Consider the following 55,888-nt stretch of genomic DNA (forward strand, 5'->3'; position numbering starts at 1 on the left):
TGGAGCGCCGTGCGTCCATTCGGACGCACAAAGGACGCACTACCCTGTTGAATCTGCGAAACGGCCCGAAAATCGATTCCGATTTTCAGACCGATGCGCTAGAAGCGGCCCATGAGATTTTTGTTTCTTGGCGATATGGTCGGTCGCGCTGGCCGCACGGCGGTCTGGGAAAAGCTTCCCGGCCTTATTTCTGATTTCCGGCTCGATTTCGTGGTCGTGAATGGCGAGAACGCGGCAGGCGGTTTCGGCATCACCGAAGAGATCTTCCGCAACACGCTGGATGCCGGCGCCGATGTGGTGACCACGGGCAACCACGTGTGGGACCAGCGCGAGGCGCTGGCCTTTGCGCCGCGCGAGGAGCGTTTCCTGCGCCCGGCGAATTTCCCGAAAGGCACGCCCGGTCGCGGCTCCGGCGTCTACATCGCGCGCAATGGCGCGCGGGTTCTGGTGTCCAACATCATGGGCCGGGTGTTCATGCATCCCGAGCTCGACGATCCCTTCGCCTGTGTCGAAGATGTGCTGGCCGCCTGTCCGCTGGGCGAGCAGGCCGATGCCGTCATTCTCGATTTCCATGCCGAGGCCACGTCCGAGAAGATGTGCTTTGGCCATTTCGTCGATGGCCGCGCGAGCCTTGTCGTGGGCACGCACACGCACCAGCCGACAGCCGATCATCAGATCCTGAACGGCGGCACGGGCTATCTGTCCGATGCCGGCATGTGCGGCGATTACGATTCTTCCCTTGGCATGGACAAGGAAGAGCCCCTCAACCGGTTCACCGCCAAGGTGCCCAAAGGGCGGTTCGAGGCGGCCAGCGGTCCTGCAACGATCTGCGGCGTCGGGCTCGAAATCTCCGACCGCACGGGCCTTTGCGAGAAGATCGCCCCGCTCAGGCTTGGTGCGCGCCTTGAGGAAACCGTTCCCGCCTTCTGGCGTTGACGCTGGGCGCGGCTGCGCATAACTCTGCAAAACGCTATATTTTGAACAATTGCCAGCGAGGGGTGCTGCCATGGAATGGCTTGCCGGTCACTTTGAGTTTGTCTCCCATCCGGAAGCCTGGGTCGCGCTTGTGACCCTGGTGGTGCTCGAGATCGTTCTCGGCATCGATAACCTGATCTTCATTTCCATCCTCACCAACAAGCTGCCCAAAGAGCAACAGGCGCGTGCGCGGCGCATCGGCATCAGCGCCGCGCTGATCCTGCGGCTGGCGCTTCTGGGCACGATCTCGATCATCGTCCAGCTCACCGAGCCGGTGTTCGAGCTGTTCGGCCATGGCTTCTCCTGGCGCGACCTTATCCTCATCGCCGGCGGTCTCTTCCTGGTGTGGAAGGCCACGAAGGAAATCCACCATTCGGTTGATCCCGACGATGGCAAGGAAAACATGATGGGTCAGGTCACGATGTCCGCCGGTGCGGCGATCGTCCAGATCCTGCTGCTCGACCTGGTGTTCTCCATCGACTCTATCATCACCGCCGTTGGCATGACCAACGAGCTCGCCATCATGTTCATCGCCGTCATCTCGGCCGTGACCGTCATGCTCATCGCCGCCGAACCGCTGTCGCGCTTCATCGCGGCCAACCCGACCGTGGTCATGCTGGCGCTCGCCTTCCTGCTGATGATCGGCATGACGCTGATCGCCGATGGCATGGGCTTCCACGTGCCCAAGGGCTACATCTACGCGGCCATGGGTTTCTCGGCGCTGGTCGAGTCGCTCAACATGCTGGCGCGCCGCAAGCGCGCGCGCGCCAAGGCGCTGCAGGGCGGGGCGGGCAAGTAGCCCTAAACCCCGTCGAGAATAACGATTGTCGGTCGCCGTGGCAGGTTATCCAGCGCCACGGTGATCGACCGTCCCTCACGAAAATCCAGTTCGAACCCACCGCCCATACGGCCCGTGAAGGCGCTGAGCGGTGTCGAATGCCGGTGCATCGGCAGGATCACCGACGAGGAAAGCCGGCGCGCAATCTCGCTCATCCCGTCAAGAGACAGCGTCAGCCCGCCATCGACGGGCACCATCAGCACGTCGAGCCTGCCGATCGCCGCATAATGGCTGTCGTCCAGCCGGTGATGCAGATGGCCCAGATGCCCGATGCACAGCCCCGCCACCTCGAAGATGAAGATCGAATTGGCGTCCGGCTCCATCGCGCCATAGCGGCGGATGTCGGTGGTCACATTGCGGATATAGACGTCCTCAACCAGCAGAGAGTGTTTCACCGGCCCGCCCTCTTCGTTCCAGCCCGGCAGAACATGCTCTATGGCGGGGTCGGGATTGCGCGTGAAGTGCGTGCCATGCGCCCTGTTCATGGTCACGACGCGCGGTGGCGGGTTCGCGCCATAAATGCCCGCGAAGTCCGTGGCGATGGTCACGCCGGCCGGCGTCTCGATCAGATAGGTGGAATGGCCCGCATAGGTGATGGTCACCGGGTCGGCCCTTGCAGCGACCGGTGCCACCAGCGAGGCGTAGATCACGCCTGGCAGCGCCTGCGCCATGGCGAGGCAGGTGCTTGGTCGCTCGATCTGCCCGTTTGTCTGTGCAAGGGCTGCAGGCAGCGGAGCGAGCAATAAAGTCAGAATGGCTGCGGTCAGTCGGAAGGCGGTCATCGGCATCTCCCGTGTGTGCAAGAGCCCATGGTAGGGCAAAGCGCGGCTCTGCGCCATGTCCGCCCCCATCGCTGCAGTGCGCGGGTTCTGGACGTTGGCCGGCATTTTCACTATAAGGCCCCGGTATTCCATTGCTTTCAAAAGACCGTGAGAAGGAGCCCCATGGCCGGTCATTCCCAATTCAAGAACATCATGCACCGCAAGGGCCGGCAGGACGCCGTTCGCTCGAAGATGTTTTCCAAACTGGCGCGCGAAATCACAGTCGCTGCCAAGATGGGAATGCCCGACCCGGCGATGAATCCGCGCCTGCGCCTGGCCATCCAGAACGCCAAGGCCCAGTCCATGCCGAAGGACAACATCGAACGCGCCATCAAGAAGGCGTCGGGCGGTGATGCGGAGAACTATGACGAGGTGCGCTACGAGGGCTATGGTCCCGGTGGCGTCGCCGTCATCGTCGAGGCGCTGACCGACAATCGCAACCGTTCCGCTTCCAACATCCGCGCCGCCTTCACCAAGGCAGGCGGATCGCTTGGCGAAACCGGTTCCGTTTCCTTCATGTTCGACCGCGTTGGCGAAATCATTTACCCGGCTGACAAGGGCGATGCCGACACGGTGATGGAAGCCGCCATCGAGGCCGGCGCCGAAGATGTCCAGTCGGACGAAAACGGCCATGTCATCACCTGCGCCTTCGAAGATATCGGCGATGTCACCACGGCGCTGGAAGGCGCTCTGGGCGAAGCCGAGTCCGTCAAGGCGATCTGGCGTCCCCAGACCGGCACGCCGGTCGATGAGGAGCGCGCCCAGTCGATCCTCAAGCTCGTTGCAACCCTCGAAGACGACGATGACGTGCAGAACGTCTACGCCAATTTCGAGGTGGACGACGAAACGCTCGCGAAACTCAGCGCAGCCTGATTGCGCTTCTGCCGGGCTTCAGGTCCGGCAGTTTTCGGCTGTCTGGCAACAAAGGACAGGTTCTCGTGAAACAGCATCGTATCGCGATTACCTACTGCACCCAGTGCCAATGGCTCCTGCGCGCCGCATGGCTCGCGCAGGAGCTTCTCTCCACTTTTTCCACAGAACTGTCGGAAGTCGCGCTGCGTCCGGGCACGGGCGGGGTGTTCGAGATCACGTGCAACGGCATCCTCATCTGGGAGCGCAAGCACGATGGCGGCTTTCCTGACGCCAAGACGCTGAAGCAGCGTGTGCGCGACGTGATCGATCCCGAGCGCGATCTTGGCCACATAGACAAGTAGGCAAGCAGACAACAAAAAACCCGCCTCGATGAGACGGGTCTCTGTAAAAACGCTTTTGCGTTCCGGTCGGCTCTGCCTCTCGGTGTCCGCAAATGCCGGATGACGCCATCCGGCGGCAGGATACCTTAGATGCCGAGGCCCTGGTAACGCTGCTTGAAGCGGGAAACGCGGCCGCCGCGGTCCATCAGGGACTGCTGGTTGCCGGTCCATGCCGGGTGCGTGGACGGGTCGATGTCGAGCTGAAGGGTCTCGCCTTCCTTGCCCCAGGTGGAGCGCGTCTCGTACTCGGTGCCGTCCGTCATGACGACCTTGATCATGTGGTAGTCGGGATGAATTTCGGCTTTCATCGTCTTGTCCTGAGTTCTGGCGGGATGGCAATCTGATCCGCACTTGCGGCAATTGCACCCATCTTGAAAACTTGAAGCCGCGGCCAAGGAAGGCTACGGCTTCGGAATTGGTTGGCGAGCCTATACATCAGGTACGACGACAAGACAAGGCTTGAGCGGCGCACATTTTGCCGCTCCCGAACGAGAATTGAGAAGGGGCAGGCGATGGCGCGCAGGCAAAGGGCGTCCGAAGAGCGGGAACAGGCGACGAAGCGGCGGTCGTTAAAGCCGCTCAAACGCCTCTTTCCCTATATCGGCCGCTATCGTGGTCTGGCGCTTGGCGCGGCCTTTTTCCTGGTGCTCGCAGCCATCGCGACCCTCACGCTGCCGCTGGCCGTGCGCCGCATGATCGATCACGGGTTTTCCCATTCCGATTCCATCTTCATCGCGAATTACTTCTCGATGCTGGTGGTCATAGCTGCGGTTCTCGCAGCCGCCTCGGCGGGGCGCTATTTCTTCGTCATCACGCTGGGCGAGCGTGTTGTCAGCGATCTGCGGCGCGATGTCTTCGATCACGTCACGCGCCTTTCCCCCGGCTTCTTCGATACGGTCCAGTCCGGTGAAATCGTTTCGCGCATTTCGGCCGACGCCACGCAGGTCAAATCGGCTGTCGGGGCCACCATTTCCCAAGCGCTGCGCAACGTCATCATGGGGCTTGGCGCTGTCGGCATGATGGTCGTCACCAGCCCGCGTCTTTCCCTGCTCGTGGTGGCGGCCATCCCCGTCATCGTTCTGCCGCTGGTTGCGTTTGGCCGCTCGGTGCGCCGTCGCTCACGTTTTGCGCAGGACACGCTGGCCGACGCCACCGCCTATGCGGGCGAGCAGATCGGCGCGGTGCGCACGCTTCAGGCCTTCACCGGCGAGAACGTGGTGCGCAAGAAATTCTCCGATGCCATCGAGACGGCGTTCTCTGCTGCACGCGCATCCATCTTCGCGCGGTCCTTCCTCACCTTCTTCGCCATCTTCATGACCTTCAGTTCGGTCGTGGCCGTTCTCTGGTTCGGCTCGCGGGCCGTTCTGTCCGGCGAGATGACGCCGGGCACGCTCGGTCAGTTCCTGCTCTACTCGGTTCTGGCAGCTGGCGCTCTCGGCGCCCTGTCAGAGGTCTGGGGCGAGCTTTCGCAGGCCGCCGGCGCTGCCGAGCGCATGAGCGAGCTCCTGTCGGAAGAGCCCGCCATCACCGCGCCCGCCAGCCCCGTGGCGCTGCCGCAGCCGGCGCGCGGCGAAGTGGCGTTCGACAATGTCTCCTTCGCCTATCCGACGCGGCCGGATCGCTCTGCGCTTCATGGATTGTCCTTCACCGTAAAACCGGGCGAGACCGTCGCCATTGTCGGTCCCTCGGGCGCGGGCAAAACCACCGTCTTCTCGCTGCTTCTGCGCTATTACGATCCCGATTCCGGGGCGGTGCGCGTCGATGGTGTCGATGCGCGCGAGGCCGATCCGCTGGCGCTGCGCGGACGCATGGCCATCGTTCCGCAGGACGTGACGATCTTTGCCGCCAGCGCGGCCGAGAATATCGCCTTTGGCCGTCCTGACGCCTCCCGCGCCGAGATCGAGGCTGCGGCCCGCGCCGCGCTTGCGCATGATTTCATCACCGATCTGGCGGAAGGCTACGACACGCCGGTCGGCGAGCGCGGCGTCACCCTGTCGGGCGGTCAGCGGCAGCGCATGGCCATTGCGCGCGCGATCCTGCGCGATGCACCGATCCTGTTGCTCGACGAAGCCACCTCCGCCCTCGATTCGCAAAGCGAGACGCTGGTGCAGCAGGCGCTTGAGCACCTGATGAAGGGCCGCACCACGCTCGTCATCGCACATCGTCTCTCAACGGTTCTGAAAGCCGACCGCATTCTCGTCATGGAAGAGGGGCGCATCGTCGAGGAGGGCACACACGCCGCTCTCGTGGCAAAGGGCGGCATCTATGCCGAACTCGCCAGCCTTCAGTTCCAGGCGGGCGCAGAGGCTCTCGGAGACGCTGCGGAATAGTCGCGGAGGGCGGGGTCGGCTCTACTTCTTGCCGACCTTGCCGCCGACCGCATCGATCCTGTCGATGTCGGCCAGCCCCCAGGGCATCTGCCTGTCGCGGAAAATGCGTTTGCCCAGCCTCGGGTAATCGCCCACATCATGCGCAAGCCGCTCGCCAACGACGATGCAGCGCAGCGTTTCATTTCCCGTGTTCTTGATTGAATGGGCCAGCCCGCCCTTTCTGTAGCCGATGAAGTCTCCGGGGCCGATTGCGTGCTCTTCATCGCCGATAAAGGCCGTGGCGGAACCCGCCAGCACGAACACGCATTCGTCTTCGTGGTAATGGCAGTGGTGTTCCGTCGTTTCATAGCCGGGCTCCACTTCGATGATGTGGAAGCCGAAGCCGCTCAGACCCGTGAGGTCGCCAAGAGACTTGTTCAGACGCTGCGCATTGGGGTTGAGAAAGTGGGTCTTCTTCAAACCCTCCATCTCGGCAATTTCGCTGCTTTTGACGAGATATGTCGTGCTCAAAACCATTCCCTCCAGAATTGCTTCGTAGAAACGGGCTGACCCTATTGCATCGGGCAAAGAAGTGGAAATCGGCTCCGGTGTCTGGCCGCTTCTGGAGAAGGTCATGGGTGCCCGGACATGCCGGGCATGGCGAAAGGCGGCATGTGCACCGTTCCATCGAGCGGCTGGCACGAGCCCCTTGCCAGCCATTCGATGCGAAGCCTGCACGTCGCTTTTCGTCATCCTCAAAGAGAGGACCCATGTTCGTTCAGAGCCTTTCGGGAAAGCCGAAACGCCCCGAATGGCTCTGTTGTCCGATGCCTGTACGCGTTGGAGGCGACGCTCAGATGAACGTGGCGATTTCCTCCAGCGGCTTCTTCTCCATTGCGTGTTCGGGAATGGTGGCGTCCTCCTTTGGATAGCCGACCACCATCAGGATATAGGGTTTGTCATGCGGGTCGCGACCGCACAGCTCGTTAAGAAAGCTCATCGGGTTCGGCGTGTGCGTAAGAGTTGCCAGACCCGCCTTGTGCAGGGCTGTAATCAGAAAGCCGGTTGCGATGCTCACGGACTCTGGAACGTAGTAGTTCTTGCGCTTCACGCCATCGGCCGAGCGGCTGCGGCGTTCGCCGAAAACGCAGATGAGCCAGGGCGCTTCTTCCAGAAACGGCTTGCTTGCATCGGTGCCGAGCGGGGCCAGCGCATGAAGCCATTCTTCACCCGCGCGTCCTTCGTAAAACGCTTTCTCCTCGGCCTCCGCCGCCTCGCGGATCTGTTTCTTTACCGCCGGATCACCGATCACCGCGAAGTGCCAGGGCTGGTGGTTTGCGCCATTGGGCGCGGTGCCTGCTGCCTTGATGCAGGTTTCGATGATGTCGCGCGGCACGGGGCGGGTGGAGAAGTCGCGCACGGTGTGGCGTGTGCGGATCTCGTCATAGAAGGCCTGTGCGCGGGCCCGCATCTCCTCGACAGGAAGCTCCCTGTAATCGGGAAGTGGAACCGGACGGTATTCCTGTGTGGCCTTTTCGCTCATGCGGACGTCTCCTCCATTTTGTCCGATAAGATTGTCGGACAATCTAGATGGGCTGGTTCCGGCGTCAAGCCTTGGCGTTGCGCTGGTTGCCCTTTGCTTTGCTTTTTGCGGGCGCTGGCGGTGCGGCGAAATGATCGTCAGGCAGCGACTGGATGAGCTGCCGTGCATTCTCCACATGATCGAGCATCGCAGCTTCCGCGCCTGCCGTGTCATCGGCCACCACGCAATCCGTCAGCTGCCTGTGCTGCCGGTTGGTGTCGAACACATCACGCCGGTCCACCAGCACGCGAAACTGCAACCAGTAGAGCGAGTTGGAAAGCCGCGTCAGCGTCTCGTTCAGAAGGGGATTGTCCGCTGTCTCGCGAAACAGCCGGTGGAAACGGGCGTTGAGTTCGGAGAACCGGTTCATGTCGCCCTGTTCGGCTGCGGCATCCAGATACGCCTGCAGCGCGACAAGCGTTTCGGGCGCTTGGTGAAGCACTGGCAGCGCGAGCTTCACCGCCAGCGTTTCCAGTGCCCCGCGCACCTGGAAGAGGTTGTCCACCTCGCTGCGCGAGAGCTGGCGCACCATCACGCCGCGATGCGGTTCCGCCGTCAAAAGCCCGTCTGCCGTCAGGCGTCGAAAGGCTTCACGCACCGAGGAGCGCGAAACGCCCAGCCGGCTGGTGAAGGCGTTCTCCGTCAGCCTCTGGCCCGGAACCAGACGCCCGTCGCGCACGGCTTCCGTCAGCGCGTCGGCCACGGTCTCTACAGTGGATCGGGAATCGGTTTCTTCCATGTCCGTCAGAGTGTGCGCAGGCAATGGTCCTGACAAGCCCGGCTCCTTCGGTTCGTTTTCAAGACAGGACCGAACCTTTGGCCCTATTGGCCGTAGCGCGCTTCCAGATGTTTCTTGAAATGCGCGGCATTGAGCGGCTCGCCGGTGGCCCGTTCGATCAGCTCCGGGGTTGACCAGCGCGAGCCCTGCGACCAGATCCGTTCACGCCGCCAGTCGTTCACCGCATCGAACTGGCCCTTGGCGAACTGAGCGTTCACGTCCGGGATATCCTTCTCGATGGCTGACCATTGCTGCGCCGCGATCATCGCGCCAAGCGTGTAGGAGGGGAAATAGCCGAAGGCGGCGGATGGCCAGTGCACGTCCTGCATCGGGCCGTCCTGTGGCGTGTCGATGGTCGACAGGCCCAGATAGGCCTTCATCTTCGCGTCCCAGGCTTCCGGCAGGTCGGCGGCTTCCAGCCGGCCGGCGATCAGGTCCTGCTCCAGCTCGAAGCGCAGGATCACGTGCAGCGGATAGGTCACCTCGTCGGCATCGACACGGATCAGCCCGCGCTCCACATGGTGCACATGGGGCAGGATCTCGTCCATCGACCAGTCTTCGCCCAGATGCTTCGCCACCACCGGCAGCGCCCATTCCCAGAAGGCGGGGTTGCGGCCGATCTGCTTTTCCACGAACAGGCTCTGGCTTTCATGCATCGCCATGCCGCGCGCCTTGCCGAGCGGCCAGTGCGCCCAGGCCTGCGGCAGGTTCTGTTCATAGAGCGCGTGGCCGGTCTCGTGCAGAATGCCCATCAGCGAAGAGAGAAACTCGTCTGAACGGTAGCGCGTGGTGATCCGCACATCGGTCGGAACGCCGCCGCAGAACGGGTGATGCGAGACCGACAGGCTGCCGCGCGTTAGATCGAAACCGACCGCCGCCATCATGGCGAGGCCAAGCTCGCGCTGCTTCTCGACCGCGTAATGTCCAGAGAGCGGGCGCAGGGGATTTTGCGCGCGTTTCGTTTTCTGGATTTCCAGCGCATTTGGCACGAAATCCACCAGAAACGATTTCAAATCCTCGAAAACGGGGGCGATTTCCGCCGTTCTGTTTCCGGGGTCGAATTGCTCCATCAGCGCGTCATAGGGCGCAAGGCCAAGCGCCTCGGCGCGCATCTGCGCCTCCTCCCGCGCCAGCTCGATAACCCCTTCCAGCGCCGGCAGAAAACCCGCCCAGTCGCCCTTGCCACGGGCCTCGCGCCACAGCTGTTCGCAGCGCATGCGGGTGCGCGTCTGGCGCTCCACGAAATCGGCCGGAAGGCAGGTCAGGTTGACGTAATTTCGGCGAAACTCGGAAATTGCCGCTTTTTGCTCTGCGTTCAGGTCTTCCTGTTCGGCGGCGTCGATCCAGTCGGCAATCTCGGGTGCTGCGGCCTGACGATGGGCCATGCCGGCAAGGGCAGACATGGCTTCGGCGCGGGCCTCGCCGCCACCGGGCGCCATATGCGTCGCCTCATCCGCACCGAGGATCGCCAGCGCGTGATTGAGCGCTTCGATCCTGTGGCCGAGTTCATCGAGTTTCTGAAAGGACATGGAACACCTCGTCGGGCATTGGCAGGAACGACGCCCGCAGATGCAGGCGTCGATTGTTTGAAGGAGGGGATACGAAGCCGGACGGCTTCGCAAGCCGTGTCGTCAGCGCTCGGTGAGCTTCAGCTCGATGCGGCGATTGCGGGCACGCGCTTCCCGCGTGTCTTCCGTGTCGAGCGGCTGATACTCGCCGAAACCGGCTGCAACGAGCCGGTTGGCGGGGACGCCGTTCTCGATCAGAAACTTGACGACCGCCGTGGCGCGGGCCGTGGAAAGCTCCCAGTTGTCGCGGAAGCGACCGGTGCCCGAAAGCGGCACGTCATCCGTATGACCGTCGACGCGCAGAACCCAGTTGATCTCCGGCGGGATCTCTTTTTGCAGTTCGAGAATGGCGTCGGCCAGCTTGCGCATCTCGTCCTGCCCGTTCGGATTGATCTCCGTCGCACCCGACGGGAACAGAACCTCGGACTGGAAGACGAAACGGTCGCCGACAATGCGGATGTTTTCGCGGTCGGAGAGGATTTCGCGCAACCGGCCGAAGAAGTCCGAACGATAGCGGTTCAGTTCCTGCACGCGCTGCGCCAGCGCCACGTTCAGGCGGCGGCCAAGATCGGCGATCTTGGTGCGGGACTCGCGGTCGCGCGCTTCGGAAACCTCAAGCGCGGCTTCCAGCGCGCCGATCTGCTTGCGCAGCGCCGAAATCTGCTGGTTGAGCAGCTCCACCTGCGAAAGCGCACGCTGGCTGACCAGACGCTCCTCGTCGAGCGCGCCCGAAAGCTCGCCAATGCGGGCTTCCGCCTGCTCGCTCTGGCCGCTACCACTGGCCAGCAGCGTTTCCAGCCGGGAACGGTCGGCGCGGATGTCTTCCAGCGAGGCGCGCAGGCTGGCGATGGTGTCCTCGGCGTCCTGGCTGTTGGCCTGTTCGAGCGCCAGAAGCTGCGTCAGCTCGTTGATCTGCGCATTGAGCCGGTCGAGCACGGCGTCCTTGCCGGTGATCTCCTGGCTCAGAAAATACTGCGCCAGCACGAAGACCGAGAGCAGGAACATGATGGCGAGCAGAAGCGTCGCCATGGCGTCCACGAAACCCGGCCAGTAGTCGACGTGGCGGTCGTTGCGGCGTCCACGGGCAAGCGCCATGTCAGCTGTCCCGCTTCTTCAGCGTCGTCGCCAGCTTTTCTAGTGTGGCGCGCATGGCGCGCTGCTCTTCCGCCTGGGATTCCACCCAGTCGCGCATCATCTGCTGTTCGCTGCGCATGTTCTTCACAAGACCGGAAATGCCCTCGGCCAGATTGGCCATGGAGGCCGCAAGGCGCGGATTGGAGGTTCCATCCTCCTGAACCGCGCGCAGCTTGTCGGCCAGCTGCTGCATTTCGCTGGACGCGCCGCTGCGGCTGTCTGCGATGTCGGAGCCAAGGTCGGTGACGGACGAAAGCCAGTTTTCCAGCTCGGTATAGAAACGGTTCTGCGCGCGGCCCGCCTGAAGGTCGAGGAAGCCCAGGATCAGCGAGCCTGAAAGACCGAACAGCGAGGAGGAGAACGCCGTGCCCATGCCTTCCAGCGGGGCTGACAGGCCGGATTTCAACGCGTCGAGAATGTCGTTGGCGTTGCCCGATGCGGGGTCGAGCGACTGGATGGTGTCACCGATGGACCCGATGGTCTGCAACAGGCCCCAGAACGTGCCGAGCAGGCCGAGAAAGACCAGAAGGCCGATCAGGTAGCGCGAAATGTCGCGGCTCTCGTCGAGGCGGGTGGCGATGGAATCGAGGATCGAGCGCATGGAGCTGGTCGACAGCGCCATCGAAGAGGCCCGGCTCAAAAGCGCCTTCATCGGTGCGAGAAGGACCGGATCGGCCGCATCCGTGCCGGCGCGGAAGGAATTGACCCACCGTACCTCGCGGAACAGGCGTACCACCTGCATGAAAGCGAGCAGGATGCCGATCAGCAGAACGCCGAGAATGAGCCCGTTCAGCCCCGGATTGGTCTGAAAGGCGGAAGCGATCTGCCGGTAAAGGATTGCCGCAACGAAACCGGCAATCGCCAGAAACACCAGCATGGAAAAGAGGAAGACTTGGGGGCTCGACAAGGTGTGCGGGTCGTAATCGAGCCCGTAGGATGGTTCGTCGTCCCCACGCGATTTCAGCAAGGCCATCTGCTCCTCGTGTCCACTGCGCCGCAGAACCAGTATTGATTCCTGTATGGCGCAGGATTCTAATCGTAAATATGACGAAATTGAAAGCCGCAGACAGTATCCGGTTATGAGCGCATCAGCTTTTTGATGTCGCAACGACAAAGCCCGGGACCTTTCGATCCCGGGCTTTGCTGGTTCTGAAACACCGTGCGGGACGGGGTTGAATCAGGCTTTTTTTGCGGCCGGCTTGCCGAGCGTCTTGACCAGTGCGCGGTGAATGGCTTCGTTGCCGGCGACGATCTGGCCGCTGTCGAACATCTTGTCGCGGCCCGACTTGTCGCTGACGAAACCACCGGCTTCGCGCACGAGGATGATGCCGGCGGCAATGTCCCAGGGCGAAAGCGTATCTTCCCAGAAACCGTCCATCCGGCCCGCTGCCACATAGGCGAGGTCGAGCGCCGCAGAGCCAAGCCGGCGGATGCCCGCCGTCTCGCCCATGACATTGCGCAGGTCGAGCAGGGCCGTGCCGTGGTGGCCGCGACCCAGATGCGGAATGCCGGTGCCGACAACGGCGTCGGACAGCTTGGTGCGCGCCGCGACACGCAGACGACGGTCGTTGAGGAACGCGCCGCCACCGCGCTCGGCGGTGTAGAGCTCGTCCATGGCCGGGTTGTAGATAACGCCGGCGACGATCTGGCCCTGACGTTCCAGGGCAATCGAGATCGAGAAGATCGGAATGCCGTGCAGGAAGTTCGTGGTGCCGTCGAGCGGATCGACGATCCAGCGGTGCTGCGGGTCGTCACCCTCCACCGTGCCGCTCTCTTCCATCAGGAAGGAGTAGCCCGGACGGGCGCGCGACAGCTCGGCGTGAATGATGTCTTCCGCCTTGCGGTCGGCCTGGCTCACATAGTCGCCAGGGCCCTTGAGCGAAACCTGCAGGTTCTGGACCTCGCCGAAATCGCGAGCGAGGGAGCGGCCTGCCTTCATGGCAGCCTGAACCATGACGTTGATAATCGCCGAACGGGCCATGGGATGTAAGCTTTCGTAAGTGTGTGTTTCGCGGAAGCGCCGGGTTTATTCGCCGCGGCGCAGATAGGTGAGTTCGTTGGTGTCGACGACGATCCGCTCGCCAGCCTCGATGAAGGGCGGCACCATCACGCGCACGCCGTTCTCCAGAACCGCCGGCTTGTAGGAAGAAGCAGCCGTCTGGCCCTTCACCACCGGGTCGGCCTCGGCAATCGTCAGCGTGACCTGATCCGGCAGGGAGATGCCGATCGGCTTTTCTTCGTAGAGCTCGACCGTGACGGTCATGCCGTCCTGAAGGAATGCGGCGCGGTCGCCGACGAAGTCCTTCTGCAGCTCGAGCTGCTCATAGGTCTCGGAGTCCATGAACACCAGAGCGTCTTCCTGCTCGTAGAGGAAGCTGAAGTCCTTCTGCTCGAGGCGAACGCGCTCGACGGTCTCGGCGGCGCGGAAGCGCTCGTTCAGCTTCGTGCCGTCGATCAGGTTCTTCAGTTCGACCTGGTTGTATGCGCCGCCCTTGCCGGGCTTCACAGCGTTGGTCTTCACCGCAACCCAGAGGCCGCCATTGTGTTCGATGACGTTGCCGGGGCGAATTTCATTGCCGTTGATTTTCATATGGATCGTCCTGCGGGTCTTGAGCGCGCCAGCGGTTCACGTCCTGCATTTGCATCCCGGCTGCATCGGCCGCGAGAGCAAAGGTTGGAAACAGCAAAACCGCCAGCAAGTTTATGTTTCCAGTGGAGTGAATTTGACATCCGATCTCAAGACCGCATTGCGGATTTCGAATGGCGAGTTCATTCCACTGGCGCGCAATTCGGCGCTTCCAAGACCATAAAAAGCGGTCCAAGGCAAGTCATGCGGCCTTTGGGGGCGTCCGAAAAATGCTAGCGGAGCCGATTTGCGCGCTGGATGGCTTCCTTCATTTCTTCCGGCGTGAGGCCGGCCAGAAAGTCTTCCATCTCCGGATCGATCAACCCGGCGCGGCGCGCGGAGATATACCATGCAGCGCCTTCAATCGTGTCCGGGTCGGTGCCGACGCCGGCGCGATAGAGCTTGGCGAGGCGGTTCTGCGCGGCGATGTTGCCGCCTTCGGCTGCGCGCTTGAGCCAGGCGAACCCGGTTTCCGCATTGCGCTCCCCGCCACGACCTTCGACCATCCACGTGCCCAGATCGAGCTGTGCGGTGTCGTAATTCTGCCTGGCTGCACGCTCAAGCCATGAACGGGCGACCTTGTCATCGGCCTCGCGCCCGCCAAACCCGTTGGCATAGACCTGGGACATCGCATACTGCGCGTCGGCCAGCCCGGCATTGGCGGCCTTCTCGTAATAGGAGACAGCGCGTTCGCGACTTTCGAAGCTCGACTGCCGGTCGAGGATCATCTGCGCGAGGTTGAACTGGGCGAGCCGGTTGCCATTGTCGGCCGCCACCTGCATGAGTTCGAAGGCGCGGTCGGTGTTCTTCTCGACGAAGCCGCCATCAAGCAGCATCAGCGCATACTGGAACTGCGCCTCGGGAACGCCCTGCTGCGCTGCCTTTGAATACCATTCGGCGGCCTTCTTTGCGTCGCGCGCCATGCCAAGGCCACGGGCATAGATCTCTGCGATGAGGGTCTGCGCAGCCGGGTCGCCTGCCTCTGCGCGGGGCAGGGCCAGATTGTGCGCGGTCAGATAGTAGCCGCGCTGGAAGGCGCCATAGGCGGCGTCCGGCAGCTTGCCGAAGCGGTCCGGGTCCACCTGATCCACCGTGGGGGCGGAAAGCGGCCTGTCGCCGACCGGTTGCAGCCGGTCGGCCCGGGGCGCCTGCTTTTCAGTTCCGGTTGCGGCGGGTGTCGTTTCTGCGGCCTTTTCCGGGCCGGCGTCGCCGGCTGCCTGCGCTGTCGCGGCAAGCCCGCAGAACAGGGCGGCAAGCAATGCTACCGGCTGGAGGCGCGCGCGCATGATCAGGCTCCTTGAGCGTTCTGGGAGGTCTTCTCGAGAATGACGTTGGCTTCCTTCACGGCGGCGGCGGCGTCGATCTCGTCAGCGAAGACGGCTGCACCGAGCGCAATGAAGTCGCAGCCGCTCTGCGCCACGGGTTCTGCCGAGGCGACCGCATTGCCGCCCATCACGATGCAGGGGATCTGGACCATTTCCGACCACCATTCGCCCAGCGTGAGGTTGCGCGGGTGCGGTTCCGGCTTGTTGTCGTATCCGAAACGGCCGAAGAACAGATAATCGGGCTGCATTTCGCCGCGCTGAAGCGCGTCGTCGCGGGTTTTTACGCCGCCTGCGCCGATCATCATGCGATCCTGGTATTTCTCGATGATTTCGGCCAGCTCTTCGAGCGAGCCGTCGACATGGATGCCGTCTGCCTTCACCCGCGCGGCGATGCGCGGCGCGCCGGCGATCATCACGGCGACGCCGTGCGCCTGCGCGATGGGGGTGAGGCGCTCGGCACGGGCCTGGAAGCTGACCTCGTCCTGCCCGTAATCGGGAATGATGAGGGAAGCGACATCGCCGGCGGCGAGGGCTGCTTCCAGATGTGCTTCGTCATTGGCAGCCAGTTCCGGCGGCGGTGCAATCAATACGAGGCGGCAGCGATTGGTCATGTAGGAACTCCTGGCGTCTCGACGGAACCGACCCGGTTCGTTTCTGACCCGTCATTTTGGTTTGAATGCGGCATAGACGAAGCACGGGGGGATGGACAAGGAAAATTGGTCCTTCCTGCCGGACGCTCGCCAAGTGCGCTCATAAGGATTATGACTGGCGACGCCCGGCCGTCGGGCGATCCAGACGAATTTCATGACACCTTTGCTTTCCGATCCAGCCTTTTATCTTGCAGCGATTCCGGCCGTTCTGCTGGTCGGCCTGTCGAAGGGTGGCTTCGGCGGCGCGATGGCGCTGCTCGGCGTGCCGATGCTTTCTCTGGTTGTGTCGCCGGTGCAGGCGGCGGCGATCCTGCTGCCGATCCTGATCGTGATGGACATCGTCTCGCTCTGGGCCTGGCGCGGTTACATGGACCGCAGGACGCTTTCCATCATGCTGCCCGGCGCGCTGATGGGCATCGCCATCGGCTGGGCGACGGCGGCCGTCGTGACGGAAGGGCATGTGCGCCTGATCGTCGGTCTGGTGACGCTGGCCTTCTTCCTGCGCTGGGCGTTCGAGAAGATCGCAGGGAATGTGCGGATCGCCAGCCAAAGCCGCCCGCGCGGCACTTTCTGGGGCGCGGTTGCGGGCTTCACGAGCTTTGTCGCGCATGCGGGCGGGCCGCCCTATCAGGTCTATGCGCTGCCGCTTGGGCAGGATCCGCGCCTTTACACGGGAACGAGCGTGGTGTTCTTCGCCATCGTCAATGCGGTGAAGCTCGTTCCCTATTTCGCGCTCGGGCAGTTCGACCGTTCCAACCTGACGGCGTCGCTGATCCTGATACCGCTTGCGCCGCTCGCCACGCTGACCGGCGTCTGGGTGATCAAGCGCATGAAGCCGACGGTCTTTTATCCGTTCATGTATTTCATGGTCCTGATCGTTTCACTCAAGCTCATCCATGACGGGGTCTTTGACCTTATGGGGTGGTGACGGGTTCGGGAGCCTGTGCTTAAAAGATGAAAACAGCGGGAGGATGTTTGTGACCGGCAATGCTTTCGAACGGGATCTGGACAAGAACCCCGCCAACCATCAGCCGCTGACGCCGCTTGTGCTTCTGGAGCGCGCGGCCAAAGTGTTTCCCGATGACGTGGCGATCATCCATGGCAGCCAGCGCATCACCTATGCGACCTTCTGGGAGCGCTCGCTGAAACTCGCATCGGCGCTTGCCAGCCACGGAATCGGCAAGGGCGATACGGTGACGGTGATGCTGTCCAACACGCCGCCCATGCTGGAGGCGCACCACGCCGTGCCGATGACGAAGGCGGTGCTGCATTCGCTCAACACCCGCCTCGATGCCGCAATCATCGCCTTCCAGCTTGATCATGCGGAGAGCCGGGTGGTCATCGTCGACCGGGAGTTCTCCGGCGTGATGAAGGAGGCGCTGGCGCTGGCGAGCGTCAAGCCGCTGGTCATCGATTATGACGATCCCGACTATGCGGCCGATGCGCCCTATCCGAAGGGCGAGCGCATCGGCCGCGCCGATTACGAGGAATTCCTGGCTTCGGGCGATGCCGGGTTTGCCTGGTCCATGCCCGATGACGAATGGGACGCCATCGCGCTGAACTACACGTCCGGCACCACGGGCAATCCCAAGGGCGTGGTCTATCATCATCGCGGTGCGGCGCTGATGACCTATGCCAACACGGTGCATGCGGGGCTGACGCGCGGATCGGTCTATCTGTGGACGCTGCCGATGTTCCACTGCAATGGCTGGTGCTTTCCGTGGACGCTGGCGCTGACGGCGGGAACCCATGTCTGCCTGCGCTGGGTGCGCGCAAAGCCCATGTATGACGCGATTGCCGATCACGGGGTGACGCATCTGTGCGGCGCGCCGATCGTGATGTCGGCGCTGCTCAATGCGCCGGATGAGGAAAAACGCGATTTCTCGCACATGGTGACGTTCAACACGGCAGCGGCTCCGCCGCCCGAAACTGTGCTTTCCGCCATGGCCGAGGCAGGTTTTGCGGTGACCCATCTCTATGGCCTGACGGAAACCTACGGACCGGCCGTGGTCAATGAATGGAAGGGCGAGTGGGACGCGCTCGACGGCGCCGGGCAGGCCGCGCGCAAGGCGCGTCAGGGCGTGCGCTATGCGGCGCTCGAGGGGCTGACCGTGATGGACCCGGAGACGATGGAGGAGACCCCGCGCGACGGCGAGACCATTGGCGAGGTCATGTTCCGCGGCAACATCGTCATGAAGGGCTATCTGAAGAACAGGGCGGCGACGGAAGAGGCTTTCGCCGGCGGCTGGTTCCATTCGGGCGATCTGGGGGTGATGCACCCCGACGGCTACATCCAGCTGAAGGACCGTTCCAAGGACATCATCATTTCGGGCGGCGAGAACATCTCTTCCATCGAGGTGGAGGATGCGCTCTACAAACATCCCGCCATTGCGGCCTGCGGCGTGGTCGCGAAGGCGGATGCGAAGTGGGGCGAAACGCCCGTGGCCTTCGTCGAACTGAAGCCGGGCAGAAGTGCGGAAGCCGAAGAGATCATCGCGCACTGCCGCTCTCTGCTCGCGCATTTCAAGTGCCCGAGAACCATCATTTTCTCTGAAATACCAAAGACTTCGACGGGGAAGATTCAAAAGTTCCGGCTGCGGGATCAGGCCAGATCACTCTAGGGAAAAGAGGGCGAACGCTGGCATTCGATGCAATTATCGGTGGCGGCGTTAACCAAGCATTAAGCTTTACATGCGTTTACTGTGTACATCCAGTGATCTGGATTCTTACCGAGTGGCTGGAGCCATTCTGTTTGACGCCTCCCTGTTTAAACTCCTGAGAGCCGCGTTTGCGGCTCTTTTTTTCGACAAAATGAGCATTAACCTTTCATTAAGTAAGAACTTGCCAACAGCTGTGCACAGGCTCATCCTTGCATTGAGTTCTTGGCATTGAGAGTCAGGCTCACTTGTGATTGAACGCATCAGCCGGCGGTGGCCGCAGTTTCGTATAATGGTGGGGCGTAAGCACAATGATTGAAGGCGGGAACGGTCGCGCGACTACGATCAAGCTGGCCGAGCATCGCGTGTTCTCGGATTCTTTCAAGCCTCTCTACAATCAGGGCATGAGCCTGGTTGAAGAGGCCGCGGAGTATCTGGATGGCGAAGGACGCATCGAGGCCAAGGGCCTGACGCGGGCCGGCGCTGCGCTTTATGCGGCCGAATCCATGCGGCTGACCACACGTCTGATGCAGCTTGCCTCGTGGCTTCTTCTGCAGCGCGCCGCCAATTCCGGCGAGATGACGCGCGAGCAGGTGGCTGCCGAGAAGTCCAAAGTGCGTCTCGACACGCATTCGCCGCAGGAGCAGGCTGACGGCTGGTCCGATCTGCCGGAGAGTTTCCAGGATCTGGTCATGCGCTCGGTGCGCCTGCAGGACATCGTGCGGCGTATGGACGAAGAGATCTATGGCGGTGCGCTGGCTGCGGCGAATGATGCCGATCTCTACAGCCACAACCCGGTCTTCGAGCAGATCACCCTGCTGAAAACAGCGTTCGGGCACCGCTGATACCCCACTGAAACAGCGTCTGCGTAAGCGGAAGCGCGATCAGCGCAGACGCGATGATGAGCGTGAAGGCGAGCCGCCGATAGGTCGTGTCGCTGGCGATCCCGTACAGCTTTCCGCCGATGAGCAGGCTCACCACATAGGGCGGGACCATAATCAGGCCGAGCATCACGCGCGGCTCATCGAACAGGCCGGCCGCCCACAGATTGCCGGCGGAAAAGATTTCCGAAATCAGAAACAGCGTCATGAGATTGGCGCGCACCACGGAGACCGGCAGCGCCGACGCCATCCAGTAGATGATGACCGGCGGGCCGGGAATGGCGGCGATGCCCGACAGCGTGCCTGAAATGCCGCCAATGCCGAAGGATACGGGAAAGCCACGCGGCCCGTGGTAGCGCCAGCCGCTGCGCAGCACCAGCGCACAGCCCAGAATGACGATGCAGATGATCCAGCGCAGCGCGGTTTCGTCGCCATTCTTGAGAATGTAGACGCCAAGCGGCACGAACAGCGCCAGCCCGGCGAGAACCGGCAGCACCTCGCGCCAGCGGGCGAGCTTCACCACCGGCAGGGCGACCGGAAGCGTGGGCAGCGAATCGATGATGACCAGCAGAACCACAGCAGTCACGGGATCGTAGAGCGCGCCTGCAATCGGCGCGACGATGAGCCCCGTGCCGAACCCGGACAGGCCGCGCACCACCCCCGCCACCAGAACGGTGAGGGTGAGAAGGGCAAGACTGAGATCGAGTTCGGGCAGGATTTCGCCTCCAGGCAGTCGGTGTGCCGGGACAGGAATGCAGCCGCATCCTAACGCGTGGCAATGGGCCTGCCCACCGCTATGGTAGAGCCATGAACACACCGATTCGCATTATGGGCATCGACCCGGGGCTTCGCCGCACCGGCTGGGCCGTCATCGAGACGCAGGGCAACTCCCTTCGCTTTGTTGACGCAGGCTCGGTCTCATCCGATGCCAAGGCCGATCTCGCCTCGCGCCTGTGCCAGTTGCATGAGGGGCTGGAGGCGGTTCTGCACCAGCACCGGCCGGAGGAGGCCGCCGTGGAGGCCACTTTCGTCAACAAGGACGCATCGGCCACGCTGAAGCTGGGTCAGGCGCGCGGCATCGCCATGCTGGTGCCGGCAAGGGCCGGCCTGCGCGTTGCCGAATACGCGCCCAATGCGGTCAAGAAGGCCGTGATCGGCGTCGGTCACGGCGACAAGAAGCAGATTCATCTGATGGTGAAGGTGCTGATGCCGAAGGCGCATTTCGACACGCATGATGCGGCGGATGCGATTGCCATCGCCATCTGCCACGCGCATCACCGGCAGTCCGTCACCTCCCGACTGGCAATGGAAGCACTGAAATGATTGGCAAACTTAAGGGCATCATCGACGAGATCGCCGAAGATCACTGCATCGTCGATGTGGGTGGGGTTGGCTATGTGGCCTACTGCCCGGCGCGTACGCTGGCCGCGCTGGAAGGCGAGGGGACGGCGGTGACGCTGTTCATCGAGACCTACGTGCGTGAGGACATGATCCGTCTCTACGGCTTCCGCTCCGCGCTGGAGCGCGAGTGGTTCCGCCTTTTGCAGAACAATGTGCAGGGCGTGGGCGCAAAGGTGGCGCTTTCGGTGCTTTCCACGCTTTCGGCTTCGGAACTCGCCAACGCCATTGCGCTGAAGGATGCCGCCACGGTGGCGCGCGCGCCGGGCGTGGGCAAAAAGGTGGCCGAGCGCATTGTCTCGGAACTCAAGAGCAAGGCCCCCGCCTATGCCGGCGAGGCCAGCGACACGATCGGTCTCAAGCAGGAACTGGGCGAGGGCGCAGCGCCTTCGGCGGTGGCCGATGCGGTTTCCGCGCTTGCCAATCTCGGTTATTCGCGCGATGTCGCAGCCAATGCGGTTGCGGCGGCGCTGAAGGAAGCCGGCGAGAGCGCCGAGGCCGGAACGCTGATCAGGCTTGGCCTGAAGGAACTGGCGCGCTAGGCAACAGGCATGCGCGCCAAGCTGTGTAGTGAAGTGGATTTCTGCGGATGACGGATGCCGAACGGCTCATTTCGGCCGACAAGCGCGGTGAGGATCTGGACGCGACCATGCGGCCGCAATCGCTGGACGATTTCGTCGGCCAGAAGGCGGCGCGCGCCAATCTGAAGGTCTTCATCGAGGCGGCGCGCGGACGCGGCGAGGCGCTGGACCACGTGCTGTTCGTTGGCCCGCCCGGCCTCGGCAAGACCACGCTGGCGCAGATCATGGCGCGGGAGCTGGGCGTGAATTTCCGCTCCACCTCCGGCCCGGTGATCGCCAAGGCCGGCGATCTGGCGGCCCTTCTCACCAATCTTGAAGAGCGCGACGTGCTTTTCATCGACGAAATTCACCGGCTGAGCCCGGCGGTGGAGGAAATCCTCTATCCGGCGATGGAAGATTTTCAGCTCGACCTGATCATCGGCGAGGGGCCGGCGGCGCGTTCGGTGAAGATCGATCTGGCGAAGTTCACGCTGGTGGCCGCGACGACGCGGCTTGGCCTTCTGACCACGCCGCTGCGCGACCGTTTCGGCATTCCGGTGCGGCTCGATTTCTATACGACCGAAGAACTGCAATCCATCGTCACGCGCGGCTCGCGCATTCTGGGCATGCCGCTGGCCACCGATGGCGCGGAGGAAATCGCCCGTCGCGCGCGCGGCACGCCGCGCATTGCCGGACGCCTGCTGCGCCGGGTGCGCGATTTCGCCACCGTGGCGGGTGCGAGCGAGGTGACGCGCAAGGTTGCCGACGAGGCGCTGTCGCGGCTTGAAGTGGATGCGCTTGGCCTCGACCTGCTCGACCGGCGTTACCTCAGCATGATCGTGGAAAATTTCGGCGGCGGCCCGGTGGGCATCGAGACCATTGCGGCGGCGCTCTCGGAGCCGCGCGACGCGATTGAAGACATTATCGAGCCCTATCTGATCCAGCAGGGCTTCATCCAGCGTACGCCGCGCGGGCGCGTTCTGGCCGCGAAGGCATGGCGTCACATGGGGCTCCAGCCGCCCAAGGCGCTGGCCGAGGCGCAGATCAGCCTGTTCCAGCAGGGAGACAAGGAATGAGCGGCGGCGGCGCGGGCGAAAACCTGACGGTCGGGCTTTCGGGCGAACTGACCGAATTCGGTCACCGTCTCGTGGCGCGGGTCTATTTTGCCGATACCGATTTTACCGGTGTGGTCTATCACGCCCGCTATCTGGAGTTTCTGGAGCGCGGCCGGTCGGATTTCCTGCGTCTTGCGGGTGTCCACCATACCGAGCTTGCCGACGGCAAGCATGGCGAGGTGCTGGCCTGGGTTGTGCGGCGCATGGAAATCGACTTTCGCCAGCCGGCCCGCGTGGACGACATCGTGATGGTGGAAACGCGCACCGAGGCGATTTCGGGCGCGCGCATCTATATGGCGCAGCGTCTCCTGCGCGGTGACGATGTGCTGGTGGAGGCAAAGGTGGAGGCGGCGATCATCGGCGCATCCGGCAAGCCGCGCCGTTTCCCGAAAGAATGGATCGAGGCCTTCAAGCCGAAAGGCGGCTAATTCGCGGGTTTCGCTGCGATGAGGGTGGTGCCGAAGGCGCATTGTCTTGCCCCGTAAGCGATTCTCTTTGCCGCAGCCTGGTTGGCGCTCCGTTTCCTAACGCTTAATTAACCATAACGGTTCATGAAGAAAATCATGAAATCCGTAGCGAATCCGTGCGCCTTCCTTTCACCAAATTTTACCGGATAAAGGGGCCTTGAAGCATCTTGCGGGGACGCCTCGGATCGGACGAAGGCAACGGCACGCAAGCAGGGGCGAGACCGAAGCCGAGATGTACGCCGCCCTGATCTTAAGAGGATTTTGATCCATGGAAAGTGTTACGCTCGCCGCACCAGGTGGGGAGTTGTCGATCTGGGCTTTGTTCTGGCAGGCCGGTTGGGTCGTCAAGCTGGTCATGATCGGCCTTCTGGCGGCATCCGTGTGGACCTGGGCCATCATTATCGACAAATCGATTGCCTATGCCCGCATGCGCTCTGCTCTCAATCGTTTCGAGAAGACGTTCTGGTCCGGCCAGTCTCTTGAAGAACTTTACCGCGCGCTTTCGGAGCGCAAGACGACCGGTATGGGGTCGATCTTCGTGGCTGCGATGCGTGAGTGGAAGAAGAGCTTCGAGAAGGGCGCGCGTTCGCCGATCGGCCTTCAGAACCGCATCGACAAGGCCATGGATCTGGCGCTGACGCGCGAGATGGAGCGTCTGGAGAGCCGGCTGGGCTTCCTCGCCTCCATCGGTTCGGCTGCGCCGTTCATCGGCCTGTTTGGCACGGTGGTCGGCATCATGACCTCGTTCCAGGCCATTGCCGGTTCCAAGTCGACCAATCTGGCCGTTGTCGCGCCGGGCATCGCCGAGGCGCTTCTGGCCACGGCCATCGGCCTTCTGGCCGCCATTCCCGCTGTTATTGCCTACAACAAGCTGTCATCGGATGCGGGCAAGCTCGCCGGACGCATGGAAGGCTTTGCGGACGAGTTTTCGACCATCCTCTCGCGGCAGATCGACGAGAAGGTCGCCGCCAAGGCGGCTTAGGAGAACGCAATGGGTATGTCAGTCGGCTCGGCGGGCGGAAGAAACGGACGGCGGCGCGGTCGCCGGGGTTCGCGCTCGGGCCTGATCTCCGAAATCAACGTGACGCCCTTCGTGGACGTGATGCTGGTGCTGCTCATCATCTTCATGGTGGCCGCCCCGCTGCTGACCGTCGGTGTGCCCATCGACCTGCCGGAAACGCAGGCCAAGGCGCTCAACTCCGAAACGCAGCCGATCACGGTTTCCGTCAACAGCGACGGCCAGATCTATCTGCAGGAGACCGAAGTGCCCATCGAAGAGGTGGTCGCGAAGCTGCAGGCGATTGCGCGTTCGGGCTATGACGAACGTATTTATGTGCGCGGTGACCGCGCGGCTGATTACGGCACGGTGATGCGCGTGATGGCGCGTATCTCGGCTGCCGGCTATCGCAATCTGGGCCTGGTCACGCTGCAGGAAGAAGGCAACTGACCGAATGAAGGCGGGTATCGTCATATCGGCGGGCATGCACGCGGCGCTTCTGGGCTTTGGCCTGGTTTCGCTGTCGGCGCCGCGCGCCTATGAGGTGGCGGATGTCGAATCCCTGCCCGTCGACATCATTCCCATCGAATCGATGACGCAGGTGCAGGAGGGCGACAAGAAAGCCGAGCTTTCCGAAAAGCCTGCGCCCACGCCAACCAAGCGTCCTGATCCGGTCGAGAACGCGCAGAACACGGGCGACAATGATGTCGACCTGAAAACGCCGCCGACGCCGGAGCCGAGCAAGCGCGAAGTGCAGAAGACGGCGGAGCCGCCGCCTGCGCCGAAGCCGACGCCCAAACCCGAACCGAAGCCGGAGCCCGAGCCCAAACAGGCCGAGGCGGAGCCGACCCCGGTGCCGGCGACGGAGGTGCGCCCCGAGCCGCAGCCCAAGCAGGATGTGCAGCCGGACCCCGCGCCTGAAGAGACGGTCGTGGCCGAAGCGCCCGAGGCAGAGAGCGTTTCCCTGCCCAACAGCGCGCCGGTGCCACAGTCGCGGCCTCAGCCGCCAAAGGCGAGCACGGCCAAGGCGCCCGACCGCAAGGATGCCGAAAAGCCGGCGCAGAAGACCGCGGCCAAGCAGAAGTCGGAGAAATCCGACGAACTGTTCGACGAGGTGGCGGCGCTTCTGAACAAGGACAAGGCCTCTGGCGGCGGCGCGAAGCGCTCGCAGGAGCAGGCGTCGCTTGGTGGCAGCCGCAACACGCCTGGCGAGAAGCTTTCGCAGAGCGAGATGGATGCGCTGCGCGGTCAGATCCAGCGGTGCTGGAACGTGCCGGCCGGCGCGCTCGAGGCCGACAATCTGAAGGTCTCCATCCAGATGAACCTGGATGCGAGCGGCAATATCGAGGGAAGTCCGCGCATCATTTCCGGCGGCAGCGGGTCCATGGTCGAGCGGGCAGCGGCAGAATCCGCACGCCGCGCCGTCCTCCAGTGCGCGCCCTACAATCTGCCGGCGGCGAAGTACGACACCTGGTCTGAAGTCATCGTCCACTTCGATCCAAGCGACATGTTTTAACCCGGGCACCATCCATATGGCGATGGGGGCTTGAGCCTAACCAAATGGGGAGAGGCAGGAGCAAATGCAGATAATCTTGAGAGCGACCTTCCTGATCGCGACGCTTGTCGCCGGGCTTGGCGTTGCAGTGCTGCCGGCAAGGGCAGTGGTCGAGATCGACATCAACAAGGGCGTGGTCGAGCCGCTGCCGATCGCCATCACGGAGTTCATCTCCGCCGATAGCACCGGCGCGGAAATTGCCAGCGTCGTTGAGGCCGATCTGAGGCGGTCCGGCCTGTTCGCACCAATCGAGAAGGGGGCCTTCATCGAGAAGATCTCCAACCCGGATGCGGCCCCGCGTTTTCAGGACTGGACCGTGATCAACGCGCAGGCGCTGGTGACGGGCAAGGTTTCCGAGACGGCGGACGGACGGCTGAAGGCCGAGTTCCGCCTGTGGGACACCTATGCGGGCCAGCAGCTCATTGGCGAGCAGTTCTTCACCAGCAAGGACAAGTGGCGGCGCGTGGCGCACATCATCGCCGACGCCATCTATCAGCGCCTGACGGGTGAGAGCGGTTATTTCGACACGCGCATCGTGTATGTGGACGAGTCCGGCCCGCGCAACAACCGCGTGAAGCGGCTTGCGATCATGGATCAGGACGGCGCCAACCAGCGTTTCCTGACCGATGGCCGCGCCATCGTTCTGACGCCGCGCTTCTCGCCGACGCGTCAGGAAATCACCTACATGTCCTATGAGGGCGGTCAGCCACAGGTCTATCTCCTGCAGCTGGAGACCGGACAGCGTGAGCTGGTGGGCAATTTCCCCGGCATGACGTTCGCGCCGCGCTTTTCGCCCAATGGTCAGCAGATCGTGATGAGCCTTCTGCGCGATGACGGCAACTCGAACATCTTCGCGATGGACCTGCGCAGCCGCAACACGACGCGCCTGACGACGGCCAATGCGATCGACACCTCGCCGTCCTATTCGCCGGATGGTTCGCAGATCGTGTTCACCTCCGACCGTGGCGGTCGCGCGCAGATCTATGTGATGAGCGCGAGCGGCGGCGATCCCAAGCGTATCTCGTTCGGTGACGGCAGCTATTCGACGCCGGTCTGGTCGCCGCGCGGCGATCTGATCGCCTTCACCAAGCAGACGCGCGGCGAGTTCCAGATTGGCGTGATGCGCACCGATGGTTCGGGCGAGCGCATCCTGTCCTCCGGCTTCCTGCAGGAAGGTCCGACCTGGTCGCCCAATGGCCGCGTTGTGATGTTCTTCCGTCAGCCGGCGGGCTCTGCCGGACCGCAGCTCTATTCCATCGATCTGACGGGCCGCAACGAGCAGAAGATCCCGACCGCGAATTACGGTTCGGATCCTGCATGGTCGCCGCTACTCGAGTAGCGGCGGGCCGGTTCCTGCCGGATTCGCCGCGTTTCCGCCGTATTTTAAGCTAGTTTGCGCGAAATAACGGTTCTGGTTGGTACCGGTAAGTCTTCGTTAACCGCGTTTCTTGAGGGGTCCTTAACGGCAACGTGGTTACTGATCATTGAACAAAATTTCTCTAATTTGAAGGAGAGGTGGCAATGCTGTCGATTGCAGCGATCGCCAAACACCCGGTTAGCATCGCCCTGGTAGCGGCTCTTGCTCTGGCCGGTTGCGCCAACAAGCAGGTTCCCAACAGTGCAGCCGATATCGGGCTGGGCGGTGCGGGCGGTCCTCCCGGATCGCAGCAGGAATTCACCGTCAGCGTGGGCGACCGGATTTTCTTCGACCTCGACTCGTCGTCGATCCGCGCCGATGCGCAGCAGGTTCTTTCCCGCCAGGCGCAGTGGCTGAACAAGTACCAGAATTACACGATCACCGTGGAAGGCCATGCCGACGAACGCGGCACCCGCGAGTACAACCTCGCGCTCGGCGCACGCCGTGCGGCTTCGGCCCGTGACTTCCTGGTTGCCCGTGGCGTTGCGGCAAACCGCATCCGCACGATTTCCTACGGCAAGGAGCGTCCGGTCGCGACCTGTGACGACATCTCCTGCTGGTCGCAGAACCGCCGCGCGGTCACCGTTCTGAACGGCGGCAGCAGCTAAGCATTTTGCAGTCAGGTGGCATCACCTGACGTCCGCATAAATGCGGAAAAACCAGATAGAGCGGCTCACCGTTTCCATCAAACGGTGAGCCGCTCTGAAGCATTTTGCATACAAGAAAAGAAAAGCCGCGCTGGACAATGTCCGCGCGGCTTTTTTTGTTGGCTGAATTTGAAAGACGTAGGCGTCAGCCCTGCGCGGCCTTGCGGATGGCCTCGATGTTCTTCGCATAGGCTTCTTCGCCGTCGCCCTTGAAGACGGCGGAGCCGGCGACCAGCACATTGGCGCCGGCGGCAACCAGCTCACCGGCCGTGTCGGGCGACACGCCGCCATCGATCTCGATGTCGATCGGACGGTCGCCGATCATTGCCTTCACGCGGCGCACCTTCTCGACCACGGACGGAATGAAAGCCTGGCCGCCAAAGCCCGGATTGACCGTCATCAGAAGCACGAGGTCGACCTGGTCGAGCACGTATTCGATGACGTTTTCGGGCGTCGACGGATTGAGCGAGACGCCGGCCTTCTTGCCGAGATTGCGAATGGTTTGCAGCGAGCGGTGCAGGTGCGGACCGGCTTCCGCGTGAACCGTGATGATGTCGCAGCCCGCATCCGCAAAGGCGGCGAGGAAGGGATCAGCCGGCGTGATCATCAGGTGGCAGTCGAACACCTTGTCGGTGCGGTCGCGGATTGCCTTGATGATGGGCGGGCCAAAAGTGATGTTGGGCACGAAATGGCCGTCCATCACGTCGAGGTGGATCCAGTCAGCGCCTGCTTTGGCGACGGTTTCGACCTCGTCGCCGAGGCGCGAGAAGTCGGAAGCGAGGATGGAGGGGGCGATGAGCGTGTTGCGCGCGGTCATGACGGTTTTCCGTAACGATGAGACTGGCTTGCCCTAACGTCTTCTCCGCGCCTTGTCGAGGCGCGGGCGGGACGCCTCACAGATGTGTCACCATGCGGTGCGATGCGGGATGCACCAGATGAGCCAGCGTGATCGGCTCGCCCGCCATCCATGTGATGCGTTCGCCGATGAAGACCGGATCACCTTCCCGGATCTGCAGCAGGGATGCCTCGTCGGGGCTGGCGGCCGCCGCCATGAAGGTGAACTCCGCATTGGAGAAGGGGGCGTGGCCGACGAGCCATTCATTCGGCCCCATGGTCGCGAAATCAGCATCGCGGGCACCGGGAACCGTGTTCAGATTGATCCAGCGATCTTCGTACTGGTAGGGGACGCGGTCGGCCAGGTGCAGGCAGCGCACATGCATCATGTTGGACCTGGACAGGAGGCTGAGCCGGGCACAGATGACCTCCGGTGCATCGGTAATGTCAGCGCTCAGTAAGCGGTACTGATATTCCGAGCCGCGCGCTTCGATCTCCTGCCGGATGCGGGGGATGACGAAGCGCGCCTCGCGCACCGGATGAAGGGCGACGCGGGTGCCGGCGCGGCGCTTGCGTTCGAGAATGCCGGCGCGTGCAAGCTCCTGAAGCGCGCGGTTGACCGTCGCGCGCGCCGCCCCGAACTCCTCCGCCAGGGCTTCTTCGCCGGGGATCAGGGCTCCCGGCAGCCAGACCCGTTCTGCGATGCGTCGGGAGAGCTCGTCGCGGATGGTGCGGAATGAGGCGCGTTCGCTGGTCACAGCAACTCCATCAGTTTTCTGATCGTGCGCGTGTAGCGTGCGGCGATCGTTTCACGTTCGATGTGGCGGCCCTGACGGACACAGTGGCGTCCTGCCGACCACACTTCGGATACGGCGCCATTGTCGCCGGTAAAAAGCCAGCCGTCTAATACACCATCGTCGAATGCTGCACCTGCGAAATCGTCCTGATCGATTGCCACCAGATCGGCCCAGTGTCCCGGCTGGATCGCGCCGGAATCGCGGCCAAGGGCCTGAGCGCCGCCGGCAAGGGCTGCATCATAAAGCGTGCGGCCGCAGGACTGGCCGTGCGCAGCCAGAACCACGCGGGCCGTGTCGCGCAGGCGCTGGGAGTATTCGAACTGGCGCAGCTCTTCGGCAACGGTGATGCGGATGTTGGAATCGGAGCCGATGCCAAATGCACCGCCTGCCTGACGGTAGTGAAGCCCGTTGAAGATGCCGTCGCCCAGATTGGCCTCGGTGACGGGGCAAAGCCCGGCGACCGCTCCGGTGTCGGCCAGATTGCCGGTCTCCTCGTCGGTCATGTGGGTGCAGTGGATCAGGCACCAGCGCGCATCCACATCGCAATTGTCGAGCAGCCATTCAACCGGACGCTGGCCATAGGCCGCCAGAACCTCGTCGATCTCCGGCAATTGCTCGGCGATGTGCATGTGCAGCGGCGCATCGGGACGCATGGTCTGCGCTTCACGCAGATCATCCAGCCCCACCGCGCGCAGCGAGTGCGGCGCGACGCCAAGCCGGGCGTCGGTGGCGAGATTTCCAATGCATGCTTCAGCGCGTGAAAGCAGCTTCTGGAACCGGTCCAGATCGTTGCCGAAACGCTGCTGGCCGCCCTGCAGCGGTCGCTGGTCCACGCCGCCATGGCGGTAAAGAACGGGAAGGAGGGTGAGGCCGATGCCCGTCTGGTCCGCAGCGCCTGCGATACGCGCGGAAAGCTCGCCCACATCGTCATAGGCAACGCCGCCGGGCTGATGGTGGACGTAGTGGAACTCCGCGACGGCGGCAAAGCCCGCCTCCTGCATTTCCATGAAGGCGAAGGCGGCGACCGCCTCAATGTCTTCCGGCGAAAGCAGGTCGAGAAAGCGGTACATGATTTCGCGCCATGTCCAGAAACTGTCGCGCCCGGCCGGACCCCGCCGCTCGGCCAGCCCGGCCATGGCGCGCTGAAACGTGTGGCTGTGCAGGTTGGACATGGCGGGCAGGAGAACGGGAACGCGTATTGTCTTAGCATCCCCCGACTTGTCATCCGTGGGCGCGGCCCCGGCCGTCACGCTTTTGATGCGCCCCGCACTGGTGAGCTCCACAAGCACGTCCTTTTGCCAACCGCCTGGCGTGAGTGCATTCTGAGCAAAAATCGCTTGCATGAGGCGTTGTTCCCGGCTTAATTATGTCTATACATATAAGAATAATCGTAGACAAAAATTCTGTCTTAGGCAATATGCCCTGTATGGGGAGGCCTGCAGTGGGTAGGGAGGAATCTTCCTGTTATGAAGCAGAGTGTCATCAGCGGTATCCGCTTGGCGAGCATGTGCGAAGGCGGCGCGCCCTATGGGCTTGTCGAGGATGCGGGCATCGCCATCGAGGGTGATATGATTGTCTGGGCAGGTGCAATGAGCAACCTGCCGGAGCGTTTTTCCGGATGGGAGCGGACCGATTTCGGCGGTCGCCTCGCCACGCCGGCGCTCATCGACTGCCACACGCATCTGGTGTTTGGCGGCAATCGCGCCAGGGAATTCGAGATGCGGCTTGAAGGCGCGAGCTACGAAGAAGTGGCGCGGGCCGGCGGCGGTATCGTTTCGACCGTTTCTGCAACGCGTGGCCTGGACGAAGATGCGCTGGTCGAAGACGCGCTGAAGCGGCTCGATGCGCTTCTTGCCGAAGGCGTTGCGACGGTGGAGGTCAAATCCGGCTATGGGCTGACCGTCGAGGACGAGCTCAAGATGCTGCGCGCCGCGCGCCGTCTGGCAGAGCTGCGGCCCGTGCGGATCAAGACGAGCTATCTCGCCGCCCATGCGGTTCCTGCCGAATATCGCGGGCGTGAAGACGCCTATATCGACGCGGTGGTGCTGCCCGGCATGGATGCTGCCCATGCCGAAGGTCTGGTCGATGCGGTTGACGGGTTCTGCGAGGGCATTGCCTTCTCGCCGGCGCAGATGGCGCGCGTCTTCGACCGGGCGCGCGAACTCGGCCTGCCGGTGAAGCTGCATGCAGAGCAGCTTTCCAATCTGGGTGGCGCGAAGATGGCGGCCTCCTATGGCGCGCTTTCGGCGGATCATCTCGAATATCTGGACGAGGAAGGCGTTGCGGCGATGGCCGCTTCCGGAACGGTGGCCGTTCTCCTTCCGGGCGCATTTTACACGCTGCGCGAGACGCAGTATCCGCCGCTTGCGGCGCTGCGCAAACATGGCGTGCGGATTGCGGTCGCGACCGACTGCAATCCGGGTTCATCGCCGCTTGCCTCGCTCCTTCTGACCGTGAACATGGCCTGCACGCTGTTCCGCATGACGCCGGAAGAGGCGCTGGCGGGAGCCACGCGCGAAGGCGCGCGGGCGCTCGGGCTGGCCGAGGAAATCGGCACCATCGAGGCAGGCAAGCGCGCCGAGATCGCCATCTGGGATGTGGAGCATCCGGCCGAGCTTGCCTATCGCATCGGCTTCAACCCGCTCCATCGCCGCATTGCAGGAGATTTTGCATGACGCTTGTTCTGACCCCCGGTGCGGTCACGATCCAGGATCTGGAGCGTATCTGGCGTGATGGCGTTGCCGTGCGCGTTGATCCGGCCTGCTATCCCGGCATTGAGGCGGCTGCTGCGCGCATCGACCAGATCGCACGCGGCAATGAAGCGATCTATGGCGTCAACACCGGCTTTGGAAAGCTCGCCAGTGTGAGCATCCCGCCGCAGGATGTGGAGACGTTGCAGCGCAACCTCATTCTCTCGCATTGCTGCGGCGTTGGCGCGCCGCTTGACGAAGCCATTGTGCGGCTGATCATGTCGCTGAAACTGCTCTCGCTGGGCCGTGGCGCATCCGGCGTGCGCATGGAGGTGGTCAAGCTGATCGAGGAGATGCTGGCGCGCGGTGTCGTGCCGGTGATCCCGGAAAAGGGCTCGGTCGGTGCATCCGGCGACCTCGCGCCGCTCGCGCATATGGCGGCTGCCATGATGGGCGAGGGCGAGGCTTTCTTCGACGGCGCGCGGCTTTCCGGCGGCGAGGCGCTGCGCAGGGCCGGGCTTACGGCGGTCGTGCTGAAGGCCAAGGAAGGGCTGGCGCTGATCAACGGCACGCAGGTTTCCACCGCGCTGGCGCTGACCGGGCTGTTCCGGGCGCATCGCGCGGCGCGGTCGGCGCTCATCACCGGGGCCTTGTCGACCGATGCGGCAATGGGTTCTTCCGCGCCATTCCACCCCGAAATTCACACGCTTCGCGGCCATCAGGGCCAGATCGACACGGCGGCAGCACTGTGGGCGCTGCTTGAAGGCTCGCAGATCCGCGAAAGCCATCTGGAAGGCGATGAGCGGGTGCAGGACCCTTATTGCATCCGCTGCCAGCCGCAGGTGGATGGCGCGTGTCTCGATCTTCTGCGCCAGGCGGCGCGCACGCTGACCATCGAAGCCAATGCGGTGACCGACAATCCGCTGGTTCTCTCCGACGGGACGGTTGTTTCGGGCGGCAATTTCCACGCCGAACCGGTGGCGCTTGCCGCCGACCAGATTGCGCTCGCCATCTGTGAGATCGGCGCAATTGCGCAGCGGCGCATTGCGCTTCTGGTCGACCCGGCGCTGTCGTTTGGCCTGCCGGCGTTTCTGGCGAAGAAGCCGGGCCTGAATTCCGGCCTGATGATTGCCGAAGTGACCTCGGCTGCGCTGATGTCGGAAAACAAGCAGATGTCGCATCCGGCCTCCGTGGATTCGACGCCCACTTCCGCCAATCAGGAAGACCATGTGTCGATGGCCTGTCACGGCGCGCGGCGGCTCATTCCGATGACGGAGAACCTGTTCGGCATTATCGGCATTGAAGCCGTGACGGCGGCGCAGGGCGTCGATTTCCGCGCGCCGCTGAAAACGAGTGCGGAGCTTGCGCAGGCCCATGCGGCGATCCGCAACGCGGTGCCGGATCTGGAGGAAGACCGTTATCTGGCACCCGATCTGGAAAACGCCATCGCGCTCGTGCGCTCCGGCGATCTGAACGCCAGCATTCCCGAGAACATTCTGCCTGAGTTGAGGAGTGAGCCTTGATCGGGAGCGTGTCTTTTTTGGATGTGGCGACTGCCCCTCATCCGCCTGCCGGCACCTTCTCCCCGCTCGCGGGGAGAAGGACGATGGCCGCAACGTTGACGCCCCCCTCTCCCCGCCTGCGGGGAGAGGGTAAGGGTGAGGGGCGGACGCCAACACTGGAGATTTGCGCATGAACCCCGTCGAAGTGCATCAGGGCTCTTCGCCCGTCATTCTGGGGCTGCCGCACACGGGCACTTTTGTGCCGGAGGCGGTCAAGGCCCGGCTGAATGAACAGGGCCGGCTTCTGACCGATACGGACTGGCACGTGCATCGGCTCTATGACGGTCTGCTCGATGGTGTGACCACCGTGCGGGCGACCTTTCACCGCTATCTGATCGACGCCAATCGCGACCCTTCCGGCGAGAGCCTTTATCCGGGGCAGAACACGACCGGTCTGGTGCCGCTGACGGATTTCGACAACCGCCCGATCTGGCGCGAGGGAGAGGAGCCGACGGCTCAGGATGTAGCCGAGCGGCTTGATGCCTTTCACGCGCCCTATCATGCCGCGCTGGAGGCCGAGATCGCGCGGGTGAAGGCGCTGCATGGCGTGGCGATCCTCTATGACTGCCATTCCATCCGCTCGCATTGCCCGTTCCTGTTCGAAGGGCAGCTTCCCGATTTCAATATCGGGACCAATCACGGCGAGACCTGTGCGCGGGAAATCGAGCAGGCGACGGTTGATGTCTGTGCCGGTGCGGACGGGTTTTCCAGCGTGCTCAACGGCCGCTTTGTCGGCGGATGGACGACCAGGCATTACGGCCGGCCCGGGACCGGCGTGCATGGCATCCAGATGGAACTGGCGCAGGCGACGCATCTTCAGGGCGAGGCCGTGCCGTTTGACTATGACGAAGAAAAAGCGGCGCGCCTGCGACCGCATCTCAAAGCCATTCTGACGCGTCTTTCAAAGATCGCGCCATCCTTGAAGGGGAACTGAACCATGAGCAATCCGCGTCACAACATTCGCGAGGTGAGGGCGCCGCGCGGGACGGAGCTGAACGCCAGGGGCTGGATGACGGAAGCGCCGCTCAGGATGCTGATGAACAATCTCGATCCCGATGTTGCCGAAAACCCGAACGAGCTGGTCGTTTATGGCGGCATTGGCCGGGCGGCCCGCACCTGGGACGATTTCGACCGCATTGCCGCGACGCTGAAGACGCTTGATGAAGACGAGACGCTGCTCGTTCAGTCGGGCAAGCCGGTGGGCGTGTTCCGCACCCACAAGGATGCGCCGCGCGTTCTGATCGCCAATTCCAACCTGGTGCCGCACTGGGCCAACTGGGACCACTTCAACGAGCTCGATAAGAAGGGCCTGATGATGTACGGCCAGATGACGGCCGGCTCGTGGATCTATATCGGCTCGCAGGGCATCGTGCAGGGCACGTACGAAACCTTTGTGGAGGCAGGCCGGCAGCATTATGGCGGCGACCTTACGGGCAAGTGGATCCTGACCGCAGGGCTTGGCGGCATGGGCGGCGCGCAGCCGCTGGCGGCCGTCATGGCCGGTGCCTGCTGCCTCGCCATCGAGTGCGATGAGACGCGCATCGATTTCCGCCAGCGCACCCGCTACGTGGACGAGAAGGCGACCACCCTGGACGAGGCGCTGGAGATGATCGACCGCTGGACGAAGGCGGGCGAGGCGAAGTCCGTCGGCCTTGTGGGCAATGCGGCGGAGATTGTGCCCGAGCTGGTGCGGCGCGGCGTGAAGCCGGACATGGTGACGGATCAGACCTCCGCGCATGATCCGGTGAACGGCTACCTGCCCAAGGGCTGGACCGTGGCCGAGTGGCGCGAGAAGCGCGAGAGCGATCCGAAGGCCGTGGAGAAAGCGGCCCGTGCTTCGATGCGCGAGCATGTGGAGGCGATGGTCGACTTCTGGAACCAGGGCATTCCCACGCTCGACTATGGCAACAACATTCGCCAGGTGGCGCTCGAAGAGGGCTTTGAGAACGCTTTCGCCTTCCCCGGTTTCGTGCCGGCCTATATCCGCCCGCTGTTCTGCCGCGGCGTCGGCCCGTTCCGCTGGGCCGCACTTTCCGGCGATCCGGAAGATATCTACCGCACCGACGAGAAGGTGAAGGAGCTTCTGCCCGACAATGAGCATCTGCATCGCTGGCTCGACATGGCGCGCGACCGCATCGCGTTCCAGGGCCTGCCGGCGCGCATTTGCTGGGTCGGTCTGGGTGACCGGCACCGCCTTGGCCTCGCCTTCAACGAAATGGTTGCGAAGGGCGAGCTGAAGGCTCCGGTGGTGATCGGGCGCGATCATCTGGATTCGGGCTCGGTGGCGTCTCCCAACCGTGAAACCGAGGCCATGAAGGACGGTTCCGATGCCGTTTCCGACTGGCCGCTGCTCAACGCGCTCCTGAACTGCGCCTCCGGCGCGACCTGGGTTTCGCTGCATCATGGCGGCGGCGTGGGCATGGGCTTCTCGCAGCATTCGGGCATGGTGATCTGTGCCGATGGCACGGAAGATGCGGCGCGCCGCCTTGAGCGGGTGCTGTGGAACGATCCGGCGACAGGCGTGATGCGTCACGCCGATGCGGGCTACGACATTGCGCGCGACTGGGCGCAGGAAAAGGGCTTGCGGCTGCCGGCGATTCTTGGAAATTAATAACCGAACAATTCAGAGGGGTTTTCCATGAAAAGGCGTCAATTTCTAAAAGCGGCAGGTGTTGCCGGTGTGGCGACGGGCTTAGCGGCTCCGGCCATCGCACAGGACAAGATCACCTGGAAAATGGTCACGGCCTGGCCGAAGAACCTGCCCGGACCGGGCGTGGCGGCGCAGATGCTTGCCGACCGAATCACGGCTCTGTCCGGCGGCCGGCTGGAAGTGAAGCTTTACGCTGCCGGCGAGCTTGTGCCGGGCAATGGCGTGTTCGACGCGGTGTCGGAAGGCACGGCCGAACTCTACCACGCGGTTCCCTCCTACTGGGGCTCCAAGTCGCGCGGCATTCTGCTGTTCGGTTCGCAGCCTTTCGGTCTGCGCGCTGACGAGCAGCTGGGCTGGCTCGTGCATGGCGGCGGACAGGCGCTTTACGACGAAATGTATGGCCGTTTCGGGCTGAAGCCGTTCCTTTGCGGCAATTCCGGTCCGCAGTGGCAGGGTTGGTTCCGCAACGAGATCAACTCGGTCGACGATCTGAAGGGCCTGCGCTTCCGCACCACGGGTCTTGCGTCTGAAATGTGCGCCAAGCTGGGCATGGCCGTTCAGGCCATGGGCGGCGGCGACATGTTCCAGGGCCTGCAGTCCGGAACGATCGACGCCGGTGAGTTCATCGGTCCGTGGACGGATTCGGCGCTGGGCTTCTACCAGGTAGCCAAGAACTACTATTGGCCGGGTGTCGGCGAGCCGTCTTCGGCCGAGGAGTGTGCGGTGAACAAGGCGGCCTATGACGCGCTGCCGGAAGATCTGCAGCAGGCCGTCGCCTATGCCTGTGAATCGCTCTACAATCCGGTCTGGACCGAATACACGACCAAGCATGCCGCAGCGCTGAAACAGCTCGTGGCAGAGCAGGACGTGCAGGTGAAGAAGCTGCCGGATGACGTGATCGTCGCCATGGGCAATGCCGCAGGCGAAGTGATCGCGGAACTGCGCGAAGACGATGACGAGCTGGTCAAGCGCATCGTCGAGAGCTTCCTCGGTTACCGCGAAGGCATCGCCGAATACATGGTCTACGCAGACAACGGGCAGATGAACGCCCGTGCGATGGACTACAAATACGGCGGCTGACAACACGACCGGGCCGGGCTCGCGCTCGGCCCGTTTCTTTCGGGGAACGCTCGGCATGCTTGAGCTTGCGGACAAACTTGACCGGATCAACCGGGCAGTGGGCGCTGTTGTGCGCTGGCTGGCGCTGGCCATGGTGCTGGTGCAATTCGGCACGGTGGTGCTGCGCTATGTCTATGGCGTCAGCTTCATCTTCATGAACGAGACCGTTCTCTACCTGCACGCAGCACTGTTCATGCTGGCCGGAGGCTACACGCTTCTGGTCGACGGGCATGTGCGCGTGGACATTTTCTACGGGCTGTTCGGCCCGCGTGGCAGGGCGCGTATCGATATTTTCGGTGCGCTGTGCTTCCTGATGCCGTCCATGTTCATGATCGCCTGGTTCTCCTGGCCTTCCGTGCGCAATTCCTGGTCGATCATGGAAGGAGCCATCTCGGTGGGTGGCATTCCCGCCTCCTTCCTGCTCAAATCGTTGATCCCCGCCTTCTGTGCGCTGCTCATCATCCAGGGCCTTGCCTGCATCCTGCGCGATCTCGCGCGTCTTCGTGAAGAAGCCCCCGCCGCATGACCTTACCGCTCGACATCCTCATGTTTGCGGCGCTGATCGTCGCCATTCTGATCGGCTATCCCGTTTCCTTCATGCTGGCGGGCACGGCGGCGCTGTTCGCCTTTCTTGGATGGATGACAGGCCAGTTCGATGTCGGGCTTCTGGGCGCGCTCGGGCAGCGGGTTTTCGGAACCCTCACCAATGAGGTTCTGATCGCCATTCCGCTGTTCGTTTTCATGGGCGTGGTGCTGGAAAAGAGCCGCATCGCGGAAGAGCTTCTGGAGACGATGGGCCGTCTCTTCGGCGGCATACGCGGCGGTCTCGGCGTTTCCGTCGTGCTGGTCGGTGCGCTTCTGGCGGCCTCGACCGGCATTGTGGGCGCAACCGTGGTGGCGATGGGCCTGATCGCGCTGCCGACCATGGTGCGCAATGGCTATGATCCGAAGCTTGCTTCCGGCGTGGTTTGCACCTCCGGTACGCTGGGCCAGATCATTCCGCCCTCGACGCTGCTCATCATCCTCTCCGACGTGATGTCGACCGCCTATCAGCAGGCGCAGTATGAGCAGGGCAAATTCACCATCGAGACGATCTCCGTCGGTCAGGTTTTCGCCGCAGCGCTTCTGCCAGGCCTGACGCTTGTGGCGGTCTACATCGCCTATCTGATGACGCGGGCAGCCCTGAAGCCGGACAGCGCTCCGGCGCTGGTTGCGGCCGGCGACCGGCCGAGCAGGCAGGAGGTGCAGCGCGCCGTTCTGCCGCCGGTTCTGCTCATCGTTGCCGTTCTGGGCTCCATCCTCGGCGGCATTGCAACGCCAAGCGAGGCGGCAAGCGTGGGCGCCATTGGCGCATTGCTACTCGCCGGTGTGCGCAGCGAAGGAAATGGCCGTCTGATCGTTCTGGGCGCGGCGGCGCTGGGTGCGGTCGCGGTGCTGGCCGGTATCTTTCCGGTGCGCCTGCAGCGCAGCGATGTGGGCCTCTTCGAATGGCTCATCGCGGGGCTGACAACCGGGCTTCTGGCGCTCGGCGTCCTCGCCATCGTCATTTCCATCGGCAAGGCGCGCCAGCGCGGCATTCTCACGCCGATTGTCACCAACACGATGACGGTGACGGCAATGATCTTCGCCACCATTCTCACGGCCAGCGTGTTCTCGCTCGTGTTCCGTGGACTGGGTGGTGATGCGCGGGTCGAGGACATCCTGCACTCCATGCCCGGCGGTCCGCAGGGGGCGCTCATCTTTGTGATGGCGATGATCTTCGTGCTCGGCTTTTTCCTCGATTTCGTGGAAATCTCGGTGATCGTCCTGCCACTGGTCGCTCCCATTCTGATCCTGATGGGACATGACCCGCTCTGGCTCGCGATCCTGATCGCGATCAACCTGCAGACGTCATTCCTGACGCCGCCCTTCGGGTTCTCGCTGTTCTATCTGCGCGCGGCTGCGCCAAAGGAAATCACGACGGGACAGATCTATCGCGGCGTCATTCCCTTCATCATTCTGCAGCTCGTGGGCATGGGCGTTATCTGGCTTCTGCCGTCGATTTCCACATGGCTTCCGGCGCAGATATTCTGACGCGAATATCTGCTTTTATTTATCTTAATGATTGTATTAATGCTGCGCGTATAAGTAGAGAATTTATGTAAAGCGTCGGTTACAATTCTATTTTATTCAGAATTGAAATCCCTTCGTCATATACATATGCTGATACTGTTTTTGTAGATGAAGCCCTAATATTGTTGCTTATAAGCCTTTCAGAATGGGGGGCGCTGCTGCACGGCGCTGCGATTTCATGGCGCGACCGGGGCTCGCGAAACTGTTTTGGAGAATTTGCTTATGGCCGAGCTCGCTGCGTGTCCCAAAGAACAGCTGCGTGAACGCGAAGACGCGTTCCATATCCAGCGTGTGGAGCGATTATGGAGCGGGGGCCATCTCCTGAGGGGGCGCGAGCCGGGCAGGGGCGACCTCCAGCTCATGAGCAATGATTATCTTTGCATCCAGAACGAGCCAGCGCTGAGAGAAGCGCAGGCCGAGGCCCTTCTGCACAGCAAGACCGATCTGCTGATGTCGAGCATCTTCACCATGAAGGGCAGTCCGATGCAGCAGCTGGAGGCGGCATTCGCCGATTACATGCAGGGCGAAGAGGCGATCATCTGCCAGTCGGGCTTCACCGCCAATGTGGGGCTGCTTCAGTCCATCGCGAGCCCTTCGGTTCCAGTCTATCTGGACATGAATGCGCATGCGTCCCTTTGGGAAGGGGTGAAGGCAGCGGGCGCGCGGGGCATTCCCTTTCGCCACAACAACCCGGACCATGCCGAGCGCCTGATCCGGCGGTATGGGCCTGGGGTGCTGGTGGTCGACACGGTTTACAGCACGGATGGAAGCCTCTGCCCGCTGGCCGCAATCGTGGATGTCGCAACGCGCACGGGCTGTGTTCTCGTTGTCGATGAATCCCATTCGCTTGGCACGCACGGTCCTGGTGGTGCGGGGCTTGCCGTGGCGCTGGGACTGGCAGACCGGATCGACTTTCGCACGGCCTCTCTGGCCAAGACGTTTGCCGGCCGCGCCGGACTGATTGTCTGCTCACGCCGCTTCAAGGAGTATTTTCGCATGGAGTCCAACCCCGCGATCTTCAGCTCCGGGCTGCTGGAGCATGAGTATGTCTGGTTCCTGGAAGCGCTGGCGCTGATCCGCAGGGCTGATGATCGCCGCGAGCGCCTGCGCGAGGTGTCGGACATCGTGCGCTGGCGGCTGGACGAGCTAGGCTTCGATGTGGGCGGCGGCACGGAGCAGATCATCGCGATTGAGAGCGGCAATGAGCCGGACACGCTGAAAATGCGCGATGCGCTGCAGGGATCGGGCGTGTTCGGCGCGGTTTTCTGCCCGCCGGCGACGCCGCGCAACCACTGCCTGGTGCGATTATCGGTTCATTCGGGACTGACGGATGAGGAACTCGACACGCTGACGACGCGCTGTGCAGACGCGTTGAAGTTGCTGAAAGAAGTGATGGCATAGGCGCTTTCAGGTGCGGCGCGCTCTGGCTCAATCGTTGTGGCGGCGGTTGATCCAGAGGGCTCTGGTTGCCGAACCACAGCTTGACAAGCGGGGCTTTCATCATTGATGAGCCGATAAACCAATTATAAGGGAGCGACCCACCGATGCTGAAAACGCCCTATCTGCTGTTTCTTGGAGATGCGCCGGACGCGCTGACCGCAAAGGTCGCGCAAGGCATCAAGGACTGGCGACCCGAGTTTTGCGTGGGGCAGTTGCGCCTTGAGGGGTGCAAGGCTGATCTGGGTCTCAAGGACATGACCATTGCGGAAGCCCGGGAAGCCGGTGCGCAGACGCTGGTTGTGGGCGCTGCCAACCGCGGTGGTGTGATCTCGCAGAGCTGGGTCGCGACGCTGGTGGAAGCTGCCGAAGCGGGCATGGACATCGCCTCCGGTCTGCACAATCGCCTGACGGCGCAGCCCGCCCTTGTGGCGGCGGCCGAAAAGGCCGGCACGCATCTTTATGACGTGCGTGTGCCGCAGGAAGAATACCCGATTGCCGATGGCAAGAGGCGCGCGGGCAAGCGCTGCCTGGCCGTGGGCACCGACTGCTCGGTCGGCAAGATGTACACCGCGCTCGCCATGGAGCGCGAGATGCACAAGCGCGAGATGAAGGCCTCGTTCCGCGCAACCGGCCAGACCGGTATTCTGATCACCGGTTCCGGGGTGCCGCTCGACGCGGTCGTTGCCGATTTCATGGCCGGTTCCGTGGAGCACATCACGCCTGACAATGACGCCGATCACTGGGATCTGATCGAAGGGCAGGGCAGCCTGTTCCATCCCTCCTTCTCCGGCGTGACGATGGCGCTGATCCATGGCGGTCAGCCGGACGCGCTGGTGCTGTGCCACGAGCCGACCCGCACCCACATGCGCGGCCTGCCGCACTATCAGCTGCCCACGCTTGAGGCGCTGCGCGACCTGTCTCTGGAAACCGCGCGCGTGGTCAATCCGGACGTCAAGGTGGTGGGCATCTCGGTCAACACCGCTGCCCTCAACGATGCGGAGGCGAAAGCCTGCCTCGAGGAAATCGAGAGCCGCATGGGGCTGCCGACCATCGATCCGTTCCGCCAGGGTGCTGGCCGTCTGGTCGACGCGCTGGACTGATCCTGACCGATCTTTAACGACGTGGCAGACAGGGCTGTTGCCTTGCCTGCCATGACGCTTCACTGTGGCCATCCCGATGCCATGCACGGGATTGGTGAGACAGTGGGGCAGACATGACCGATACCTTGGAGCAGGGCGACGTGCGCGTCTGGCATTCATTCTCCGTTCTGGGGCTTTGCCTTGGAACACTGCTTTTCGCAGCATCGCTTACGCCCACCCTGCTGCCGCGGGACTTTCTGCTGCAGGGTGTTCTGTCTGGCGTTTCGGCAGCGGTTGGCTATGGGCTGGGCGTTTTCTGCGTCTGGCTGTGGCGTTATCTGGAACTGCCGGAGCCGCCGCGCCGTCCGCGCATTTATGGCAAATTCGCCATGGCCGCGCTGTGCGTGGCTGTCGCCATCTTCTTCCTCTGGAAAGCGGCCGAATGGCAGAATTCCATTCGTGCGCTGATGCAGCTTGAGCCGGTTGATACCGCGCATCCCTTCAAGGTGGGCGGCATCGCGCTGGTTCTGTTCCTTCTATTTGTCGTGATGGGGCGTGGCATCGGGCGTGCTTTCACCTTCATTTCAGGCCGGCTGAAGCCTTATGTGCCGCGCCGCGTGGCCAATGTGATCGGCATTGTCATTGTCGGTCTCGTGCTGGCATCGCTGGTCGACCGCGTGCTGCTGCGCTATGCGCTGCGGGTTGCCGATTCCGCCTATGCGGAGCTCGATGCGCTGTTTGAGGACGGTATCGAGCAGCCTGAAAGCGGGCTGCGCACGGGCGGGCCGGGATCGTTGATCCCATGGGACACGCTGGGGCGTACGGGACGTCAGTTCGTTGTCGGCGGTGACAGCAGGGAAGCGATTGCTGCGTTTACCGGTCGCGAGGCGCTGGAGCCGATGCGCGTTTACGTGGGGCTGCGTTCGGCGGAGACTGCAGATGAGCGCGCCGAGCTGGCGCTGGAAGAGCTGAAGCGGATCGGCGCATTCGAGCGCAAGGTCATGGCGGTGGTGGCGCCCACCGGCACCGGCTGGATCGACCCGGAAGCGAGCGTGACACTGGAATATCTGCATGGCGGCGACACGGTGATGGTCGCGCAGCAATATTCTTACCTCACGAGCTGGCTTTCGCTGCTGATCGAGCCGAGCTACGGGGCGGAAGCTGCGCATGCGCTGTTCCGCAAGGTCTATGGTCACTGGACCACGCTGCCGAAAGACGATCGGCCGGAGCTTTATCTCTACGGTCTGAGCCTTGGCGCACTGAGTTCGGAGCAGTCGACCGAGATCTACAACATTCTGGCGGATCCCTTCCAGGGTGCGCTTTGGGCCGGGCCGCCCTTCAACAGCCGCCTGTGGAGCAATTTCACCCGCGACCGCAACCCCGGCACGCCGGCCTGGCTGCCGCGTCTGGGGGATGGATCCGTGGTGCGCTTCACGGCGCAGAAGAATTCGCTCGACATTCCCGGCGCAAAGTGGGGTCCGCTGCGGATCGTCTATCTGCAATATGCGAGCGACCCGGTCGTCTTCTTCGATCCGCTCGCCTGGTATCGGCGACCGGCATGGCTGGTGGGGGAGCGCGGGCCTGACGTTTCGCCGGACCTGCGCTGGTATCCGATCGTCACCTTCCTGCAACTTGCGCTGGACATGGCGATGGCGACCACGGCGCCCATCGGATACGGGCATCTCTATGCTCCGCAGCATTATATCGATGCGTGGGTGGCCGTGACCCAGCCGGAAGGCTGGTCGCCGGCGGAGATCGAGCGTCTCAAGGAAAAGCTGAAGAAGTAGGCCCTGGAGCACTTCCAGGAAAAGCGGGAGCGCTCCAGCTGCGGGCCTGCGGACAGGCCCGCGCTTTATCGCGTGCGCTGGAGGATCAGCTCGTGGCCATTACAACGGCGCGCTTGGCCATGGCAACGACCAGGCTGGCACGGTATTCGGCCGATGCGTGGATGTCTGTCATCAGATCATCCGCAGGGACGGCCACGGCCTCGAGCGCCGATGCGCTGAACTCGGCGGCGAGTGCGGCTTCTAGTTCGGCGCTGCGGAAAACGCCGTCATCGCCGGCCCCCGTTACGGCCACACGGACCGCGCCGCCATCCACGGCAACGAAGACACCGGCCATCGCATAGCGCGAAGCGGGGTTCGGGAACTTGGCGTAGCCGGCCTTTTCCAGCGCGTCGAAGCGCACGGCGGTGATGATCTCGTCTTCTTCCAGCGCCGTCTCAAACAGGCCGGTGAAGAAGTCTTCGGCGGCGATTTCGCGGGTGCTGGTGACGATGGTGGCGGCAAGCGCCAGCATGGCGGCGGGGTAGTCTGCCGCCGGATCATTGTTGGCGAGCGAGCCGCCAATCGTGCCCATATGGCGCACCTGCGGATCGCCGATGAGACCGGCCAGATGGCAGAGCGCCGGGCAGGCGGCTACGATGTCGGCGCTGGCGGCGACCTCGGCATGGGTGACGCCCGCACCGATGGTGACGGTCTTGCCGGAAACGGAAATCGCCTTCAGATCGGCGATATGGCGCAGGTCCACGAGGTCGGACGGAGCGGCGAGCCGCGTCTTCATGGCCGGGATGAGGGTCTGGCCGCCGGCGATGAACTTGCCGTCTTCCGCCGCCTTGAACAGCTTGAGGGCTTCTTCGAGGGAGCCGGCGCGGTGATAATTGACGTCATACATGGTCGCTCTCCTCGCTCAGGCGGCTTTCGTGGAACCGGTCTTGACCGCTTCGGAAGCGGCCATGATGGCCTTGACGATGTTGTGGTAGCCGGTGCAGCGGCAGATATTGCCTTCAAGCTCTTCGCGCACGGTTCCCTCGTCGAGCCCTTCCGGGTGGCGGCGAATCATGTCCGTGGCGGCCATGATCATGCCGGGCGTGCAGAAACCGCACTGAAGGCCGTGATGCTCCTTGAACGCGGCCTGCACCGGATGCAGCACATCGCCTTCGGCAAGTCCTTCGATGGTGGTGATCTCCGCGCCTTCGGCCTGCACGGCGAGAAGGGAGCATGCCTTGACTGATTTTCCGTCCAGATGGATCGTGCAGGCGCCGCATTGCGAGGTGTCGCAGCCCACATGGGTGCCGGTCAGCCCCAGCGTATCGCGCAGGAACTGAACGAGCAGGGTTCGACCTTCGACGCTGCCCGAGACCTTCTGTCCGTTCACCGTCATTGTCACATTCGTCATGGGTACCTGCCTACTGGAATTTTCGGTGGCTATTGTGATGATCGCCAACTTAGCGAATGCAGCAGCGGTGTCCATGCCTGCCGTGTGAAAGAAGGGGCCGGACGCCGCTGCCACGGGTGCTTTCTACTGGCTGTGCTCCCCGCCGTTTCCGTGGATTTGCGCGGGAGGTCTGCGGCTTTCGGTCAGCGTCCTCTTCGGGTGTAGTCTACACCTGATCTTGTTGACGGTTGCGCCGCCTGACGGGAACTTTTTCCTGTCGGTCAGGTGGATGTAGGTCACCACATGGGCACGCCATGGTGTGTCGGTTCTCACATGCGTGAGGTAACTGTTGGTCCTGCACTGATACGCATTTGCGTCGGCATTCACGGGCAGAAACGCCGCTGCAGCAATTACAATTGGTGCAAAATTTTTCATAGTATATTCCTCCAATGCGCAACTTAAAAGTCATATATATTTGTTTATCAAGTAATTTGTATTTATATTTAAAATGATTTACTGAATTATTGTTTTCTAATTATCGAATCTACATGGCTTGTTTTAGGTTGCTCTGATTGTGCCATTTCCGCTTGATCTCCTGGGAGATTGCCGCTATCAGGACGCCGCTTGCTGCCTTGGTGATTGCGGACCGAAAATGTCCCTCTCCAAACGGCGTTCTAGCTCGACAATTGGGTTGCGAAAGCTCGCAGAGGCGGGTATGTGCACTGGGAAAGTGCTTCGCGCCGCAATTGTCCAGAGCGGATGGCGAAGCAAGCTGGTCATGGCGGGGTTCCGACCATGGCGAAAGGGCCGCTTTAGCTCAGTTGGTAGAGCATCGCATTCGTAATGCGGAGGTCGTCAGTTCGAGTCTGACAAGCGGCACCACTCTCTCTCTCTCTCTCCACTCTGGAAGATGACCACCCGGGCTTGAGTGCGCGCCCCGCGTGCTGTCGGAGCGTGCGTGTTCGTGTTCCTCAGTCGACTTTGTCGCCCTGCAGGCGGCGGTTCCAGCTCTCGACCTTGCCGGATTCAAGGCGTCGCTGCGCATAGCGCCGCCAGCCATCGGGCAGCTTCTCCAGCGCCGCCATCTCTTCCAGCTCGCTGCGGTCGAGCGTCTTGACGTAGAGCGTCTGCCAGAGCCGTTTCAGCGGCCATTCGGGCAGGGGGCGTTCGATCCGTTCAAGCGCGTCGCCCGGCGCTACCTGACCTTCCTGCAAGACCCGGTAATACCAGCCGGTGCGGCCGCTTTTCTGTACCCTGAGCGCCATGTCCCTGACGCCGAAGCGGCTGTTCAGCTTCCAGCATGGCTGCCGTCCCTGGGATACTTCAAGAATGGCGTTGCCGAGGCGAAACACATCGCCCAGCGCCACGGTTTCTTCATTGAGGCCAAGGGTTGAGAGATTTTCGCCAAACGCGCCGGGGCTGTCGAGAAGGGTGTTGTCACCGATCTCTTCCCGCCAGGCGTCATAGTGATCGCGGGGATAGTGGTGAACGGCCTTATCGGGGCCGCCATGATGTTTGGTGTCTGCCTGATTGTCGCCGATGAAGCCGGTGTGGCTGAGGAAAAGAGCCCTTTCGACGGGCTTCTTGTCGATGCCGCTTGGCGCCTGCTTCTCTCCAAGCGGCGCGATTTCGCCGATCAGGAGGGCTTTCAGTGGGGTGTTTGTCGCGTGGGGCACGTGGTTGCCTCCTGAGTTTGGTGTCCTGAAGCATCGGATCGAAAAGATGTGCTTCAGGTCCGGTCAGTACATAGAGGCGGAAGAGGCCGGCGTTGTGAGCCAGTTTAGGGTTTCATGTGAACTAGCGTGTTGACGCAGTGTTTCAGAACTAAACCCGGTTTTGAAATTGCAGTTTGCCATAGAATGTTTGCGATAAACGCATGTTTATCGTTGCCTGTGGAGCCTCAGTGTTGCTAGTTTTGGTTCCCTTTTTCCGAAGGGTTCAACATCACACCAAGGGGGGAGAATGGCAGGCGCGGGTATACTCAAGCGGCAAGGGCGCAAGACGCCGCCTGTTTCAACCGCGCTGTCCCGGGGACTGCGCCTTCTCTCCGTTTTTGCCGAAGCGCCCGTCTGGATGAGCAATTCCGACATTGTCGAGCGCACGCATCTGCCGGCTGCTACCGTTGCACGATTGACCAAATCCCTCGCGTTGATGGGGCTTTTGCATTACAGCGCCAGCCGTCGTCGCTTTCGCTTGGCTCCTGGGGTTGTGCGGCTTGGATATGGTGCGCGCAGCGAAGCGCAGATCGTCGAGCTGACGCGCCCCTATCTGCAGGAGATTGCGGACAATTTTCGGGTTCACACCGCTCTTGCCGTAATCGACGGCACCGACGCGCTGCATCTGGAAGTGTGCCACAGCAGCGCCACGCTGGTCACCTTACGCCTGGAGGCCGGCTCGCGCATTCCGCTTGCCGCCTCGCCCATCGGCCACGCGCTGATTTCCTGTCTTGAAGAAACACAGCTTGGACACCTGATGGCGGCTTTAGAGCGGCATCACGGTGGGGACTGGTCGCACCTGGCGCAGCATGTCGAGCAGGGGCTCTCGGAGATAGAGGAGCAGGGCTTTGCGCTGTCGCTGGGCAACTGGCATGAAGATGTGCATGGCGTGGCGGTGCCACTGCGACCTTCGGGCCAGCTGAACGCCATGTCTATCGCCTGCGGTGCGCCCCGCGCCCATACGCCACCATCGCGTCTCAGGGAGCTGGGGCAGGAACTCCTGCATCTGTCTGCTGCCTTATCGACCCGCGCCCAGAACACCCAGTTTCACCAGCACGCCGTCTGAGGCGAGGCCCTGCCGACGTCAGGCGTGTCCGCCTGACGCAGACACGGATGCCGTTTCAGGAATCTTCCAGATAGCGCACACCGAGTGTCGAGCATTTGCGCTGGATCAGCTCGACGGCCGCCAGAAGATCCTTGACCGCCGCTGTCGTGTCCTGGCTGGCGCTCGATCCGGTGGGAATGGCAAGTTCCAGCGCCAGAACGGCATTGCTGAGATGAAGCGGCGCGCCGAGCAAAAGCAGATCGCATTCGGGAAGCGGCGTCCGGAAGCACCCTGATGCACAGAAGAACGCAAAGCTCTCTTCGAGCGCCCTGGTTTCGACCTCGTTGTAGCCGCGCTCTGCAATCGGTTCGTCTGCTGCATTGTGCATGGTGAAGAGCAGGGCGTGTCCGCCCGCCGTGAATGGCAGGGGGTATGTCGAGCCCACATGGCATTCATGGGCATTCTGGCGGGTCGGGCCGCTGCAGGTGACCAGAAGAAGGGCTTCGTCACGGTCCGCCACCACGAGCGTTCCGATTCCGTCATGCTGGTCGGCAAGCGCCTGAAGAACGGGGCGGGCGATGTCGGTGACGGGCGTATCGCCAAGAAATTTCTCTGAAAGGGTTCCAGCCATTCTGCCTGGCTGGAAGCGTTTGGCGAACCGCGCGGGTTCGACAAAACCGTGCATTTCCAGCGTTTTCAGAAGTTTGGCGGTCGTGTCGCTTCTCAGGGAAAGGCTCTGTGCCAATTCCTCACTGGTCATCGGGCCTTCGTCGGAGAGACGACGAACCAATTCCAGACCGTTCTGCAATGCGACTGTGCTGCTATTCCCGTCTTCTATCCGTGCTTTCACCGTATGCTTCGCCTTGATGTAGGGCCCCCACGCCTTTTTATGCGAAAGATCGCCGGTATATCAATATGTTGAGGGCTTCTGACGGTGTGCCAGGCGGCATTCTCTCCAAAATGTGATCAAGGCTGGGTCAGGACTCCTTCCGGTGCATTCCGCTTGAAGGCGATCCGGTGGCAGCGCTATGTCTGCGCTGAGGGGCATATGGGCAAAGGAGGGGCATTTGACCGGAACGGTTTGGGAGCGGCTTGAAGGTTTCCGCTGCACGCTGGGCGAGGGGCCGACTTATGACCGGCACACGGATACGGTCTGGTGGTTCGACATACCCGGCAGGGTGTTGTTTGAGCATTGCTTTACAGGCGGCGTAACGCGCCGGCATGGCTTGCCCGAACTCTCCAGCGCGCTCGCGCGGATAGACAGCGAGCGGCAATTGCTGGTGACGGAGAGCGGTCTTTACCTGCGCAGCATCGCCGATGGCAGTCTCAGCCTGCACATGCCGCTGGAGGCAGATCAGCCGCAGACCCGCTCGAACGATGCCCGCGTGCATCCGTCAGGCGCCTTCTGGATCGGCACGATGGGCAAGGACGAGAAGGAAGGCGCAGGCTCGATCTACTGGTATCGCAAGGGCGCGCTGCGCCGCCTCTTTTCAGGCATCACGGTCAGCAACGCGATCTGCTTTTCGCCGGATGGCCGCCTGGGTTATTTCACGGACACGCCGACCCGGCAGATCATGCAGGTCGTGCTCGACGCCGGGACCGGTCTGCCCATTGGCGCGCCAACGCCATTCGGCGCACCTTTCGAGGACGGCATGCCCGATGGCGCGGTGGTGGATGCGCAGGGCAATCTCTTGGTGGCGTGCTGGGGAGGGCACGGGGTGCAGGTCTACGCGCCAGATGGCGCATTTCTTCGCAAGATCGCGCTGCCGGCCGCACTGACCACCTGCCCGGCCTTTGTCGGGCCTGAGGCGGAGCGCCTTCTCGTGACATCGGCCTCGGTGAACATCGACCCTGAAAGCCCCGGCGCGGATGCGGCCGGGGGCGTGTTTCTTGTCGATCTGGGTATGCCGACGGGCAAGTTTGAACCCGACGTTCTGATCGGCTGACGCTGGTCTGACCGGCTGACGCCAGCGGGGGCTAATGTCAGAGCATTCCCGCTTTTCCTGGGATTGCTTTAGTAGCCGCTGAGGCTTGGCAGCCAGGTCGACAGCGCCGGGATGAAGGTCAGCGATAGCAACACGATCAGATGCACGATCAGGAAGGGCGGCATCTCGCGGATCATGTCGCTGACCCGGATCTTCACCGCTGACGACACGACGAACAGCAACGCCCCGACCGGGGGCGTCAAAAGCCCCAGCGTCAGGTTGACGATCACCACGATGGCGAAGTGGATGGGGTCGATGCCCAGCGAATAGGCGATGGGGCTGAGGATCGGCACGAGGATCATGACGCCCGGAAGCGGGTCCATGAACAGGCCGAAAGCCAGGAGCAGCACGTTGACCGCCAGCAGGAACACGATGGGGCTGAGGTCCCATGCCACGATGGTGGCCGCGATGCTCTGCGGGATGCCCTCGATGATGATGATCCAGGCGAAAGCGCGGGCCGCTGCCAGGATGAGCAGAATGGCGACGGTGACGAGCGCGGAGCGATAGATGATGTCCGGCAGGTCTCGAATCCGCAGCGAGCGGTAGACGAACATGCCGCACAGAAGGGCGTAGAACACGGCCACAACCGAGGCTTCGGTGGGCGTGAACATGCCGCTGCGAATGCCGCCGATGATCAGCACGATCAGGAAGATTGCGGGCAGTGCCTGAAAGCTGGTGCGCAGCATCTCGCGCGCGGAGGGGCGCGGGGCGCTGCTCTTGAAGCCACGCTTGCGGCAGACATACCAGTTGGTCGCGGCCATCGCGAGCGAGATCACGACGCCGGGAATGAGGCCCGCCATGAACAGGGCGATCACGGAAACCCGCTCGTCCTGCATGGCGTAGAGGATCATGATGATCGATGGCGGGATGATGGGGCCGACCACCGAGGCCGACGCCGTGAGGGCGCTGGCATAGGACTTGTCGTACCCGTCCTTCTCCATCATGCGGATCATCATTGCGCCGGGGCCGGCGGCATCGGCGAGCGCGGAGCCGGAGATGCCGGCGAACATGGTGGACGACACCACATTGGCGTAGCCCAGCCCGCCACGCAGATGGCCGACAAACTGCGAGGCGAAGCGCAGCAGGATCTGCGTCATCGCGCCGCTCGACATCAGCTCGGCCGCCAGAATGAAGAACGGCACCGCCATGAGCGGGAAACTGTCCAGCCCCGAGAACATCTCCTTGACGATGACGATCTGCGGATAGGTGCTGCCGAGGCTGATCGCGGCCCAGACGGCAAGCGCCAGCGCGAAGGCCACCGGCATGCCGATGATGAGAAGGAGGAAGAAGGATGCAAAGAGGATCAGCGCCACGGCCGTCTAGTCCCGGTTGGCTGCGATATGGGTGTCACCGCTCTCGGCGAGCGCGGCGGATGGGGTGTCGGTCTCGATGTCGACAAACCGGTTTTCCATCACGAAGGAGCGCGCGACCAGAAGCAGATGCACGATGAGCAGGCTGAAGCCGATCGGCATCGCGGCGTAGATGTAACGGAAGGAAACGCGGGTTGCCGGCGTGAGCTGAAAACGGGCGCGCTCCATGTAGTTCAGGCCCATCCAGATCATGAGCGAGAAGAAGGCCAGAAGCAGAAGCAGGATGAGGATGCGCAGCGCGCGCTGGCCATACTTGCCGAGCATTTCCTGAAAATTGCTGATCGCCACATGGCCACCGGTGCGCAGGGCAAGGCCGGCGCCGATGAAGGTCATCCAGATCATCAGGTAGCGGGCGACTTCCTCGGACCATGTGATCGAGAAATTCGTCAGGTAGCGCAGCGAAACATTGGCGAAGACGATGACCGCCATGGCGCCGAGAAGCAGCACCAGCGCCCACTTGTTGAGGGCAACAAAATATCGCTCGAACGTTTTCACCGATCTTCCCCGCCTGGCGGCCGGTTGCGCCGCAGCCCGTTGAACGGGCTTTGTTTAGCCCATCCCCACGAGCGGTGGGAACCGTCTGGCCCGAAAAATTACATTCTGAAACAGAATTCGGACGGCGACCACGGGGCCGCCGTCCGGACGTGATGGCGCGAAGCGCTTATTTCGTCGCGATGATCTGGTCGATCAGCGCCTTGTCATACTGTTCGTAGTACTGCTCATAGGCAGGCTGGACGGCCTGCTGGAAGGCGGCCTTCTGCTCGGCGGTGAGTTCGCCGACATCCATGCCTTCTTCCTTGAGCTGTGCGACGCCGGAGGTCTCGACATTGTCGACAAAGGCGCGCATCGCCTTTGCGGCTTCGGTCGCACCCGTCTGGAACGCCTGCTTGTCTTCGTCAGACATGCCTTCCCAGAGCTGCTTGGAGACGAGCAGCATGGCCGGCGAATAAACGTGGCCGGAGAGCGTCAGATACTTCTGGACCTCGGAGAGGTTGGTCGACGTGATGACGGAGAGCGGGTTCTCCTGGCCGTCGATCGTGCCCTGCTGGAGGGAGCTGATGACTTCCGGCCATGCCATTGGGGTCGGCGCTGCGCCGAGCGTCTCGAAGGCGGTGATGTGGATCGGGTTTTCCATCGTGCGCAGCTTCAGGCCGGCGACGTCTTCGGGCTTGCCGATCGTGTTGCGGTTGTTGGTGATGTGGCGGAAGCCCTGCTCGCCCCATGCAAGCGCAACCAGGCCGACATCATCGAACTTGGCCAGGATGTTCTGGCCGATCTCGCCATCGAGCACGTCGCGTGCGTGGTTGAGATCACGGAACAGGAAGGGGATGTCAAACACGCCGGTCTCAGGCACGAAGTTGCTGAGCGTGCCGGAGGAGACGATGGTGGCTTCGATCGTGCCGATCTGCAGGCCTTCGATCACTTCGCGCTCACCGCCGAGGCCGGAGGAGGGGAAGTGACGGAAGGAATAGCGGCCATCGGTCTTGGCTTCGACTTCTTCCTGCCATTTGTCGGCGGCGACGCCGTAATGCGAGTTCGGCGCAAGCGCGTAACCGAGCTTGATTTCCTGCTGAGCCTGCGCGGACTGCGCACCAGCCAAAATGCCCAGTGCCGCAGCGAACGCTGCCGCAGACGCAAGATTTCTTGCGAAAAGTTTCATCACTCTCTCCCTTTATGGAATTTCATTGCGATTGTTTTCTCCCATTCGCCCAAAGGATCGGGCGTGTCAAACCCATTCGGTCCCCAATTATTCAATCTGACACTGTTCGCCGGGGCGGCGGGATTTGCGGAAATGGCCATGTCCCCCTTGCGATTATCCGCGCCGCTGCATCGCCGAACCGAGCGCCGGCGGCGCTGTTCCGGGACCCGTCCTCAAGCGCCGTTTCAGGCGATGCGCCACCATCCGGGCAGAGGCTATGGGTGTTTGTGTGATATGAGAAATATATATATCGTATTGAATTAAGTTGCTTTGCAGATGAGAAGCGCATGGACATCCGCCAGATACGGCACTTTGTCAGCGTTGCCGAGGAACTGCATTTCGGTCGTGCCGCAGAACGTCTCGGCATGACCCAGCCACCTCTCAGCCAGAGCATTCAGGCGCTGGAGGCGGAGCTCGGCCTGCCGCTGTTCGAGCGCACGAGGCGCAGCGTGGCGCTGACGCCCGTGGCGCGCGAGTGGCTGCCGCATGCGCGGCGTGTGCTGGAGGAGGCCGGCGATTTGCCGCAGGTGGCGCAGCGTCTGTCGCGCGGCGAAATCGGCACGGTGCGGCTCTCCTTCATCAGTTTCGTCAGCTACAGTTTCCTGCCGGAGCTGGTCAGCCGCTTCAAGGCGCGGTTTCCCGAGGTGGAGCTGGTTCTGAGCGAGGCCACGAGCGATGTGCAGATCGCCGAACTGCTCGACGGCATGCTGGATGCCGGCATCGTCATCACCCCGCCGCGCGGTGCGCTGCATTCGCCCCTGCGCTACCGCCCGGTTGAGAAGGACAGGCTGGTGGTCGCCGTGCCGGAGGAATGGGTGATCTCCGGTCGCGTGCGGCCCCGTGGCGGCAAGCTTGACTTTGCAGCCCTGCGCGACCTTCCGGTCATTCTCTTTCCCCGGCATGGCGCGCCGGTGCTGCACGATCTCGTGACCCGCTATTATGCGGAGCGGGGCGCTGCGCCGCTTCCGGGGCAGCAGGCCATGCAGATGCAGACCATCATCAATCTGGTCTCCGGCGGGCTTGGCGTCGCCTTCGTGCCGAGCACGATGCGGCGAATGGTGCGACCGGGTGTTGCCTATTTCCGGCTTGCCGGCGTGCAGCCGGAAATCGAGATCGGTTTTGCGTGGCGTGAGGCCGGGACCGGCGCGGCGCTGCAGCATCTGGCGGACATCGTGGCCGAGATGTTTCCGGCACAATGAGCTTGCAAAAGCCCCGCCCTTCCTCAAGATCGCGCGCATGAAACAGAATTCTTCCGACAATCGCATGGGCCCTGGGGGCCCTGGGGGCTTTCGGGGCTTCGGCCGACCGGTCTGGTTCGTTGCCGCGTGGTTCGTGCTGGCGCTCGCAACCATTGCCGCGATTGCCGCCAATGAGCGCTGGCGGCTGCTCTCGGAACTCGATGATGAGAGTGCGGCGCTGCATCGCCTTGCTTCGCAGCGGGCCGGTCAGCACGACGCGCACATGACGGCGCTCTCGGCGGTGGCGCTTGCCGGCGGTGAAAGCGGGTTCGATCTCTTTCTCGATGTGGCCAATGCGCTCCGCCGGTTCTATCCACGCATTGAGGCTGTCGATCTCGTGCCCGTGGATGAGGACGGCAAAGGCGTGACGACACGCGGCTCAGCCGATGCGGCGGTCGATGCGGCGATCCGCGCAGCGGTTCAGGCAACCGATGGATCGCTGGTTCTGGGACCAATGCCCGGCGGTGTGCCGGGGCACTATCTTCTGGTCAAGCGCAGCCCGAACAACGATGCGGCGATCTATGGTCTGGGTCTTGAGATCGACGCGCAGGGACTTCTGGAGAGTGATCGCGACTTTTGGCAGACCGCTTCGGCAAGCCAGTCGCTCGTCTTTCCCGATGGGGGGCTTCTGATTGGCGATGAAATCGTCGGGCCACCCGCTTTCGAGAGAACGCTGGGCAGCGCCTCGCAGCCGCTTGTGCTGCGCACGGCAGTCACCCAGCACATGGCGGCGCTGTTCCCCATGTCGAAGATCGTTCCGGCGCTGATCGTGATGTCGGTGCTGTTCCTGGCCGGTCTGGCGCTGTGGCAGCAATGGGCCGGGCGCATGCAGGCGGAACGTGCAGCGAAGCTCAGCGCGCGCGAGACGCGGCTGGCCCATGCGTCGCGGGTCAATTCGCTGGGCGAGATGGCAAGCGGCATCGCCCATGAGCTGACCCAGCCGCTCACCGCCATTCTGACACAGGCGCAGGCGGGCCGCCGCCTGCTTGCCAAGGGCGATACGCAGGCCGTGGCGTCCGTGCTGGACGAACTTGTCGCGCAGGCACGGCGCGGCGCGGACATTCTCTCGCATCTGCGCCAGTGGATCCGTCCGCCGCGCGGTGAGACCGGCATGACCGACCTGAACGCGGCCATCGGCGGCGTTGAGGCGCTCCTTGCGCCCGAGGCGCGCAAGCGTTCGGTGAAGCTGAAGCTGGACCTTGCCGATGAGGCGCTGGCCGTGCGCGCCGACCGGACGGAGCTCGAACAGGTGATTTTCAATCTCGTGCGCAACGCCTTTGAGGCGCTGGAAGAAACGCGGGACGGGCAGGTGAGCGTCACAAGCCGCCGCGAGGCGGGGCTCGCCATTCTGGACGTGTATGACAATGGGCCGGGCGTGGATGAAGCGCTGGCGGGGCAGGTGTTCGAGCCTTTCGTGACCGGCAAGGAGCAGGGCACCGGGCTTGGCCTCTCGCTCTCGCAACGCATCGTCGAGCGCATGAATGGCGAGATCGAGCTATTGCCCTCGCAAGGAGGCGCCCGCTTTCAGGTGCGCCTCCCTCTGGCGAGCCAACGGCACGAGATCAAGCACGATGACGGGAGGGTTTCGGCATGAGTGGCAGGCCGGTCTATCTGGTGGATGACGACGAAGCCGTGCGCCGCGCTCTGGTGCTGCTTTTGAGCACGGTCGACGTCGACGTGAAATCGTTTCCCGACCCCGAAAGTTTTCTGGCCGCGCTCGGCAAGCTGCCGCCCGGCTGTCTGATCTTCGACATTCGCATGCCCGTGATCTCGGGCCTGAAGCTTCAGGAGCGCCTGATCGCGCAGGGCATAGACTGGCCGACCGTGGTGATCAGCGGCCATGG

56 protein-coding genes and 1 tRNA gene (1 of these 57 only partly in view) are annotated in these 55,888 nt (G+C 62.8%); 33 read left to right on the top strand and 24 right to left on the bottom strand.

Going from position 1 to position 55,888, the window contains the following annotated elements; translation table 11 throughout:
- Window positions 1-111 precede the first annotated feature (111 nt).
- Both AC4PTT_RS03535 and AC4PTT_RS03540 read left to right on the top strand, forming a co-directional pair.
- Window positions 112-936 (top strand): TIGR00282 family metallophosphoesterase, encoded by an 825-nt coding sequence (locus tag AC4PTT_RS03535; RefSeq protein ID WP_113153256.1) that lies wholly within the window; start codon window positions 112-114, stop codon window positions 934-936.
- A gap of 70 nt (window positions 937-1,006) precedes the next feature.
- Window positions 1,007-1,774 (top strand): TerC family protein, encoded by a 768-nt coding sequence (locus AC4PTT_RS03540; RefSeq protein WP_113153255.1) that lies wholly within the window; start codon window positions 1,007-1,009, stop codon window positions 1,772-1,774.
- A 2-nt stretch (window positions 1,775-1,776) separates the two neighbouring features.
- Here AC4PTT_RS03540 and AC4PTT_RS03545 read toward each other — a convergent pair whose 3' ends face one another.
- Window positions 1,777-2,595, bottom strand: coding sequence for an MBL fold metallo-hydrolase (locus AC4PTT_RS03545; RefSeq protein ID WP_113156040.1), 819 nt, complete (start codon window positions 2,593-2,595; stop codon window positions 1,777-1,779).
- Window positions 2,596-2,757: 162 nt separating this feature from the next.
- On the opposite strand from AC4PTT_RS03545, the gene AC4PTT_RS03550 reads away from it, so the two are divergent.
- Window positions 2,758-3,507: a YebC/PmpR family DNA-binding transcriptional regulator gene (locus tag AC4PTT_RS03550; protein WP_113153254.1), complete on the top strand. Its 750-nt coding sequence runs from the start codon at window positions 2,758-2,760 to the stop codon at window positions 3,505-3,507.
- Between the two features lie 65 nt (window positions 3,508-3,572).
- Window positions 3,573-3,848 carry an Rdx family protein gene (locus AC4PTT_RS03555; protein ID WP_113153253.1) on the top strand — a complete coding sequence of 92 codons (276 nt, stop codon included), beginning with the start codon at window positions 3,573-3,575 and terminating at the stop codon, window positions 3,846-3,848.
- Between the two features lie 125 nt (window positions 3,849-3,973).
- On the opposite strand, the gene rpmE is transcribed toward AC4PTT_RS03555, so the two are convergent.
- Window positions 3,974-4,195 carry a 50S ribosomal protein L31 gene (gene rpmE / locus AC4PTT_RS03560; RefSeq protein ID WP_113153252.1) on the bottom strand — a complete coding sequence of 74 codons (222 nt, stop codon included), beginning with the start codon at window positions 4,193-4,195 and terminating at the stop codon, window positions 3,974-3,976.
- A gap of 204 nt (window positions 4,196-4,399) precedes the next feature.
- On the opposite strand from rpmE, the gene AC4PTT_RS03565 reads away from it, so the two are divergent.
- Window positions 4,400-6,217 carry an ABC transporter transmembrane domain-containing protein gene (locus tag AC4PTT_RS03565; RefSeq protein ID WP_492162112.1) on the top strand — a complete coding sequence of 606 codons (1,818 nt, stop codon included), beginning with the start codon at window positions 4,400-4,402 and terminating at the stop codon, window positions 6,215-6,217.
- Between the two features lie 21 nt (window positions 6,218-6,238).
- Here AC4PTT_RS03565 and AC4PTT_RS03570 read toward each other — a convergent pair whose 3' ends face one another.
- From AC4PTT_RS03570 to AC4PTT_RS03620, 11 genes are all read right to left on the bottom strand, one after another.
- Window positions 6,239-6,727 (bottom strand): cupin domain-containing protein, encoded by a 489-nt coding sequence (locus AC4PTT_RS03570; protein WP_206546128.1) that lies wholly within the window; start codon window positions 6,725-6,727, stop codon window positions 6,239-6,241.
- Window positions 6,728-7,049: 322 nt separating this feature from the next.
- Entirely contained in the window at window positions 7,050-7,739 is a 690-nt protein-coding gene (locus AC4PTT_RS03575; protein WP_206548387.1) for a nitroreductase family protein, read from the bottom strand.
- 64 nt (window positions 7,740-7,803) lie between these two features.
- Complete coding sequence (locus AC4PTT_RS03580) at window positions 7,804-8,553, bottom strand: GntR family transcriptional regulator (protein WP_492162113.1); 750 nt, start codon at window positions 8,551-8,553, stop codon at window positions 7,804-7,806.
- 47 nt (window positions 8,554-8,600) lie between these two features.
- Complete coding sequence (locus tag AC4PTT_RS03585) at window positions 8,601-10,085, bottom strand: carboxypeptidase M32 (RefSeq protein WP_492162114.1); 1,485 nt, start codon at window positions 10,083-10,085, stop codon at window positions 8,601-8,603.
- Window positions 10,086-10,187: 102 nt separating this feature from the next.
- Window positions 10,188-11,219, bottom strand: coding sequence for a peptidoglycan -binding protein (locus AC4PTT_RS03590; protein WP_113153246.1), 1,032 nt, complete (start codon window positions 11,217-11,219; stop codon window positions 10,188-10,190).
- Between the two features lies 1 nt (window position 11,220).
- Entirely contained in the window at window positions 11,221-12,231 is a 1,011-nt protein-coding gene (locus AC4PTT_RS03595) for a MotA/TolQ/ExbB proton channel family protein (protein ID WP_297564614.1), read from the bottom strand.
- Between the two features lie 204 nt (window positions 12,232-12,435).
- Complete coding sequence (locus tag AC4PTT_RS03600; RefSeq protein WP_297562306.1) at window positions 12,436-13,239, bottom strand: inositol monophosphatase family protein; 804 nt, start codon at window positions 13,237-13,239, stop codon at window positions 12,436-12,438.
- A 45-nt stretch (window positions 13,240-13,284) separates the two neighbouring features.
- Window positions 13,285-13,848, bottom strand: coding sequence for an elongation factor P (gene efp / locus AC4PTT_RS03605; RefSeq protein ID WP_113153243.1), 564 nt, complete (start codon window positions 13,846-13,848; stop codon window positions 13,285-13,287).
- On the bottom strand, window positions 13,829-14,080 hold the full coding sequence (locus AC4PTT_RS03610) for a hypothetical protein (RefSeq protein ID WP_492162115.1): 252 nt from the start codon (window positions 14,078-14,080) through the stop codon (window positions 13,829-13,831). Before AC4PTT_RS03610 ends, efp begins: the two co-directional genes overlap by 20 nt.
- Before the next feature lie 37 nt (window positions 14,081-14,117).
- Window positions 14,118-15,170, bottom strand: a complete 1,053-nt coding sequence (locus AC4PTT_RS03615) for a tetratricopeptide repeat protein (RefSeq protein ID WP_204360849.1) — start codon at window positions 15,168-15,170, stop codon at window positions 14,118-14,120.
- A 2-nt stretch (window positions 15,171-15,172) separates the two neighbouring features.
- Entirely contained in the window at window positions 15,173-15,820 is a 648-nt protein-coding gene (locus AC4PTT_RS03620; RefSeq protein WP_492162116.1) for a thiamine phosphate synthase, read from the bottom strand.
- 193 nt (window positions 15,821-16,013) lie between these two features.
- Here AC4PTT_RS03620 and AC4PTT_RS03625 point away from each other — a divergent pair, with 193 nt between their 5' ends.
- The 3 genes from AC4PTT_RS03625 (at window position 16,014) to rcdA (ending at window position 19,361) form a co-directional block, all read left to right on the top strand.
- The gene (locus tag AC4PTT_RS03625; protein WP_492162117.1) at window positions 16,014-16,787 is read left to right on the top strand and encodes a sulfite exporter TauE/SafE family protein; all 774 of its coding nucleotides are present in this window, start codon (window positions 16,014-16,016) and stop codon (window positions 16,785-16,787) included.
- 43 nt (window positions 16,788-16,830) lie between these two features.
- Window positions 16,831-18,480, top strand: a complete 1,650-nt coding sequence (locus tag AC4PTT_RS03630; protein ID WP_492162118.1) for an acyl-CoA synthetase — start codon at window positions 16,831-16,833, stop codon at window positions 18,478-18,480.
- A 347-nt stretch (window positions 18,481-18,827) separates the two neighbouring features.
- Complete coding sequence (gene rcdA, locus AC4PTT_RS03635) at window positions 18,828-19,361, top strand: protease adaptor protein RcdA (protein ID WP_492162119.1); 534 nt, start codon at window positions 18,828-18,830, stop codon at window positions 19,359-19,361.
- Here rcdA and AC4PTT_RS03640 read toward each other — a convergent pair.
- Complete coding sequence (locus AC4PTT_RS03640; RefSeq protein ID WP_492162120.1) at window positions 19,327-20,052, bottom strand: sulfite exporter TauE/SafE family protein; 726 nt, start codon at window positions 20,050-20,052, stop codon at window positions 19,327-19,329. The genes rcdA and AC4PTT_RS03640 overlap by 35 nt on opposite strands.
- 152 nt (window positions 20,053-20,204) lie before the next feature.
- Between AC4PTT_RS03640 and ruvC the strand changes: the two genes are divergently transcribed.
- The 9 genes from ruvC to pal all read left to right on the top strand — a co-directional run bounded on the left by ruvC (window position 20,205) and on the right by pal (window position 27,514).
- On the top strand, window positions 20,205-20,720 hold the full coding sequence (ruvC, locus tag AC4PTT_RS03645; protein WP_113153237.1) for a crossover junction endodeoxyribonuclease RuvC: 516 nt from the start codon (window positions 20,205-20,207) through the stop codon (window positions 20,718-20,720).
- Window positions 20,717-21,337, top strand: a complete 621-nt coding sequence (ruvA, locus tag AC4PTT_RS03650) for a Holliday junction branch migration protein RuvA (protein WP_113153236.1) — start codon at window positions 20,717-20,719, stop codon at window positions 21,335-21,337. The genes ruvC and ruvA overlap by 4 nt, the downstream gene beginning before the upstream one ends.
- 47 nt (window positions 21,338-21,384) lie before the next feature.
- Window positions 21,385-22,431 carry a Holliday junction branch migration DNA helicase RuvB gene (ruvB, locus tag AC4PTT_RS03655; protein WP_113153235.1) on the top strand — a complete coding sequence of 349 codons (1,047 nt, stop codon included), beginning with the start codon at window positions 21,385-21,387 and terminating at the stop codon, window positions 22,429-22,431.
- Window positions 22,428-22,898 carry a tol-pal system-associated acyl-CoA thioesterase gene (gene ybgC, locus AC4PTT_RS03660; protein WP_492162121.1) on the top strand — a complete coding sequence of 157 codons (471 nt, stop codon included), beginning with the start codon at window positions 22,428-22,430 and terminating at the stop codon, window positions 22,896-22,898. The genes ruvB and ybgC overlap by 4 nt, the downstream gene beginning before the upstream one ends.
- A 307-nt stretch (window positions 22,899-23,205) precedes the next feature.
- Entirely contained in the window at window positions 23,206-23,919 is a 714-nt protein-coding gene (gene tolQ / locus AC4PTT_RS03665; protein WP_113153233.1) for a protein TolQ, read from the top strand.
- A 9-nt stretch (window positions 23,920-23,928) separates the two neighbouring features.
- On the top strand, window positions 23,929-24,384 hold the full coding sequence (gene tolR, locus AC4PTT_RS03670) for a protein TolR (RefSeq protein WP_113153232.1): 456 nt from the start codon (window positions 23,929-23,931) through the stop codon (window positions 24,382-24,384).
- Window positions 24,385-24,388: 4 nt separating this feature from the next.
- The gene (locus tag AC4PTT_RS03675) at window positions 24,389-25,450 is read left to right on the top strand and encodes a UCP034077 family protein (RefSeq protein ID WP_113153231.1); all 1,062 of its coding nucleotides are present in this window, start codon (window positions 24,389-24,391) and stop codon (window positions 25,448-25,450) included.
- Between the two features lie 64 nt (window positions 25,451-25,514).
- On the top strand, window positions 25,515-26,828 hold the full coding sequence (gene tolB / locus AC4PTT_RS03680) for a Tol-Pal system beta propeller repeat protein TolB (protein WP_492162122.1): 1,314 nt from the start codon (window positions 25,515-25,517) through the stop codon (window positions 26,826-26,828).
- A gap of 182 nt (window positions 26,829-27,010) precedes the next feature.
- Window positions 27,011-27,514: a peptidoglycan-associated lipoprotein Pal gene (gene pal / locus AC4PTT_RS03685; RefSeq protein ID WP_113153229.1), complete on the top strand. Its 504-nt coding sequence runs from the start codon at window positions 27,011-27,013 to the stop codon at window positions 27,512-27,514.
- A gap of 184 nt (window positions 27,515-27,698) precedes the next feature.
- On the opposite strand, the gene rpe is transcribed toward pal, so the two are convergent.
- The 3 genes from rpe to AC4PTT_RS03700 form a co-directional block, all read right to left on the bottom strand.
- Entirely contained in the window at window positions 27,699-28,370 is a 672-nt protein-coding gene (rpe, locus tag AC4PTT_RS03690; protein ID WP_206546138.1) for a ribulose-phosphate 3-epimerase, read from the bottom strand.
- Between the two features lie 76 nt (window positions 28,371-28,446).
- A complete protein-coding gene (gene hutC / locus AC4PTT_RS03695; RefSeq protein ID WP_206548378.1) occupies window positions 28,447-29,145 on the bottom strand; it encodes a histidine utilization transcriptional repressor HutC in 699 nt (232 codons plus the stop codon).
- Window positions 29,142-30,527, bottom strand: coding sequence for a formimidoylglutamate deiminase (locus AC4PTT_RS03700; protein ID WP_492162123.1), 1,386 nt, complete (start codon window positions 30,525-30,527; stop codon window positions 29,142-29,144). The genes hutC and AC4PTT_RS03700 overlap by 4 nt, the downstream gene beginning before the upstream one ends.
- Window positions 30,528-30,650: 123 nt before the next feature.
- Between AC4PTT_RS03700 and hutI the strand changes: the two genes are divergently transcribed.
- The 10 genes from hutI (at window position 30,651) to AC4PTT_RS03750 (ending at window position 43,623) form a co-directional block, all read left to right on the top strand.
- A complete protein-coding gene (gene hutI / locus AC4PTT_RS03705; protein ID WP_492162124.1) occupies window positions 30,651-31,859 on the top strand; it encodes an imidazolonepropionase in 1,209 nt (402 codons plus the stop codon).
- Window positions 31,856-33,397, top strand: a complete 1,542-nt coding sequence (gene hutH, locus AC4PTT_RS03710) for a histidine ammonia-lyase (protein WP_317089356.1) — start codon at window positions 31,856-31,858, stop codon at window positions 33,395-33,397. The genes hutI and hutH overlap by 4 nt, the downstream gene beginning before the upstream one ends.
- 169 nt (window positions 33,398-33,566) lie before the next feature.
- Window positions 33,567-34,370 (top strand): N-formylglutamate deformylase, encoded by an 804-nt coding sequence (gene hutG, locus AC4PTT_RS03715; RefSeq protein WP_206548374.1) that lies wholly within the window; start codon window positions 33,567-33,569, stop codon window positions 34,368-34,370.
- A 3-nt stretch (window positions 34,371-34,373) separates the two neighbouring features.
- On the top strand, window positions 34,374-36,047 hold the full coding sequence (gene hutU / locus AC4PTT_RS03720) for a urocanate hydratase (RefSeq protein ID WP_206546144.1): 1,674 nt from the start codon (window positions 34,374-34,376) through the stop codon (window positions 36,045-36,047).
- 27 nt (window positions 36,048-36,074) lie between these two features.
- Complete coding sequence (locus AC4PTT_RS03725) at window positions 36,075-37,166, top strand: TRAP transporter substrate-binding protein (protein ID WP_113153221.1); 1,092 nt, start codon at window positions 36,075-36,077, stop codon at window positions 37,164-37,166.
- 55 nt (window positions 37,167-37,221) lie between these two features.
- Complete coding sequence (locus tag AC4PTT_RS03730; protein ID WP_113153220.1) at window positions 37,222-37,731, top strand: TRAP transporter small permease subunit; 510 nt, start codon at window positions 37,222-37,224, stop codon at window positions 37,729-37,731.
- Entirely contained in the window at window positions 37,728-39,278 is a 1,551-nt protein-coding gene (locus tag AC4PTT_RS03735) for a TRAP transporter large permease (protein ID WP_206546145.1), read from the top strand. Before AC4PTT_RS03730 ends, AC4PTT_RS03735 begins: the two co-directional genes overlap by 4 nt.
- Window positions 39,279-39,539: 261 nt before the next feature.
- On the top strand, window positions 39,540-40,718 hold the full coding sequence (gene cqsA / locus AC4PTT_RS03740) for an alpha-hydroxyketone-type quorum-sensing autoinducer synthase (RefSeq protein WP_492162125.1): 1,179 nt from the start codon (window positions 39,540-39,542) through the stop codon (window positions 40,716-40,718).
- A gap of 143 nt (window positions 40,719-40,861) precedes the next feature.
- The gene (gene dgcN, locus AC4PTT_RS03745; RefSeq protein ID WP_206546147.1) at window positions 40,862-41,857 is read left to right on the top strand and encodes an N-acetyltransferase DgcN; all 996 of its coding nucleotides are present in this window, start codon (window positions 40,862-40,864) and stop codon (window positions 41,855-41,857) included.
- Window positions 41,858-41,970: 113 nt separating this feature from the next.
- Window positions 41,971-43,623 (top strand): alpha/beta hydrolase, encoded by a 1,653-nt coding sequence (locus AC4PTT_RS03750; RefSeq protein ID WP_206546148.1) that lies wholly within the window; start codon window positions 41,971-41,973, stop codon window positions 43,621-43,623.
- Between the two features lie 85 nt (window positions 43,624-43,708).
- On the opposite strand, the gene AC4PTT_RS03755 is transcribed toward AC4PTT_RS03750, so the two are convergent.
- Entirely contained in the window at window positions 43,709-44,509 is an 801-nt protein-coding gene (locus AC4PTT_RS03755) for an FAD binding domain-containing protein (protein ID WP_492162126.1), read from the bottom strand.
- 15 nt (window positions 44,510-44,524) lie between these two features.
- Entirely contained in the window at window positions 44,525-45,013 is a 489-nt protein-coding gene (locus tag AC4PTT_RS03760; protein ID WP_206548371.1) for a (2Fe-2S)-binding protein, read from the bottom strand.
- A 785-nt stretch (window positions 45,014-45,798) separates the two neighbouring features.
- Here AC4PTT_RS03760 and AC4PTT_RS03765 point away from each other — a divergent pair.
- A tRNA-Thr gene (locus AC4PTT_RS03765) sits at window positions 45,799-45,874 on the top strand.
- 89 nt (window positions 45,875-45,963) lie between these two features.
- On the opposite strand, the gene AC4PTT_RS03770 is transcribed toward AC4PTT_RS03765, so the two are convergent.
- Window positions 45,964-46,668, bottom strand: a complete 705-nt coding sequence (locus AC4PTT_RS03770; protein ID WP_492162127.1) for an MOSC domain-containing protein — start codon at window positions 46,666-46,668, stop codon at window positions 45,964-45,966.
- A 286-nt stretch (window positions 46,669-46,954) separates the two neighbouring features.
- On the opposite strand from AC4PTT_RS03770, the gene AC4PTT_RS03775 reads away from it, so the two are divergent.
- Window positions 46,955-47,773, top strand: coding sequence for an IclR family transcriptional regulator (locus tag AC4PTT_RS03775; protein WP_206546150.1), 819 nt, complete (start codon window positions 46,955-46,957; stop codon window positions 47,771-47,773).
- 55 nt (window positions 47,774-47,828) lie between these two features.
- Here the strand turns inward: AC4PTT_RS03775 and AC4PTT_RS03780 are convergent, their stop codons facing one another.
- Window positions 47,829-48,512, bottom strand: a complete 684-nt coding sequence (locus AC4PTT_RS03780) for an IclR family transcriptional regulator (RefSeq protein WP_236042216.1) — start codon at window positions 48,510-48,512, stop codon at window positions 47,829-47,831.
- Between the two features lie 307 nt (window positions 48,513-48,819).
- Between AC4PTT_RS03780 and AC4PTT_RS03785 the strand changes: the two genes are divergently transcribed.
- A complete protein-coding gene (locus AC4PTT_RS03785; RefSeq protein WP_492162128.1) occupies window positions 48,820-49,698 on the top strand; it encodes an SMP-30/gluconolactonase/LRE family protein in 879 nt (292 codons plus the stop codon).
- Between the two features lie 68 nt (window positions 49,699-49,766).
- On the opposite strand, the gene AC4PTT_RS03790 is transcribed toward AC4PTT_RS03785, so the two are convergent.
- The 3 genes from AC4PTT_RS03790 to AC4PTT_RS03800 form a co-directional block, all read right to left on the bottom strand.
- Window positions 49,767-51,050, bottom strand: coding sequence for a TRAP transporter large permease (locus AC4PTT_RS03790; protein WP_113153208.1), 1,284 nt, complete (start codon window positions 51,048-51,050; stop codon window positions 49,767-49,769).
- A gap of 6 nt (window positions 51,051-51,056) precedes the next feature.
- The gene (locus tag AC4PTT_RS03795; protein WP_492162129.1) at window positions 51,057-51,602 is read right to left on the bottom strand and encodes a TRAP transporter small permease; all 546 of its coding nucleotides are present in this window, start codon (window positions 51,600-51,602) and stop codon (window positions 51,057-51,059) included.
- 166 nt (window positions 51,603-51,768) lie between these two features.
- The gene (locus AC4PTT_RS03800) at window positions 51,769-52,767 is read right to left on the bottom strand and encodes a TRAP transporter substrate-binding protein (RefSeq protein ID WP_206548367.1); all 999 of its coding nucleotides are present in this window, start codon (window positions 52,765-52,767) and stop codon (window positions 51,769-51,771) included.
- Window positions 52,768-53,093: 326 nt separating this feature from the next.
- Here AC4PTT_RS03800 and AC4PTT_RS03805 point away from each other — a divergent pair, with 326 nt between their 5' ends.
- The 3 genes in view from AC4PTT_RS03805 to AC4PTT_RS03815 are tightly spaced (at most 37 nt apart) and all read left to right on the top strand, a layout consistent with a single transcriptional unit that may run on beyond the window.
- Complete coding sequence (locus AC4PTT_RS03805) at window positions 53,094-54,005, top strand: LysR family transcriptional regulator (protein ID WP_492162130.1); 912 nt, start codon at window positions 53,094-53,096, stop codon at window positions 54,003-54,005.
- 37 nt (window positions 54,006-54,042) lie between these two features.
- Window positions 54,043-55,638 (top strand): sensor histidine kinase, encoded by a 1,596-nt coding sequence (locus AC4PTT_RS03810; RefSeq protein WP_492162131.1) that lies wholly within the window; start codon window positions 54,043-54,045, stop codon window positions 55,636-55,638.
- Window positions 55,635-55,888 carry the 5' end (the start) of a response regulator transcription factor gene (locus tag AC4PTT_RS03815; RefSeq protein ID WP_113153204.1) on the top strand. Its footprint extends 358 nt past the window's final position, so the window shows 254 of its 612 coding nt (coding positions 1-254); it begins with the start codon at window positions 55,635-55,637; its stop codon lies beyond the right edge, outside the window. The genes AC4PTT_RS03810 and AC4PTT_RS03815 overlap by 4 nt, the downstream gene beginning before the upstream one ends.

The sequence above is a fragment of the Nitratireductor sp. WH36-1 genome (assembly GCF_058725515.1).

Excerpts from the sequence above, each read along its gene's own strand:
- AC4PTT_RS03535 (WP_113153256.1), top strand. The coding sequence starts at position 112 with ATGAGATTTTTGTTTCTTGGCGATATGGTCGGTCGCGCTGGCCGCACG.
- AC4PTT_RS03540 (WP_113153255.1), top strand. The coding sequence starts at position 1,007 with ATGGAATGGCTTGCCGGTCACTTTGAGTTTGTCTCCCATCCGGAAGCC.
- AC4PTT_RS03545 (WP_113156040.1), bottom strand. The coding sequence starts at position 2,595 with ATGACCGCCTTCCGACTGACCGCAGCCATTCTGACTTTATTGCTCGCT.
- AC4PTT_RS03550 (WP_113153254.1), top strand. The coding sequence starts at position 2,758 with ATGGCCGGTCATTCCCAATTCAAGAACATCATGCACCGCAAGGGCCGG.
- rpmE (WP_113153252.1), bottom strand. The coding sequence starts at position 4,195 with ATGAAAGCCGAAATTCATCCCGACTACCACATGATCAAGGTCGTCATG.
- AC4PTT_RS03565 (WP_492162112.1), top strand. The coding sequence starts at position 4,400 with ATGGCGCGCAGGCAAAGGGCGTCCGAAGAGCGGGAACAGGCGACGAAG.
- AC4PTT_RS03575 (WP_206548387.1), bottom strand. The coding sequence starts at position 7,739 with ATGAGCGAAAAGGCCACACAGGAATACCGTCCGGTTCCACTTCCCGAT.
- AC4PTT_RS03585 (WP_492162114.1), bottom strand. The coding sequence starts at position 10,085 with ATGTCCTTTCAGAAACTCGATGAACTCGGCCACAGGATCGAAGCGCTC.
- AC4PTT_RS03590 (WP_113153246.1), bottom strand. The coding sequence starts at position 11,219 with ATGGCGCTTGCCCGTGGACGCCGCAACGACCGCCACGTCGACTACTGG.
- AC4PTT_RS03595 (WP_297564614.1), bottom strand. The coding sequence starts at position 12,231 with ATGGCCTTGCTGAAATCGCGTGGGGACGACGAACCATCCTACGGGCTC.
- AC4PTT_RS03600 (WP_297562306.1), bottom strand. The coding sequence starts at position 13,239 with ATGGCCCGTTCGGCGATTATCAACGTCATGGTTCAGGCTGCCATGAAG.
- efp (WP_113153243.1), bottom strand. The coding sequence starts at position 13,848 with ATGAAAATCAACGGCAATGAAATTCGCCCCGGCAACGTCATCGAACAC.
- AC4PTT_RS03615 (WP_204360849.1), bottom strand. The coding sequence starts at position 15,170 with ATGCGCGCGCGCCTCCAGCCGGTAGCATTGCTTGCCGCCCTGTTCTGC.
- AC4PTT_RS03620 (WP_492162116.1), bottom strand. The coding sequence starts at position 15,820 with ATGACCAATCGCTGCCGCCTCGTATTGATTGCACCGCCGCCGGAACTG.
- AC4PTT_RS03625 (WP_492162117.1), top strand. The coding sequence starts at position 16,014 with ATGACACCTTTGCTTTCCGATCCAGCCTTTTATCTTGCAGCGATTCCG.
- AC4PTT_RS03630 (WP_492162118.1), top strand. The coding sequence starts at position 16,831 with ATGTTTGTGACCGGCAATGCTTTCGAACGGGATCTGGACAAGAACCCC.
- rcdA (WP_492162119.1), top strand. The coding sequence starts at position 18,828 with ATGATTGAAGGCGGGAACGGTCGCGCGACTACGATCAAGCTGGCCGAG.
- ruvC (WP_113153237.1), top strand. The coding sequence starts at position 20,205 with ATGAACACACCGATTCGCATTATGGGCATCGACCCGGGGCTTCGCCGC.
- ruvA (WP_113153236.1), top strand. The coding sequence starts at position 20,717 with ATGATTGGCAAACTTAAGGGCATCATCGACGAGATCGCCGAAGATCAC.
- ruvB (WP_113153235.1), top strand. The coding sequence starts at position 21,385 with ATGACGGATGCCGAACGGCTCATTTCGGCCGACAAGCGCGGTGAGGAT.
- ybgC (WP_492162121.1), top strand. The coding sequence starts at position 22,428 with ATGAGCGGCGGCGGCGCGGGCGAAAACCTGACGGTCGGGCTTTCGGGC.
- tolQ (WP_113153233.1), top strand. The coding sequence starts at position 23,206 with ATGGAAAGTGTTACGCTCGCCGCACCAGGTGGGGAGTTGTCGATCTGG.
- tolR (WP_113153232.1), top strand. The coding sequence starts at position 23,929 with ATGGGTATGTCAGTCGGCTCGGCGGGCGGAAGAAACGGACGGCGGCGC.
- AC4PTT_RS03675 (WP_113153231.1), top strand. The coding sequence starts at position 24,389 with ATGAAGGCGGGTATCGTCATATCGGCGGGCATGCACGCGGCGCTTCTG.
- tolB (WP_492162122.1), top strand. The coding sequence starts at position 25,515 with ATGCAGATAATCTTGAGAGCGACCTTCCTGATCGCGACGCTTGTCGCC.
- pal (WP_113153229.1), top strand. The coding sequence starts at position 27,011 with ATGCTGTCGATTGCAGCGATCGCCAAACACCCGGTTAGCATCGCCCTG.
- rpe (WP_206546138.1), bottom strand. The coding sequence starts at position 28,370 with ATGACCGCGCGCAACACGCTCATCGCCCCCTCCATCCTCGCTTCCGAC.
- AC4PTT_RS03700 (WP_492162123.1), bottom strand. The coding sequence starts at position 30,527 with ATGCAAGCGATTTTTGCTCAGAATGCACTCACGCCAGGCGGTTGGCAA.
- hutI (WP_492162124.1), top strand. The coding sequence starts at position 30,651 with ATGAAGCAGAGTGTCATCAGCGGTATCCGCTTGGCGAGCATGTGCGAA.
- hutH (WP_317089356.1), top strand. The coding sequence starts at position 31,856 with ATGACGCTTGTTCTGACCCCCGGTGCGGTCACGATCCAGGATCTGGAG.
- hutG (WP_206548374.1), top strand. The coding sequence starts at position 33,567 with ATGAACCCCGTCGAAGTGCATCAGGGCTCTTCGCCCGTCATTCTGGGG.
- hutU (WP_206546144.1), top strand. The coding sequence starts at position 34,374 with ATGAGCAATCCGCGTCACAACATTCGCGAGGTGAGGGCGCCGCGCGGG.
- AC4PTT_RS03725 (WP_113153221.1), top strand. The coding sequence starts at position 36,075 with ATGAAAAGGCGTCAATTTCTAAAAGCGGCAGGTGTTGCCGGTGTGGCG.
- AC4PTT_RS03730 (WP_113153220.1), top strand. The coding sequence starts at position 37,222 with ATGCTTGAGCTTGCGGACAAACTTGACCGGATCAACCGGGCAGTGGGC.
- AC4PTT_RS03735 (WP_206546145.1), top strand. The coding sequence starts at position 37,728 with ATGACCTTACCGCTCGACATCCTCATGTTTGCGGCGCTGATCGTCGCC.
- cqsA (WP_492162125.1), top strand. The coding sequence starts at position 39,540 with ATGGCCGAGCTCGCTGCGTGTCCCAAAGAACAGCTGCGTGAACGCGAA.
- dgcN (WP_206546147.1), top strand. The coding sequence starts at position 40,862 with ATGCTGAAAACGCCCTATCTGCTGTTTCTTGGAGATGCGCCGGACGCG.
- AC4PTT_RS03750 (WP_206546148.1), top strand. The coding sequence starts at position 41,971 with ATGACCGATACCTTGGAGCAGGGCGACGTGCGCGTCTGGCATTCATTC.
- AC4PTT_RS03755 (WP_492162126.1), bottom strand. The coding sequence starts at position 44,509 with ATGTATGACGTCAATTATCACCGCGCCGGCTCCCTCGAAGAAGCCCTC.
- AC4PTT_RS03760 (WP_206548371.1), bottom strand. The coding sequence starts at position 45,013 with ATGACGAATGTGACAATGACGGTGAACGGACAGAAGGTCTCGGGCAGC.
- AC4PTT_RS03775 (WP_206546150.1), top strand. The coding sequence starts at position 46,955 with ATGGCAGGCGCGGGTATACTCAAGCGGCAAGGGCGCAAGACGCCGCCT.
- AC4PTT_RS03780 (WP_236042216.1), bottom strand. The coding sequence starts at position 48,512 with ATGACCAGTGAGGAATTGGCACAGAGCCTTTCCCTGAGAAGCGACACG.
- AC4PTT_RS03800 (WP_206548367.1), bottom strand. The coding sequence starts at position 52,767 with ATGAAACTTTTCGCAAGAAATCTTGCGTCTGCGGCAGCGTTCGCTGCG.
- AC4PTT_RS03805 (WP_492162130.1), top strand. The coding sequence starts at position 53,094 with ATGGACATCCGCCAGATACGGCACTTTGTCAGCGTTGCCGAGGAACTG.
- AC4PTT_RS03810 (WP_492162131.1), top strand. The coding sequence starts at position 54,043 with ATGAAACAGAATTCTTCCGACAATCGCATGGGCCCTGGGGGCCCTGGG.